Origin of the sequence: Pseudomonas sp. Irchel 3F3, assembly GCF_900187545.1 — a bacterium.
GTDB lineage: Bacteria > Pseudomonadota > Gammaproteobacteria > Pseudomonadales > Pseudomonadaceae > Aquipseudomonas > Aquipseudomonas fortuita.
Map to the genome: position 1 here is coordinate 56,332 of NZ_FYDS01000014.1, position 57,671 is coordinate 114,002.

Here is a 57,671-nt window from a genome sequence, read left to right on the forward strand (position 1 = left end):
ATCGTTTCGGCATTTGTCCTGACCGCCATCTACGTACGCCGCGCCAACGGCGAATTCGATGAGCTGAACAAGGCCATCCTCAAGGAGGCGCAACAATGATTCGTCACGCCAAAGCCCTGGCCGTCCTGGCCTGCGGAGCCTTTGCACCCGCCGTGTGGGCAGCCGATGCCCTGACCGGCGAGGTGCAGAAACAGCCGCTGAACGTTGCCGCGATTGCCATGTTCGTGGCCTTCGTCGCCTTCACCCTCGGTATTACCTACTGGGCCTCCAAACGCAACAAGTCGGCGGCGGACTACTATGCTGCCGGTGGCAAGATCACCGGCTTCCAGAACGGCCTGGCGATTGCCGGCGACTACATGTCGGCTGCCTCCTTCCTGGGTATTTCCGCCCTGGTGTTCACCTCTGGCTACGATGGCCTGATCTACTCGATCGGCTTTTTGGTCGGCTGGCCCATCATTCTCTTCCTGATTGCCGAGCGCCTGCGTAACCTCGGCAAGTACACCTTTGCCGACGTGGCCTCGTACCGCCTTGGGCAGAAGGAAATCCGTACCCTGTCGGCCTCCGGTTCGCTGGTGGTGGTGGCGTTCTACCTGATCGCGCAGATGGTCGGTGCCGGCAAGCTGATCGAACTGTTGTTCGGCCTGGACTACCACGTCGCGGTGATCCTGGTGGGGATCCTGATGTGCCTGTATGTGCTGTTCGGCGGCATGCTGGCCACCACCTGGGTACAAATCATCAAGGCCGTGCTGCTGCTGTCCGGTGCCAGCTTCATGGCGCTGATGGTGATGAAGCACGTAGGCTTCGACTTCAACACCCTCTTCTCGGAAGCGATCAAGGTGCACAGCAAGGGTGAGGCGATCATGAGCCCGGGTGGCCTGGTCAAGGACCCGATCTCGGCCTTCTCGCTGGGCCTGGCGCTGATGTTCGGTACCGCCGGCCTGCCGCACATCCTGATGCGCTTCTTTACCGTCAGTGATGCCAAGGAAGCCCGCAAGAGCGTGCTTTACGCTACCGGCTTCATCGGTTACTTCTACATTCTCACCTTCATCATCGGCTTTGGCGCGATCCTGCTGGTCAGCACCAACCCGGACTTCAAGGACGCCGCCGGCGCCCTGTTGGGCGGCAACAACATGGCCGCGGTTCACCTGGCCGATGCCGTGGGTGGCAGCATCTTCCTCGGCTTCATTTCGGCAGTGGCCTTTGCCACCATCCTGGCAGTGGTTGCCGGCCTGACCCTGGCCGGTGCCTCGGCGGTGTCCCACGACCTGTACGCCAGCGTATGGCGCAAGGGCAAGGCCAACGACAAGGACGAAATCCGCGTGTCGAAGATCACCACCATCGCCCTGGGCGTGCTGGCGATCGGCCTGGGCATCCTGTTCGAGAAACAGAACATCGCCTTCATGGTTGGCCTGGCGTTCTCCATTGCCGCCAGCTGCAACTTCCCGGTACTGCTGCTTTCGATGTACTGGAAGAAGCTGACCACCCGCGGCGCCATGATCGGCGGCTGGCTGGGCCTGGTGAGTGCGGTGACGCTGATGATCCTCGGCCCGACCATCTGGGTGCAGATCCTCGGCCACGAAAAACCGATCTACCCGTACGAGTACCCGGCGCTGTTCTCGATGGCTATTGCCTTCGTCAGCATCTGGTTCTTCTCGGTCACCGACAAGTCCAAGGCGGCTGACGACGAGCGTGCGCTGTTCTACCCGCAGTTCGTGCGTTCGCAGACTGGCCTGGGTGCCAGCGGGGCGGTTTCCCACTGATGCTGTAGCAGCCCCCCTGAAATGCAGAACGCCCCGCTTGCCGGGGCGTTCTGCATTTCAGGAGGGCTGCTGATAACAAAGGCCCAGTAGCCCCCAAGCTCAGGCGGACAGGCTCATATCATGCCCAATAACAACAGCACCAGCAGAATCACCAGCACGGCGCCAACGATGCCAGACGGGCCATAGCCCCAGCTGCGCGAGTGCGGGAAGACCGGTAAGCCACCAATCAGCAACAGGATCAGGATGATGATGAGAATCGTGGTCATGACGGAGTCCTTGCGTAGTTGAGGGTAAAGGGCCTCGGATTGCTGGCCTCTTGTAAAGTCGGACTGTTGCCGCTTGGCAAAGATTCCATTTGAGTATTGCCGGTATGGGATTCTTCGCCGCGCCGGGCCGGTACTGACCACACAGTCATGCCCGCCCATTCACTAGCCTGATGAACCCTGCCTGCCCACTCGGCCTTGTTTAGACTCGTTGCACCCTCACCAGAACAAGGCCAGCCACCATGCAAAACCGCATCATGATCACTGGCGCCGGGTCCGGCCTCGGTCGCGAGATCGCCCTGCGCTGGGCGCGTGAGGGCTGGCGCGTGGCGCTGGCCGATGTCAACGAAGCCGGCCTGCGCGAAACCCTGGAGCTGGTCCGCGCTGCCGGCGGCGACGGCTTCTTCCAGCGCTGCGACGTCCGCGATTACAGCCAGCTGACGGCCATGGCCCAGGCCTGCACCGAGCAGCTCGGCGGCATCGATGTGATCGTCAACAACGCAGGTGTCGCTTCGGGCGGCTTCTTCGCTGAACTGTCGCTGGAAGACTGGGACTGGCAGATTGCGGTCAACCTGATGGGGGTGGTCAAAGGCTGCAAGGCCTTCCTGCCGCTGCTGGAGCGCAGCAAGGGACGCATCATCAATATCGCCTCGATGGCCGCGTTGATGCAGGGCCCGGGCATGAGCAACTACAACGTGGCCAAGGCCGGTGTACTGGCTTTGTCAGAGAGCCTGCTGGTGGAGTTGCGCCAACTGGAGGTGGCGGTGCACGTGGTGTGCCCGTCGTTCTTTCAGACCAACCTGCTGGACTCGTTCCGCGGGCCCAACCCGGCAATGAAAGCGCAAGTGGGCAAGCTGCTGGAAGGCTCGCCGATCAGTGCGTCGGACATAGCTGACTACATGCATCAGCAGGTGGCCGCTGGCGAGTTCCTGATCCTGCCCCACGAAGCCGGGCGCGAAGCTTGGGCGTTGAAGCGGCAGGCGCCTGAGCGGCTGTATGAAGAAATGGCGGAAATGGCGGTAAAAATGCGCGCCAGAGGGCATTCGAAGTGAATGGTCTGTAGGGGAAATTACCCGCGAATGTAGGGTGCTTCTGATTTGCTGTGGAGCTATTGAGTAGGTGAATGCCCGCGATGCACGCTCCGTTTTTCCCTTTCGCTGGAGGAGCGGAACATGCTGGTAATAGGACGCGAAGTGGGGGAGGTCATCGTGATTGGCGATGACATCCGGATCATGGTGGTAGAAACGCGTGACGGGGTGGTGCGCTTCGGGATCGACGCCCCGAAGGCGGTGTCAGTGCATCGTGCCGAGGTCTACAGGCGCATCAAGGAGGCAGGTCAGCGTAAAGCCCGCAGGGCTTGAGGTTGCCAGTGCTGAGCTCATCGCGGGCTTGGCGTGCTAATCGAGCAGCTCGCGGGGCACATCATGCTTGGCCAGCAATTGGCACTGCTGGCTTTCCGGGTCGAACAGGATAAACGCCTGGCCTTTGGCCAACGCCTGGCGTACCCGAAGCACACGGGTTTCCAGCGGGGTGTCGTCGCCATTGTCGGTGCCATCGCGGGTGACGAAGTCCTCAATCAGGCGGGTCAAGGTTTCGGCTTGCAGTTGCTCGTAGGGGATCAGCATGGTGGGCAGGTTCTGAAGTAAGTGTGGGCAATGCTACGCGAAACGTTCGGGCATTTGGGGCTGCAAAGCAGCCCCCAGGCCATCAGCCTTTATTGCCAACCAGGCTGTCCACTGCCGGCACCCGCGTGTCGCTCTCCATCTGCGCATCGTGCTCCAGCTGGTGGCTGAACCTTTCAAGCGAGGCATTGGCCGGCTGCGAGTCGCTGGCAAACACGGGCGGGCTCAACAGGTACGCCGACAGCAGCCGGCTCAACGCCGCAAGGCTGTCGATGTGCGTGCGTTCGTAGCCATGGGTGGCATCGCAACCAAACGCCACCAGCGCGGTACGAATGTCATGCCCCGCCGTTACCGCCGAATGGGCATCGCTGAAGTAATAGCGGAACAGGTCGCGCCGTACCGGCAGGTCGTGGTCGCCGGCCAGTTTCAGCAAATGCCGGGACAGGTGGTAGTCATAGGGCCCCGAAGAGTCTTGCATGGCCACGCTGACCGCATGCTCGCTGGAGGCCTGCCCAGGTGCCACCGGGGCGATGTCGATACCAACGAATTCGCTGACATCCCAGGGCAGGGCACCCGCGGCACCCGAGCCGGTCTCTTCGGTAATGGTGAACAGCGGGTGGCAATCGATCAACGGTTGTTGGCCGCTTTCCACCACCGCCTTCAGCGCCGCCAGCAACGCTGCTACGCCGGCCTTGTCATCCAGGTGGCGGGCGCTTATGTGGCCGCTTTCGGTGAACTCGGGCAGCGGGTCGAAGGCGACGAAGTCACCAATGCTCACGCCCAGCGCCTCGCAGTCGGCCCGGGTGGCGCAGTAGGCGTCCAGGCGCAGCTCCACGTGGTCCCAGCTGACCGGCATCTGGTCGATGGCAGTGTTGAAGGCATGCCCGCTGGCCATCAACGGCAGCACGCTGCCGCGCACGACCCCCGTGTCGGTGAACACGCTGACCCGGCTGCCTTCGGCGAAGCGGCTGGACCAGCAGCCGACCGGCGCCAGGGCCAGGCGCCCGTTGTCCTGCAGTTGGCGCACGCTGGCGCCGATGGTATCCAGATGGGCCGATACGGCCCGGTCGGGGGATGACTGCCGCCCCTTGAGGGTGGCGCGTATGGTGCCGCGACGGGTCAACTCGAAGGGTATACCCAGTTCGTCCAGGCGTTCGGCCACGTAGCGCACGATGGTGTCGGTGAAACCGGTGGGGCTGGGGATGGCGAGCATCTCCAGCAGCACTCGTTTGAGGTAGTCGAGATCGGGCTCGGGGTAGTGCTCAGACATATGTACTCCTTCATCGGCCTCTTCGCGGGGCAAGCCCGCTCCCACAGGTCCACGGTGGCTCTCAAGTCCAGCACTGACCTGTGGGAACGGGCTTGCCCCGCGAAGACGCCGTCATTGATTCACGCCAAGGCCCGGCTATGCGGAAACAGCAGGTCGATAAAGCGCTCGGCGGTTGGCTGCGGTTCATGGTTGGCCAACCCGGCACGTTCGTTGGCCTCGATGATCACGTATTCAGGCTGCCCGGCATCACGCACCATGAAGTCCAGCCCAACCACCGGAATCTCCAGCGCCCGTGCAGCGCGCACGGCAGCGTCGGCCAGCACCGGGTGCAGGCGTTCGGTCACATCTTCCAGGGTGCCGCCGGTGTGCAGGTTGGCGGTGCGCCGTACCGCCAGGCGCTGCCCGGCTGGCAATACATCGTCATAGGCAAAGCCCGCTGCACGCACTGTGCGCTCGGTTTCGCCGTCCAGCGGAATGCGGCTTTCGCCACCGGTGGCGGCCTGGCGGCGACGGCTCTGGGCTTCGATCAGCTGGCGGATGCTGTGCTTGCCGTCACCCAGCACCTGGGCAGGGTGGCGAACGGCCGCGGCCACCACCTCGTAGCCGATTACCACGATGCGCAGGTCGAACCCGGCATGGAAGCTCTCCAGCAGTACGCGGCTGTCGAACTGGCGGGCGTGCTCAACGGCGCGGGTGATCTCGTCAATGCAGGTCAGGTTCACCGCCACGCCTTGGCCTTGCTCGCCATCGACCGGTTTGACCACCACCGCGCCATGCTCGTCGAGAAACGCCAGGTTGTCGTCTGCATTGCCGGCCAGCTGCTGCGCTGGCACCTGTAGCCCGGCGTTGTGCAGGGCATGCTGGGTCAGGCGTTTGTCCTGGCACAGGGTCATGGTCACGGCACTGGTCAGGTCGCTGAGCGATTCACGGCAGCGAATGCGGCGCCCGCCAAGGCTCAGGGTGAACAGGCCGCCAGCGGCGTCATCCACCTGCACGTCGATGCCCCGGCGCAGGGCCTCATCGACGATGATGCGGGCGTAGGGGTTCAGCTCGGCCTCAGGGCCCGGGCCCAGGAACAGCTGCTGGTTGATGCCGTTCTTGCGTTTGACCGCAAAGGTGGGCAGGTTGCGAAAACCCAGCTTCTGGTACAGGCGCTTGGCGTGGCGGTTGTCGTGCAAGACCGACAGGTCGAGGTAGGCCAGGCCACGGCTCATGAAGTGCTCGATCAGGTGGCGCACCAGCACCTCGCCTACGCCGGGGCGGGTGCAGTGCGGGTCTACAGCCAGGCACCACAGGCTGCTGCCGTGTTCCGGGTCGTCGAACGCCTTGGCATGGTTCAGGCCCATGACGCTGCCAATCACTGCGCCACTGTCTTCGTCCTCGGCCAGCCAGTACACCGGGCCGCCCAGGTGCCTGGGGGTAAGCAGGTCTGGGTCTACCGGCAGCATGCTGCGTGCCTGATACAGGGTGTTGATGGCCTGCCAGTCGGCCGGGTTTTGCGCCCGGCGCACGCGAAAGCCGCGGAACACCCGCTGCGCCGGCCGGTAGTCGGTAAACCACAGGCGCAGGGTGTCGGACGGGTCAAGGAACAGCTGCTGAGGGGCCTGGGCCAGCAACTGCTGCGGCGCGGCCACGTACAGGGCGATGTCGCGCTCGCCAGGGCGTTCGTCCAGCAGCTCTTCGGCCAGGCTGACCGGGTCGGGGTAGGTATGGCCGATCAGCAATCGACCCCAGCCACAGTGCACCGCGCGAGGCTGGTCATGGGGCTGGCTGCCATCGCCGGCCAGGCGCGCCTGCAGGCGCTCGTAGGACGGCGCCTGGCCGCGCAACAGACGCTGGCCGTAAGCGATTTCATGGGCTTTCATGGGTTAGATTCCTTGTTCGCTCAACCACAGGTTCAGCGCTGCCAGCTGCCACAGCTTGGAGCCGCGCAGTGGGGTGAGCTGGCCGTGTGGGTTGCTCAGCAGGCGGTCGAGCATGGCCGGGTTGAACAGCCCACGGTCCTGGCTGGGGTCGGTCAGCAGCTCACGCACCCAGCCCAGGGTGGCGCCTTCCAGGTGCTTCAGGCCCGGTACCGGGAAGTAGCCCTTCTTGCGGTCAATCACCTCATGGGGAATTACCCGTCGTGCTGCCTGCTTGAGCACCTGCTTGCCGCCATCGGGCAGCTTGAAGCGCGCCGGGATACGTGCCGACAGTTCCACCAGGCGGTAGTCGAGGAACGGTGTGCGCGCCTCCAGGCCCCAGGCCATGGTCATGTTGTCCACACGCTTGACCGGGTCGTCCACCAGCATCACCGTGCTGTCCAGCCGCAGGGCCTTGTCCACTGCGTCGCGGGCACCGGGGCGGGCGAAGTGCTCGCGCACAAAGTCGCCGGCGGCGTCGGTGTCCAGCAGCCAGGGCGCCTGCACGGTGTCGCGGTACTCGGCATGGCTGCGGTCGAAGAACGCGTCGCGGTAAGCCGCAAAGGCGTCATCGGCGCCGTCCACCTGCGGGTACCAGTGATAACCGGCAAACAGCTCGTCGGCGCCCTGGCCGCTTTGCACGCCCTTGCAGTGCTTGGCCACTTCCCGCGACAGCAGGTAGAAGGCGATGCAGTCGTGGCTGACCATCGGCTCGCTCATGGCGCGGAATGCAGCCGGCAACTGGTCGATGATCTCGTGTTCGGCAATGCGCAACTGGTGGTGGCGGGTACCGTAGTGTTTGGCGATCAGGTCGGAATACTGGAACTCATCGCCACGTTCGCCACCGGCATCTTCGAACCCGATGGAGAATGTCGACAGGTCGTCCACGCCGACTTCGCGCAGCAGCCCGACCAGCAGGCTGGAGTCGACACCGCCGGACAGCAGCACGCCGACGTCCACTGCAGCACGTTGGCGAATGGCCACGGCGTCGCGGGTGGCGTCGAGCACGCGGGTGGTCCAGCCTTCCAGATCAAGCTCACGCTCATCCGGGTTGGCACCGTATTTCAGCTGCCACCAGGTCTGGCGTTCCACTTCGCCATGGCGGTCGACGCGCATCCAGGTGCCGGGTTCAAGCTTCTGCACGTTGGCCAGCAGCGTGCGCGGCGCGGGTACCACGGCGTGGAAGTTCAGGTAATGGTTGAGCGCCACCGGGTCGAGCATCGGGTCGATATCGCCACCCTTTAGCAGCGCTGGCAAGGTCGAGGCAAAACGCAGGCGCTCGCCGTTGCGCGACAGGTACAGGGGCTTGACGCCCAGGCGGTCGCGGGCCAGGAACAGGCGCTGGTTGTCGCGCTCCCAGATGGCCAGGGCGAACATGCCGTTGAGCTTGGGCAGCAAGGCTGCGCCCCAGGCGTGATAGCCCTTGAGCAGTACTTCGGTGTCGCCGTCGGACCAGAAGCTGTAGCCCAGGTCCTGCAGCTCCTGGCGCAGTTCGGGGAAGTTGTAGATGGCACCGTTGAAGGCCAGTGACAGGCCCAAGGTGTTGTCGACCATCGGTTGCGCCGAGCCGTCGGACAAGTCCATGATTTTCAGGCGTCGGTGGCCGAGGGCGATCGGGCCTTGGCTATGGAAGCCCCACGCATCCGGGCCGCGAGGCGCCAGGTGATGGGTGATGCGCTCTACCGCAGCCAGGTCGGCTGGGCGAGGGGCTTGGTCGAGGGGGGTGAAACGCAACTCTCCTGCTAATCCGCACATAAGTCCTTACCGGTTTTTCCGTTGGGGAGGGGGCGCCCAGGATTAGGGCACCTTAAGGAACTGACCGGCGTGCTTTTTGAGAGTTTTAGAACGATTTGTTATATGGGGCCGCTGTGCGGCCCAATCGCCGGCGGCCCCCGGCCGATTACTTCCCCCGAATCAGCTTACGCAAGGCAAACCGGTTCGGATGACACGCCTCTGCCACTGCCCGGGGCAACGGCAGCGGCTCCCCACATACCCAGGCCGCCACCAGCTCGCCACTCAGTGGCGCCGTGATCAACCCGCGCGACCCATGCCCGCTGTTCACATACAACCCATCCAGCCAAGGGCAGGCCACATCCGGCACCTGCCGCGCATCCCGGCTCAGCACCGCATAGGTTTCGGCAAATGCCTGTCCATCCGCTACCGGCCCCACGATCGGCAGGTAGTCCGGGCTGGTACAACGGAACGCCGCGCGCCCCTGCAACTGCTCAGGGGCCAACCCAACTGTGCCCAGGCGCTGCGCCAGGTCGAGGGAAATCTCGTTCAGCAACGCCAGGTTGCCCTGGTGCTCGGCCACCGTCGGCGCCAAGTCTTCGCTGTGGAAGTCAAAGCTCGCGCCCAGGGTATGTTCATCCTCGCGTGGCGGCGCCACGTAGCCCTCCGCGCACACCACGGTGCGCAGTGCCCGGCTGCTGGCGGTGGCCGGCAAGCGGGTGATCTGCCCCCGGATGCGCTTGAGCGGCAGCTGCGCGCAAGGCTCGAAGCGCTTTACCTCGGCGGCACTGGCCAGAATCACCACGGGCGCGCTGGCGATCAGACGGTCACCCGCCCAAGCCTGCCACTGCTGGTCGACCTTGCGCAGCTCGAGCACTTCCTGATGGGTGACCAGTCGAATCCCTGGGTGCTGCAGTTGCTCCTGGCACAACGCAGGTGGGTGCACCCAGCCGCCTTCGGGGTAGAACAACCCCCCGGCCGGTAACGCCACCCCGGCGACGGCTTCGGCCTCCGTGCGCGGGAGTGCGTGCAGCAGGTTGTGGTCGAAGGCGGCGGCCAGCTTGCCCTGGCGCTCAGCTTCCTTGCTGTCGAAGGCCAGTTGCAGCACCCCGCAAGCATCCCAGTCGCGGCCACGCTGCAGGCGTTCAAGCTGGCGCCGGGTGTAGCCGAAACCGGACAGGATCACCTGCGACAGCGCAGTGCCATGGGCAGACAGCTTGAGGTACAGCACCCCTTGCGGGTTGCCTGAAGCTTCCTGTGCCGGGGCACCGTGCCGCTCCACCACGGTCACCTGCCAGCCGCGTCGGGCCAGGCTGGCGGCCGTTGTGCTGCCGGCGAGCCCGGCACCGATCACCAGCGCCTCGCGCGGTCCCTGCGTAACGGCGGGACGCGCGTACCAAGGTGCCCCTGGGCTGGGCTGGGGGCCGACGTAGGCGCCGCTCATCACTTCCCACTTCTTGCCGATGCCCGGCACCTTCTTCATGGCGAAACCGGCGTCGACCAGGCTGCGGCGGACCCAGCCGGTGGTGGTGAAGGTGCCCAGCACAGTGCCCGGCTGCGACAACCGCGCCAGTTGCGCGAACAGTTCCGGGGTCCACATCTCGGGGTTTTTGGCAGGGGCGAAGCCATCGAGGAACCACACATCGACCTGCGCATCGAGTTGCGGCAGTTGCTCAAGTACGTCGCCGATCAGCAAGGTCAGGGTGACCCGGCCATCGGCGAAGGTGAACTGCTGAAAGCCCGGGTGCACTGCCACATATTGCGCCAGCAATGGCTCTGTGTAGGCGGCAAGCTCCGGCCAAAGGCGCACTGCCCGGGCCATGTCTTCGTGCCCGAGAGGGTATTTCTCGACACTGACGAAGTGCAGGCGGGCGTCGCGGTGCGCGTGCTGGTCAAACAGCTGCCAGGCGCAGAAAAAATTCATGCCGGTGCCAAAACCGGTTTCGCCGATCACCTTGCAGGCATGCGGCGCCAGGTTGGCAAAGCGCTCGGCCAGGCGGGTCTGGCCCAGGAACACATGCTTGGTTTCTTCGATGCCTTCGTTGACCGCGAAATAGACGTCGTCATATTGCCGCGAGTGGGGGCGGCCCTGGTCGTCCCAGTCGATTTGTGCGTGCTGGAGGAGGGTGGACATGGTTGGCTCGGTTGCAGCGGATGGCGGGATTTTATGCCATACCCGCTACCTGTGGGAGCGCGTTCACTCGCGAAGAGGTCAGTACAGGCAGAAATGAAATCCGCTAGTCTTGCTTATCCATTGAAGGAGCCAGTGCATGTTCGAATCCGCCGAAATCGGCCACAGCATCGACAAGGAGGCTTACGACGCCGAGGTACCCGCTTTGCGCGAGGCCCTGCTCGAAGCCCAGTACGAACTCAAGCAGCAGGCGCGCTTCCCGGTGATCGTGCTGATCAACGGCATCGAAGGCGCCGGCAAGGGTGAGACGGTAAAACTGCTCAACGAGTGGATGGACCCGCGCATGATCGACGTGCTCACCTTCGACCAGCAGACCGACGAAGAGCTGGCCCGCCCGCCCGCCTGGCGCTACTGGCGGGCTTTGCCACCCAAAGGGCGGATGGGCGTGTTCTTTGGCAACTGGTACAGCCAGATGCTGCAGGGGCGGGTGCACGGGGTGTTCAAGGATGCCGTGCTTGATCAGGCCATCATGGGCGCCGAGCGCCTGGAGCAGATGCTGTGCGATGAAGGTGCACTGATCATCAAGTTCTGGTTCCACCTGTCCAAGAAGCAGATGAAGGCCCGGTTGAAGTCGCTCAAGGACGACCCGCTGCACAGCTGGAAGATCAGCCCGCTGGACTGGCAGCAGTCGCAAACCTACGACCGCTTCGTGCGCTTTGGCGAGCGCGTACTGCGCCGCACCAGCCGCGATTATGCGCCGTGGCATATCGTTGAAGGCGTAGACCCGAACTACCGCAGCCTGGCGGTGGGGCGTATCTTGCTGGACAGCCTGCAAGCCGCGCTGGCCAACAACCCCAAGGGCAAGCACCAGGGCAACGTGGCACCGCTGGGCCGCAGTATCGACCAGCGCAGCCTGCTCGGCGCCCTGGACATGACGTTGCGCCTGGACAAGGCTGACTATCAGGAGCAGTTGGTCACCGAACAGGCCCGCCTGGCCGGCCTGCTGCGCGACAAGCGCATGCGCCGGCACGCCCTGGTGGCGGTGTTCGAAGGCAACGATGCTGCCGGCAAGGGCAGTGCCATCCGCCGCGTGGCGGCGGCGCTGGACCCGCGCCAGTACCGCATCGTGCCGATTGCCGCGCCCACCGAGGAAGAGCGCGCGCAGCCCTACCTGTGGCGGTTCTGGCGGCATATTCCGGCACGCGGCAAGTTCACCATCTTCGATCGCTCCTGGTATGGCCGGGTGCTGGTGGAACGGGTCGAAGGCTTTTGCAGCCCGGCGGACTGGATGCGCGCTTACAGTGAGATCAACGACTTTGAAGAACAGTTGGTGAATGCCGGCGTGGTGGTGGTGAAGTTCTGGCTGGCGATCGACCAGCAGACCCAGCTGGAGCGCTTTCAGGAGCGTGAGCAAATCCCGTTCAAGCGCTACAAGATCACCGAGGACGATTGGCGCAACCGCGACAAGTGGGACGACTACACCCAGGCGGTGGGCGATATGGTCGACCGGACCAGCAGCGAAATTGCGCCCTGGACGCTGGTGGAGGCCAACGACAAGCGCTGGGCGCGAGTGAAGGTGCTGCGCACTATCAATGAGGCGCTGGAGGCGGCGTTTGCCAAGCACAAGAAATAGACCGGGTGCTGATCTTGGGATTTTTTGCGCCCGTGACATCGAGCGCCGCGCGGGCGGCGCTTGATGTCACGGGCGCAAAAGCTCGCAAGCCCCAGCCATGCCCCAAAAGAATGACCTGATGAATTCTTTTCTCGGCACACTTCCCCGTCACTGCCCTCCAAGCCCGTAGAATTCAACCACCCCCACCACGGGCTTGACCGAGGACACTATGCACACCACTTCCGGCCGCTGGAGCTATGGCCTGTTCCTGGCACTTCTGACCGCGCTGCTCTGGGGCATCTTGCCGATCAAGCTCAAGCAGGTACTGCAGGTGGTCGACCCGATCACCGTCACCTGGTACCGCCTGCTGGTTTCAGGTGGCCTGCTGTTTGCCTGGCTGGCAGCCCAACAGCGCTTGCCCTCGTTCACGCGCCTGGCCCCCAGGGGCAAAGGCCTGGTAGTGGTGGCTGTGCTTGGCCTGATGGGCAACTACGTGCTGTACCTGATCGGCCTCAACCTGCTCAGCCCCGGTACCGCGCAACTGGTGGTGCAGGTCGGCCCGGTGCTGTTGCTGGTGGCCAGCGTGTTTGTGTTCCGTGAGCGCTTCAGCCTGGGGCAGGGGGTGGGCCTGCTGATTCTGCTGGCGGGTTTTGGGCTGTTCTTCAACCAGCGCCTCGAAGAGCTGCTGACCTCACTGGGTACCTACACCACCGGCGTGCTGACCATTCTGCTGGCCACCAGCATCTGGGTGTTCTATGCCCTCAGCCAGAAGCAACTGTTGACCGTGTGGCATTCACAGCAGGTGATGATGGTGATTTACCTCAGTTGCGCTGCGCTGCTCACGCCTTGGGTACACCCACTGGAGGCGTTGCAGCTGACCCCGGTGCAGGGCTGGCTGTTGCTGGCCTGTTGCCTGAATACGCTGGTGGCCTACGGCGCGTTCGCCGAGGCGCTGGCGCACTGGGAGGCGTCGCGGGTCAGTGCCACCCTGGCGCTGACCCCGCTGGTGACGTTCGTTGCGGTGGCGGTGGCGGCACGGGTGTGGCCGGAGTACGTGCAGGCCGAAGACATCAATGCCCTGGGCTATGTAGGGGCGGTGACCGTGGTGTGCGGCTCGGCGCTGGTGGCGCTGGGGCCATCGCTGGTGGCCAGTTGGCGTGCCCGCAAGGCGCGATTGGCCCAGTTTCACTGAGCGTTTTGTGGGAGCGGGCTTGCCCCGCGAACACCGGCGAAGCCGGTGCCTTGCACCGCGCGGTCCCTTTCGCGGGGCAAGCCCGCTCCCACAGGTTCACCACGGGGCTGAATGTTGTGCTACCCCTGTGGGAGCGGGTTTACCCGCGAAGGGGCCAGCACAGGCTATAGATGACTCAGCCCTTGCCACCCGGTGCCAGCATGTTCTCCGGCCGTACCCATTGGTCGAACTGCTCATTGGTCAGGTACTTCAGCTCCAGTGCAGCCTCGCGCAGGGTCTTGCCCTCGCTATAAGCCTTCTTGGCAATTTCCGCCGCCTTGTCGTAGCCAATATGCGGGTTCAATGCCGTTACCAGCATCAAGCCACGCTCCAGGTGCGCGGCCATCTGCTCGGCATCGGGCTCGATGCCCGCCACGCAGTGCAGCTGGAAGTTGCGGCAGCCATCGGCCAGCAGTTCGATCGACTGCAACAGGTTGTGGATGATCACCGGTTTGAACACGTTCAGCTGCAAATGCCCCTGACTGGCGGCAAAACCGATGGCCGCGTCGTTGCCCAACACCTGGCAGGCCAGCATCGACAGCGCCTCGCACTGCGTCGGGTTGACCTTGCCTGGCATGATCGAGCTGCCCGGTTCGTTGGCTGGCAGGCGCACTTCGGCCAAACCGGCGCGCGGGCCGGAGCCCAGCAAACGCAGGTCGTTGGCGATTTTCATCAGCGCCACGGCCAGGGTTTTCAGGGCGCCCGCCAGGCTGGTGAGTGGTTCGTGGCCGGCGAGGGCGGCGAACTTGTTCGGCGCCGTGACAAAGGGTAGCCCGGACAGCGCCGCCAGCTCGGCGGCGATGGCTTCGGCAAAACCGTGCGGGGCATTCAGCCCGGTACCTACGGCGGTGCCGCCCTGGGCCAGTTCGCACACTGCCGGCAGGGTGGCGCGGATGGCGCGCTGGGCATAGTCGAGCTGGGCGACGAAGGCAGACACCTCCTGGCCGAAGGTAATCGGTGTGGCGTCCATCATGTGGGTGCGGCCAGTCTTTACCAGCTTTTGGTGGCGCCCCGACAGCTCGGCCAGCCCCGACGACAGTTCGGCGATGGCGGGCAACAGGTGCGCGTGCACCGCCTGCGCAGCAGCAATGTGCATGGCAGTCGGGAAGCAATCGTTGGAACTTTGCGAGCGATTGACATGATCGTTGGGGTGTACTGGCGCTTTGCCGCCGCGGCCTTTGCCGGCCAGTTCGTTGGCGCGCCCGGCGATCACTTCGTTGACGTTCATGTTGCTTTGCGTGCCGCTGCCGGTCTGCCAGACGACCAACGGGAACTGGTCGTCGTGCTGGCCACCCAGCACTTCGTCGGCGGCTTGTTCGATCAGCCGCGCGATGTCGGCCGGCAGGTCGCCGTTGCGGTCGTTGACGCGTGCCGCGGCCTTCTTGATCAGCGCCAGGGCGTGCAGCACCGCGATGGGCATGCGCTCCTTGCCAATGGCGAAGTTGATCAGCGAGCGCTGGGTTTGCGCACCCCAGTAGGCGCCTTCAGGAACTTCGACCGGGCCCAGGCTGTCTGTCTCGATACGGCTCATTCTGTACTCACTCCTGTGTAGTTCGAAATCGCAGTTTAGGCCTTGATTCGACCGAGCGGTTCCGTCGCTCGTCGTGCCACTTGAGCACATCGCCACCACGGCGCAGAATGCTCTACTCTGAGGTACCCGCCTCCCTCTCCTTGAAGGAAATGCAATGACCCGTCTCCGTGTCCTTTGTGCCGCCGTTGCCCTGGCTTGCGCCAGCGGCCAGGTGCTCGCTGCCACCGCCAGCCATAACGCTGCTGCCGAGAAATTCCTGACCCTGGCCAACGCCGACAAGCTGGGCACCCCGGTGTACATGCAGGTCCAGCAGATGTTCGCCCAGCGCTTTGCCCAGACCAAGGCCCCGGCCGCCAAGCAGCCGGTGCTGGAAAGCTACCAGGCCAAGGCCAACGCCGCGCTGGACAACGCCATCGGCTGGAACAAGCTGAAGCCGAAGATGGTCGACCTGTACACCCAGACCTTCACCGAACAAGAGCTGAAAGACCTGGTCAAGTTCTACGAATCGCCGCTGGGCAAGAAAGTACTGCGTGAAATGCCCAAGGTTACCCAGCAGTCGGCCCAGTTGACCCAGCAGAGCCTGGAGCCAGCAGTGCCGGTGGTGAACAAGCTGCTGGAAGACATGACCAAGGAACTGGACCCTAACGCAGGCAAGGCCGCCGTTCCTGCCAAGAAGTGAGCACGCCGCGATGACCATGCAACAGCGCATTGAACAACAGCTGGGTGCCTTGGCGCCGCAGCACCTGCAAGTGCTCGACGAAAGCCACATGCACAGTCGTGGTCAGGAGACCCACTACAAGGCAGTGATCGTCAGCGAGCAGTTTGCCGGGTTGAACAGCGTCAAGCGCCACCAGAAGGTGTACGCCACCCTGGGTGAGCTGATGCAGCAGATCCATGCCCTGGCCATCCATACCTACACCGCAGAAGAGTGGGCCAAGGTCGGCGCAGCGCCGGCCTCGCCGGTGTGTGCCGGCGGCGGGCACTGAAACCTTTCTGTTGTTCTGGTAGAATCCTGCAAAATCCGGGGGCCGCTTTGCGGCCCTTTCGCGGCACAAGGCCGCTCCCACAGGAACCGCACTCGCCATCGGGTTACGCGGTCCCTGTGGGAGCGGCCTTGTGCCGCGAAAGGGGCGCAAAGCGCCCCCATGCTTTTTTCAATACCTGTCAAACCCGGTCCGCCCCTTACGAGGGCAACCACCTGGAGAACCTGTTTCATGTCACAACCCATCGTCGTCGCGGCGCTGTACAAGTTCGTCACCCTGCAAGACTACGTAGAGCTGCGCGAACCGCTGCTCAAGGCCATGCTCGACAACGACGTCAAAGGCACCCTGCTGCTGGCCCACGAAGGCATCAACGGCACTGTGTCGGCCACCCGCGAAGGCATCGACGGGCTGCTGGCCTGGTTGCGCAACGACCCGCGCCTGGCCGATGTCGACCATAAAGAATCGTACTGCGACGAGCAGCCGTTCTACCGCACCAAGGTCAAGCTCAAGAAAGAAATCGTCACCCTCGGCGTACCAGGCGTGGACCCGAACCAGGCGGTCGGCACCTATGTCGAACCCAAGGACTGGAACGCGCTGATCAGCGACCCGGAAGTGCTGCTGATCGACACCCGCAATGACTACGAAGTGGCCATTGGCACCTTCAAGGGCGCGGTGGACCCCAAGACCGAAACCTTCCGCGAGTTCCCGGAGTACATCAAGGCCAACTTCGACCCCAGCAAGCACAAGAAAGTGGCCATGTTCTGCACCGGCGGCATTCGTTGCGAAAAAGCCTCCAGCTACATGCTCGGTGAAGGCTTCGAGGCGGTCTATCATCTTAAGGGCGGCATCCTGAAATACTTCGAAGAAGTGCCTCAGGAAGAAAGCCTGTGGGACGGCGACTGCTTCGTCTTCGACAACCGCGTCACGGTGCGCCATGACCTGACCGAAGGCGAGTACGACCAGTGCCACGCCTGCCGCCACCCGATCAATGCACAAGAGCGCGCGTCCGAGCACTATTCGCCAGGTGTCAGCTGCCCGCATTGCTGGGACACCCTGAGCGAGAAGACCCGGCGCAGCGCCATCGACCGGCAGAAGCAGATCGAGCTGGCCAAGGCCCGCAACCTGCCGCACCCGATCGGTTACAACTACAAAGCCGAGGCTTGATGCATGTCTGCCCGCCTGATCTATGTGATGGACCCGATGTGCTCCTGGTGCTGGGGGTTCGCGCCGGTAGCCGCCGCCCTGATCGCCCAGGCGCGTGAGGCGGGCGTTGCCACCCGCGTGGTGCCGGGCGGGTTGCGCACCGGCGGCAGCGCGCTGGACGGCTCCACCCGCAAGTACATCCTCGAACACTGGCAGGCGGTGGCTGACGCCACCGGCCAGCCTTTTCGTTTCGAGGGGGCCATGCCTGACGGCTTCGTCTATGACACCGAGCCGGCCTGTCGCGCCCTGGTCACCGCCCGCGAGCTTGACGCCGAGCGCGTCTGGCCGCTGCTGGCGCTGATCCAGCGTTCGTTCTACGAGCAGGGCGTGGACGTGACCACTGCGCCACAGCTGGTCGAGCTGGCCTCGCAGTGCGGCTTCGACCGCGCCGTGTTTGCCGACACCTTCGCCCGCGCCGATACCCGAGCCGCCACCGCAGCCGATTTCAGCTGGGCCCAGGACCTGGGTATCGCCGGCTTCCCGACCCTGTTAGCCGAACGCAATGGCCAGCTGGCGCTGCTGACCAACGGCTACCAGCCGCTGGAGCGACTGCAACCCTTGCTCGGCCGCTGGCTGCAGCAGGCCGCCTGTGCTTGATGTGCCGGGGTCACCCGACCCGGTGCCGGGCAAGCCTCATGCTGCGGGCGATCGACTGAGCTGGGCGGAAATCCGCCGCCTGGCCCTGCATCACAAGAAAAACCTCTGGTCTGCCAACCTCATCGCCGTGCTGGCGGCTTGCTGCAGTGTGCCCATCCCGTTGCTGTTGCCCCTGCTGGTGGACGAAGTGCTGCTGGGCCATGGTGATGCCGCCCTGAAGTGGATGAACCACCTGCTGCCATCCAGCTGGCAGGTGGCAGCCGGTTATATCGGGCTGATGCTGGCGCTCACCTTGTGCCTGCGCCTGGCTGCCCTGGCATTCAACGTGCTCCAGGCCAAGTTGTTTACCGGTTTGGCCAAGGATATCGTCTACCGCCTGCGCATCCGCCTGATCGAGCGCCTCAAGCGCATTTCGCTGAAGGAATACGAAAGCCTGGGCAGTGGCACGGTCACTACCCATCTGGTCACCGACCTGGACACCCTCGACAAGTTCGTTGGCGAAACACTCAGCCGTTTCCTGGTGGCCATGCTGACCTTGACCGGCACAGCGGCGATCCTGATCTGGATGCACTGGCAGCTGGCCTTGCTGATCTTGCTGTTCAACCCGCTGGTGATCTACTTCACCGTGCAGTTGGGCAAGCGCGTCAAACACCTTAAAAAGCTTGAGAACGACAGCACCGCGCGTTTTACCCAGGCGCTGACGGAAACCCTTGATGCTATCCAGGAAATCCGTGCAAGCAACCGCCAGGGCTACTTCCTTGGTCGCTTGGGCCTGCGCGCCCGCGAGGTGCGTGATTACGCCGTAGATTCCCAGTGGAAGAGCGATGCCAGTGGCCGAGCCAGTGGCTTGTTGTTCCAGTTCGGCATCGACATCTTCCGCGCCGCGGCCATGCTGACCGTACTGTTCTCCGACCTTTCCATCGGCCAGATGCTGGCGGTGTTCAGCTACCTGTGGTTCATGATCGGGCCGGTGGAGCAATTGCTCAACCTGCAATATGCCTACTACGCCGCGGGAGGTGCGCTGAGCCGCCTCAACGAGCTGCTGGCACGCGATGACGAGCCGCAGTACCCGGCCGCCAGCGACCCGTTCGCCGGCCGCGAGACGGTGGGCATCGAAGTGCGCGACTTGCGCTTTGCCTATGCTGACGAGCCGGTGCTGGAAAACCTCGACCTGTCCATCGCCCCGGGGGAAAAGGTGGCGATTGTCGGCGCCAGTGGTGGCGGCAAGAGCACCCTGGTGCAACTGCTGCTTGGCCTTTACAGCGCCCAGGCCGGGACCATCCGCTTTGGCGGTGCCAGCCTGCAGGAAATCGGCCTGGAAACCCTGCGCGAAAACGTCGCGGTGGTGTTGCAGCACCCGTCGCTGTTCAACGACACCGTACGCGCCAACCTGGCCATGGGCCGCGACTGCAGCGACGAGGCGTGCTGGCAGGCGCTGCGCATCGCCCAGCTGGATGCCACCATCGCCGCCTTGCCACAGGGCCTGGACAGTGTGGTGGGGCGTTCCGGCGTGCGCTTGTCTGGCGGGCAGCGCCAGCGCCTGGCCATTGCCCGCATGGTGCTGGCCGAGCCCAAGGTGGTCATTCTCGACGAAGCCACCTCGGCCCTGGACGCCGCCACCGAGTACAACCTGCACCAGGCCCTGGCGCGCTTCCTCAGCGGCCGCACCACGCTGATCATCGCCCACCGGCTGTCGGCGGTGAAGCAGGCCGACCGGGTGCTGGTGTTCGATGGCGGGCATGTGGCCGAAGATGGCGACCACCAGCAGCTGATTGCCGAGGGTGGGTTGTACGCCAAGCTTTATGGGCACTTGCAGCAAAGCTGAATTTCAGGTGCCTTGTGCCGTCGCTGTGGGAGCGGCCTTGTGTCGCGAAAGGGCTGCAAAGCAGCCCCGGCAATTTCAGCATCAACCTTGAAATCCGGGGGCCGCGTCGCGGCCCTTTCGCGACGCAAGGCCGCTCCCACAGCGTGCGTGCAAATCCTGCGATTCCCTGTCATAAAAAACCCCGTCACGTTGATGGCAGATGGCCTACGCTGTGCTTGTCTGGGTCGATTTGCGCCTTATCTGCTCTGTGACAGGGACTCCATGAAGGGACATCGCACACTCGAAGCGCCAAAGTTGCTCGGCATCACTTGGCCCTTCATCGCCGTTGTGGTCTTCCAGGTGGCACTCGGTAGCCTCAGCCTTTATACGCTGTCGGCCGTGCGTGCCTATGTCGCGGGCGAAAGCCTGTGGTCCAAGGCGCAGAAAGACGCCATCTATTACCTGAACCTGTACGCCGACACCCGCGACGAAAGCACCTACCAGCGTTATCGCCAGGCCATTACCGTGCCCCAGGGTGACCACCAGCTACGCGAGGTGCTCGACCACCCCAGCCCCGACCTGGCTGCCGCGCGCCAAGCTGTGCTGCAAGGCGGCAACCACTCTAACGATGTCGAACGGATCATCTGGTTCTACCGTAACTTTCGCAACATCAGCTACATGCAGACAGCCATCGACTACTGGGACATCGGCGACGACTACCTGGCCAAGCTCGATGTACTGGCCGGCGAGATGCGCCAAAGTTTTGCCAATGGCCCGGTCGACGCCCAGGCAGTCAACGCCTGGAAGGCCCGCATCGTCACCATCAACGAAGGGGTCACGCCGGCGGCCAAGGCGTTCAGCGATGCCTTGGGCGAAGGCTCGCGCATGTTGCTGCGGGTGCTGCTGATTACCAACCTGCTGACAGCGATGTTCCTCATTACCATTGCCTGGCGCCGCTCCAGCAAGCTGCTGGCCCAGCGGCAGGCATTTGCCAGCGCCCTGCAGGAAGAAAAAGAGCGGGCCCAGACCACCTTGCAGGCCATTGGCGATGCGGTCATTACCACCGACGTGGATGGCTGCATCGGCTACATGAACCCAGCCGCCGAGCAATTGACGCACTGGCAGTCTGGCCAGGCCCAGGGCTTGCCGTTATCGGCGCTGTTCAGCCTGGTGGACGAGCAGGCCGAGGAAGATGGCCGCAGCCTGGTCGAGCAGGTACTGAGTGGCAGCCTCAAGGGCGGCGCCGAGCATGCCCGGCTGATCCAGCGCCTGGATGGCAGCACCGTGTCGATCAACCTGGTGGGCTCGCCGATCGTCAGTAACGGCCAGCTCAGTGGCATCGTCCTGGTGCTGCATGACATGACCCAGGAGCGGCAGTACATCGCCAACCTGTCCTGGCAGGCTACCCATGACGCCCTGACCGGGCTGGCCAACCGCCGTGAGTTCGAATACCGCCTGGAGCAGGCGCTGAACGGCCTGGCGCGCCAGGCCGGGCGGCATTCGCTGATGTTCCTTGACCTTGACCAGTTCAAGCTGGTGAACGACACCTGCGGGCATGCCGCTGGCGACGAATTGTTGCGGCACATCTGCGCTGTGCTGCAATCGGGCCTGCGCGAAGGCGATACCCTGGCGCGGCTGGGTGGCGATGAGTTTGGCGTGCTGCTGGAAAACTGCCCGCCCGAGCAGGCCGAGCGCATTGCCGAGCAGTTGCGCCAGATGGTGCAGAGCTTGCACTTTGTGTGGAAGGGGCGGCCGTTCGTCACTACGGTCAGCGTCGGCCTGGTGCACATGGCCCAGGCACCTGGCACCCTGGAGGCCTCGCTGCGGGCCGCCGACATGGCTTGCTACATGGCCAAGGAGAAGGGCCGCAACCGCGTACAGGTGTACCACACCGACGACAGCGAGCTGTCCATGCGTTTTGGCGAAATGGCCTGGATCCAGCGCTTGCACGTGGCTCTGGAAGAAAACCGCTTCTGCCTCTACGCACAGGAAATAGCGCCGCTGAAAGCCTTTGAAGGCCCAGGCCATATCGAAATCCTGCTGCGCCTGCACGACGAAAGTGGCCGCACCATCCTGCCCAGCAGCTTCATTCCTGCGGCCGAGCGCTACGGCCTGATGAGTGCGCTGGACCGTTGGGTGGTGCGCAATGTGTTCCAGGTTGTGCGCCAATGCCTGGACGAAGGCCGCGAAGGGCCGCTGTCGACCTGCGCGATCAACCTGTCAGGGTCGAGCATTGGCGATGACAAGTTCCTTGAATACCTGCAGCGGTTGTTTGTCGAGTATGCCATTCCGCCGCGGATGATCTGTTTCGAAATCACCGAAACCAGCGCAATTGCCAACCTGGGCAGTGCCATTCGCTTCATCAACGAGTTGAAGGGGCTGGGCTGCCGCTTTTCGCTCGATGACTTCTGCGCCGGCATGTCGTCGTTCGCCTACCTCAAGCATTTGCCGGTGGATTACTTGAAGATCGACGGCAGTTTCGTCAAGGACATGCTCGACGACCCGATCAACCGGGCCATGGTCGAGGTCATCAACCACATCGGCCATGTCATGGGTAAACGCACTATCGCCGAGTTCGTCGAAACACCCTTGATCGAGCAGGCCCTGCAGGAAATAGGCGTGGATTACGCCCAGGGTTACCTGATCGAGCGCCCCCAGGTGTTCACCTGTGACAGTCTGCAGCGCCAACGGATTGCCGCCCGGCCTCTGTTGCAGCGGGCACCTGGCACATTTCGCTAGCGAGAAATCACAAGGATCAAGGAGCTGAAAGTGATTGATGCATTCGTTCGTATCGGGCCTCTGATGGACCCCGCCAGCTACCCCCAATGGGCCCAGCAACTGATTGAAGACTGCCGGGAGAGCAAGCGCCGGGTGGTGGAGCATGAGTTCTACGCGCGCCTGCGCGACGGCCAGCTCAAGCAGTCGACCATTCGTCAGTACCTGATCGGTGGCTGGCCGGTGGTGGAGCAGTTCTCTCTGTACATGGCCCATAACCTGACCAAGACCCGCTATGGCCGCCATCAGGGCGAAGACATGGCGCGGCGCTGGCTGATGCGCAACATCCGCGTCGAGCTCAACCATGCCGACTACTGGGTGAACTGGTGCCAGGCCCATGGTGTGCACCTGCATGATTTGCAGGCCCAGGAAGTGCCACCCGAGCTGAACGGCCTGAACGACTGGTGCTGGCGCGTGTGCGCCACCGAGAACCTGGCCATTTCCATGGCAGCGACCAACTACGCCATCGAGGGTGCGACCGGGGAATGGTCGGCGGTGGTGTGCTCGACCGATACCTACGCCCAAGGCTTCCCGGAAGACCAGCGCAAGCGGGCGATGAAGTGGTTGAAAATGCATGCCCAGTACGATGATGCGCACCCTTGGGAGGCGCTGGAAATCATCTGTACCCTGGCCGGCGAGAACCCGAGCCTTGGGCTGCGTACCGAGTTGCGCAGGGCGATTTGCAAGAGTTACGACTGCATGTACCTGTTCCTGGAGCGGTGCATGCAGCTGGAGAGCCGCCAGCAAGGCCGTTTGCGCCCGGCGTTGGCGGCCGGCTGATCTTTCGCCTGTACTGGCCCTATCGCCGGCAAGCCAGCTCCCACAGGGATTCCACATTGCCCTGGCCTGTGGTGATCCTGTGGGAGCTGGCTTGCCGGCGATAGGGCCAGGACAGGCAAAAGAGCTTATTGGGCGTTGAGAGCCTGCCCATTCACCTCTTTGCTGTCCGGCCCCATCAGGTACAGATACACCGGCATGATCTCTTCAGGCAGCGGGTTGTTCTGCGGGTTTTCGCTGGGGTAAGCCTGGGCCCGCATCGCTGTGCGCGTGGCGCCCGGGTTGATGCTGTTGGAGCGCACGGGTGCCACGCCTTCCAGTTCGTCAGCCAGGGTCTGCATCAGGCCCTCGGTCGCGAACTTCGACACGCCATAGGCGCCCCAGTAGGCCCGGCCTTTGCGGCCGACGCTGCTGCTGGTGAACACCACCGAGGCGTCTTCCGACAGCTTCAGCAGGGGCAGCAGGGTGCTGGTGAGCATGAAGGTGGCATCGACGTTGATGTGCATCACGCGCATGAAGTTGTCGCCCGACAACTGTTCCAGCGGCGTGCGCGGGCCAATGATCGAGGCGTTGTTCAGCAGGCCGTCCAGGCGGCCGAACTGGTCTTCGATCATCACTGCCAGCTCGTCGTACTGGTGGGGCAGGGCGGTTTCCAGGTTGAACGGGATGACCACCGGTTGCGGGTGTCCGGCGGCTTCGATCTGGTCGTAGACCTCGTTCAGGTTGGCCTCGGTCTTGCCCAGCAGTAGCACGGTGGCGCCCAGTGCAGCGTAAGCCTTTGCGGCCGCGGCACCAATGCCGCGGCCGGCGCCGGTAACCAGGATGACCCGGCCTTGCAGCAGGTCGGGACGGGCGGTGTAGTCGAACATTGTGTATTCCCTGTCTCTAGTTCAGCAGCCACACAGCGCGCTGTCGATCACTTTGCGCAGTTCCAGCGGGTGGTCCACCACCACGTCGGCACCCCAGTTGTTGGGGTTGTCCTCTGGATGAATATAGCCGTAACGCACCGCAGCCGTGCGCGTGCCAGCGTCGCGGCCAGACTCGATGTCGCGCAGGTCGTCGCCAACGAACAGCACGCTGGCAGGGTCCAGGCCCAGGGTGGTGCAGGCCAGGGTCAGCGGCTCGGGGTCAGGCTTGCTGTTCTTCACGTGGTCCGGGCAGATCAGCAGTGCCGAGCGCTCGGCCAGGCCCAGCTGCTGCATGATCGGCTCGGCGAAGCGTACCGGCTTGTTGGTGACCACGCCCCACAGCAGGTTGCCTTTTTCGATGTCAGCCAGCAGCTCGGCCATGCCGTCGAACAGCTTGCTGTGGACCGCGCAGTCGCGTTGGTAGCGCTCCAGAAACTCCAGGCGCAGGGCCTCGAAGCCCTCGGCTTCCGGGTCCATGGCAAACGCAGTGGCAACCATGGCGCGGGCGCCGCCAGAGATCACGCCACGGATCAGGTGGTCGGCAACGGCTGGCAGGCCGCGCTCGGCGAGCATGGCCTGGCAAATGGCGATGAAGTCCGGCGCCGTGTCGAGCAAGGTGCCGTCCATGTCGAAGAGTACTGCTCGCAAACGCATGCTCATTCCTCGCGCAGGGTCTGGATCATGTAGTTGACGTCGACGTCGCTGTTGAGCTTGTAGTGCTTGGTCAGCGGGTTATAGGTGAGGCCAATGATGTCCTTCACCTGCAGGCCGGCATCACGGCTCCAGGCGCCCAGTTCGGACGGGCGGATGAACTTCTTGAAGTCATGGGTGCCGCGCGGCAGCATCTTCAGGATGTACTCGGCGCCGACGATGGCCAGCAGGTAGGCCTTGGGGTTGCGGTTGATGGTGGAGAAGAACACCTGGCCGCCTGGCTTGACCATACGGTAGCAGGCGCGAATCACCGAGGACGGGTCGGGGACGTGTTCGAGCATTTCCAGGCAGGTGACAACGTCGAACTGTTCAGGCATTTCTTCGGCCAGGGCTTCGGCGGTGATCTGCCGGTACTCCACCTGTACGCCCGACTCCAGCTGGTGCAGCTGGGCCACCGCCAGTGGTGCCTCGCCCATGTCGATACCGGTTACCGTGGCGCCGCGCAGGGCCATGGCTTCGCTGAGGATGCCGCCGCCGCAGCCTACGTCCAGCACTTTCTTGCCGGCCAGGCTGGCCCGCTCGTCGATCCAGTTGACGCGCAGCGGGTTGATTTCGTGCAGCGGCTTGAACTCGCTTTCGCGGTCCCACCAACGGTGGGCCAGCGCTTCGAACTTGGCGATTTCGGCGCGGTCGACGTTGCTCATTGAACAGTCCTCTGAAACTTCGCAAAATTGGGCCGGAGTATACCCGAGCGCTCGGCCCCCAGGCTCGCTATAATCGCCGGCTTTTGACATGCGAACCACGGGGAGAGGCGATGCGCGAGCGACTTTTGGCGGCGGAGAAGGTGACCGGGATCCGCTGGCAGGGCGGCATCTTGCACCTGCTCGACCAGCGCCTGCTGCCGTCGGAGGAACGCTGGCTGGCCTGCGACAATGTTGCGCAGGTGGCGGCGGCAATCCGCGACATGGCGGTGCGCGGCGCCTCGGCCATTGGTATTGCCGCGGCCTACGGCCTGGTATTGGCCCTGGAAGAGCGGCTGGCCGAGGGTGGCGACTGGGAAATGGACCTGGAAGAAGACTACCTCACCCTTGCCGAAGCACGCCCCACGGCGGCCAACCTGTTCTGGGCGCTGAACCGCATGCGCGAACGCCTGCTGCGCCTGCGCCCTGATGAAGATGTGCTGGCCGTGCTGGAGGCAGAGGCCGTGGCCATCCACGAAAGCGACCGTGAAGCCAACCTGACCATGGCCCAGCAAGGTATCGAGCTGATCCGTCGTCATCAGGGCAATGCCCAGGCCCTGCTCACCTACGGCAATGCCGGTGCCCTGGCCAGCGGCGGTTTTGGCACCGCCCTGGGGGTGATTCGCGCCGGCTACCTGGAGGGCATGGTCGAGCGGGTGTACGCCGGCGAGACTCGCCCCTGGTTGCAAGGCTCGCGCCTGACCGCCTGGGAGCTGGCCAACGAAGGCATCCCGGTAACGCTCTGTGCCGACTCGGCGCTGGCGCACCTGATGAAGAGCAAGGGCATCACCTGGGTGGTGGTGGGGGCGGACTGCATTGCTGCCAATGGTGACGTGGCCAGCAAGATCGGCACTTATCAGCTGGCGGTCAGTGCCATGCACCACGGCGTGCGCTTCATGGTGGTGGCGCCGAGCACCAGCATCGACCTGAACCTGGCCACCGGCGAGGATATCCCGCTGGAAGAGCGTGACGCCGACGAGTGGCTGGACTTTGGCGGTGCCCCGGCGGTACCGGATGTCGAAGTGTTCAACCCGGTGTTCGATGTGACCCCGGCCGACTTGATCGACGTGATCGTGACCGAGCGGGGCATCGTAGAGCGCCCGGATACCGCCAAGCTGGCCCAGTTGATTTGCCGCAAGCGCCTGCACTGATTTTGCGCTGCCTGCACCGGACTCTTCGCGGGCTTGCCCGCTCCCACAGGGGTATCGCATGGCCTTAGGGCGGTGGTGAATCTGTGGGAGCGGGCGAGCCCGCGAAGAGGCCGGTGCAGGCAATACAAAAACCAGGATTCAAACCCGGCTGAGACCAACTGCCACCTCTCCCCACCGCCCCCGCCTTTGTGATAACATCCGGCAGTTTCCAAGACCGCTCATCACGGCGGCCTTCATTGCGCAGATCCATGGCACAACTCATTGATTTGTCGTAAGTCGTCGCACCCTTATGCGCTGCGGCGGCGAGCTTCGTTCGGCCCTTGATGGAGCTGCGAAGTTTCACCAGAAAAAGGAATCAGGCTTCTCATGGGCGAACTGGCCAAAGAAATCCTCCCGGTCAATATCGAAGACGAACTGAGACAGTCTTACCTCGACTACGCGATGAGCGTGATTGTCGGGCGAGCGCTGCCCGATGCGCGTGACGGCTTGAAGCCCGTGCATCGTCGCGTTCTCTATGCGATGAGCGAACTGGGCAACGACTGGAACAAGCCGTACAAGAAATCCGCCCGTGTGGTCGGTGACGTGATCGGTAAGTACCACCCGCACGGCGACACTGCGGTCTACGACACCATCGTGCGTATGGCCCAGCCGTTCTCGCTGCGCTACCTGCTGGTCGATGGTCAGGGCAACTTCGGTTCGGTGGACGGCGACAACGCTGCGGCCATGCGATACACCGAAGTGCGCATGACCAAGCTGGCTCACGAGCTGCTGGCCGACCTGCACAAGGAAACCGTCGACTGGGTGCCCAACTATGACGGCACCGAGCAGATCCCGGCGGTCATGCCGACCCGTATTCCCAACCTGCTGGTCAACGGATCCAGCGGTATCGCCGTGGGCATGGCGACCAACATTCCGCCACACAACCTCGGTGAAGTGATCGACGGCTGCCTGGCGCTGATCGACAACCCCGAAGTCACCATCGATGAGCTGATGCAGTTCATCCCTGGGCCGGACTTCCCGACTGCCGGTATCATCAACGGCCGTCAGGGCATCATCGAGGCCTATCGTACCGGTCGTGGCCGCATCTACATGCGTGCCCGCTCCGAAATCGAAGACATCGACAAGGTTGGCGGCCGTCAGCAGATCGTCGTGACCGAGCTGCCGTACCAGCTGAACAAGGCGCGCCTCATCGAGAAGATCGCCGAGCTGGTAAAAGAGAAGAAGATCGAAGGCATCACCGAGCTGCGCGACGAGTCCGACAAGGACGGCATGCGCATCGTCATCGAGCTGCGCCGCGGCGAGGTGCCGGAAGTGGTGCTCAACAACCTCTACCAGCAAACCCAGCTGCAGAGCGTGTTCGGCATCAACGTGGTCGCCCTGATCGACGGCCGTCCGCGTTTGCTCAACCTCAAGGACCTGCTCGAAGCGTTCGTCCGTCACCGCCGTGAAGTGGTGACACGCCGTACCGTATTCGAGCTGCGCAAGGCCCGTGAGCGTGGCCACATCCTTGAAGGCCAGGCGGTTGCACTGTCCAACATCGACCCGGTCATCGCCCTGATCAAGGCGTCGCCAACCCCGTCCGAGGCCAAGGAAGCCCTGGTTTCCACGCCGTGGGAATCCAGTGCCGTGCAGGTCATGGTCGAGCGCGCCGGCGCCGATTCCTGCCGCCCTGAGGACCTGCCGGAGCAGTACGGCCTGCATGACGGCAAGTACTTCCTGTCGCCGGAACAGGCCCAGGCCATCCTCGACCTGCGCCTGCACCGCCTGACCGGCCTTGAGCACGAGAAGCTGCTGGCCGAGTACCAGGAAATCCTCGAGCAGATCGGCGAGCTGATCCGCATCCTCAGCAGCGCAGAGCGCCTGATGGAAGTGATCCGCGAAGAGCTGGAAGCCATCCGTGCCGAATACGGCGATGTGCGCCGCACCGAAATTCTCAATGCCAGCCACGACCTCAACTACGGCGACATGATCCCGGAAGAAGAGCGCGTGGTCACCATCTCCCACGGTGGTTATGCCAAGACCCAGCCATTGTCCGCTTATCAGGCCCAGCGCCGTGGCGGTAAAGGCAAGTCGGCGACCGGCGTGAAGGACGAGGACTACATCGAGCACCTGTTGGTCGCCAACAGCCATGCCACCCTGTTGCTGTTCTCCAGCAAGGGCAAGGTGTACTGGAAGAAGACCTACGAAATCCCCGAAGCGTCCCGCGCTGCCCGTGGTCGCCCGCTGGTCAACCTGCTGCCGCTGGAGGAAGGTGAGCGCATCACCGCCATGCTGCAGATCGACCTCGAAGCGCTGCAGCAGAACGCTGACCTTGACGAAGAGCTGGAAGACGCTGATGACACCGTGCTCGAGGGTGAGCTGGTAGAGGCCGAGGAAGTCGACGAGGAAGATGGCGACACCGCAGAGTGGGTGGCAGAGCCGACGGGCGCCTACATCTTCATGGCCACGGCCTCCGGTACCGTCAAGAAAACCCCGCTGGTGCAGTTCGCCCGCCCACGCTCCAACGGCCTGATCGCCCTGAAGCTGAAGGAAGGTGACACCCTGATTGCGGCGGCCATCACTGACGGCGCCAAAGAAGTCATGATGTTCTCCGACGCCGGCAAGGTCATCCGTTTCGCCGAGAGCGTAGTGCGTGAAATGGGCCGTACTGCCCGTGGTGTTCGCGGCATGAAGCTGGGCAAAGGCCAGCAGATCATTTCGATGCTGATCCCGGAGTCCGGTTCGCAGATTCTCACTGCCTCCGAGCGTGGCTTCGGCAAGCGCACCCCGCTGTCCAAGTTCCCGCGTCGCGGCCGTGGTGGCCAGGGCGTGATTGCCATGGGTACCAAAGGGCGCAACGGCCTGCTGATCGGTGCTATCCAGGTGCAGGAAGGCGAGGAGATCATGCTGATTTCCGACCAGGGCACCCTGGTGCGCACCCGTGTTGGCGAAGTGTCCAGCCTGAGCCGTAACACCCAGGGTGTGACGCTTATCAAGCTGGCGGCGGATGAAACACTGGTGGGCCTGGAGCGGATCCAGGAGCCGTCCGAGGACGAACTCGATGAAGTGATCGAGGTGGACGAGGAGGGCACCGAGGCTGAAGCGCCAGACAATGAAGACGCTGCGGGTGCCGAAGAGGCCCCGCAGGAGTAAGCGAGCGTAAACCCGGACGGGGCGACCAAGGTCGCCCCGTTTGCCTGTGTAGGCGCGGGCTTGCCCGCGATGCAGGCGCCACCGATCCTGCATGGAATGTGGCCACCGAATTATGATTTTGTTCTATTTGGCAGAGCGAGAGTGGATGTGAGCAAACGAGCCTTTAACTTCTGCGCAGGCCCTGCCGCGCTTCCTGATGCTGTGTTGCAGCGCGCCCAGGCCGAGATGCTGGACTGGCGCGGCAAGGGCTTGTCGGTGATGGAAATGAGCCATCGCAGCGACGACTACGTGGCCATCGCCGAAAAGGCCGAGCAGGACCTGCGCGACCTGCTGTCCGTCCCCTCCAACTACAAGGTGCTGTTCCTGCAGGGCGGCGCCAGCCAGCAGTTCGCCGAAATTCCGCTGAACCTGCTGCCGGAAAACGGCACTGCCGACTACATCGAAACCGGTATCTGGTCGAAAAAGGCCATCGAAGAAGCGCGCCGCTTCGGCCACATCAACGTCGCCGCCAGTGCCAAGCCCTACGACTACCTGAGCATCCCTGGCCAGAACGACTGGAATCTGACCAAAAACGCCGCCTATGTGCACTATGCGTCCAACGAGACCATTGGTGGCCTGCAGTTTGACTGGGTGCCGCAGACTGGTGATGTGCCCCTGGTGGTCGACATGTCCTCCGACATTCTCTCGCGCCCCATCGACGTGTCGCAGTTCGGCCTGATCTACGCCGGCGCGCAGAAGAACATCGGCCCCAGCGGCCTGGTGGTGGTCATCGTTCGCGAAGACCTGCTGGGCCATGCCCGCAGCAGCTGCCCGACCATGCTCGACTACAAGGTCTCGGCTGACAACGGCTCGATGTACAACACCCCGGCCACTTATTCCTGGTACCTCTCGGGCCTGGTCTTCGAGTGGTTGAAGGAGCAGGGTGGCGTCGACGCCATGGAGCAGCGCAACCGCGCCAAGAAAGACCGCCTGTACGGCTTCATCGACAACAGCGATTTCTACACCAACCCGATCAGCGTCAACGCCCGTTCGTGGATGAACGTGCCGTTCCGCCTGGCTGACGAGCGCCTGGACAAGGCCTTCCTCGCCGGCGCCGATGCCCGTGGCCTGCTCAACCTCAAGGGCCACCGTTCGGTGGGCGGTATGCGCGCTTCCATCTACAACGCCCTGGGCCTTGAGGCTGTGGAAGCCTTGGTTGGCTACATGGCTGAATTCGAGAAGGAGCACGGCTGATGTCCGAACAGGAACTCAAGGCGCTGCGCGTACGCATCGACAGCCTCGACGAGAAGATTCTCGAGCTGATCAGCGACCGTGCCCGTTGCGCTGAAGAAGTCGCCCGGGTCAAGACCGCCTCGCTGAAAGAAGGCGAGAAGCCGGTGTTCTACCGTCCCGAACGTGAGGCCGCAGTGCTCAAGCGCGTGATGGAGCGCAACAAGGGGCCCCTGGGCAACGAAGAGATGGCGCGTTTGTTCCGCGAAATCATGTCGTCGTGCCTGGCCCTTGAAGAGCCGCTGAAAATCGCCTATCTCGGCCCAGAGGGTACCTTCACCCAGGCCGCAGCCATGAAGCACTTCGGTCACGCGGTGATCAGCCGGCCAATGGCCGCTATCGACGAAGTGTTCCGCGAAGTGGCGGCCGGTGCCGTCAACTTTGGCGTGGTGCCGGTGGAAAACTCCACCGAAGGTGCTGTCAGCCACACGCTGGACAGCTTCCTTGAGCACGACATGGTGATTTGCGGTGAAGTCGAGCTGCGCATCCACCATCATCTGCTGGTAGGCGAAAACACCAAGACCGACAGCATCACCCGCATCTACTCCCATGCCCAGTCGCTGGCCCAGTGCCGCAAGTGGCTGGACGCCCACTACCCGAACGTGGAGCGCGTGGCCGTGTCGAGCAATGCCGAGGCGGCCAAGCGGGTCAAGGGTGAGTGGAACTCGGCGGCGATCGCCGGTGACATGGCGGCCAACCTGTATGGTTTGACCCGCCTGGCCGAAAAGATTGAAGACCGCCCGGACAACTCCACGCGCTTCCTGATGATCGGCAGCCAGGAAGTGCCGCCGACTGGCGATGACAAGACCTCGATCATTGTCTCGATGAGCAACAAGCCAGGTGCCTTGCACGAGTTGCTGGTGCCGTTCCACCAGAACGGTATCGACCTGACCCGCATCGAGACCCGCCCGTCGCGCAGTGGCAAGTGGACCTACGTGTTCTTCATCGACTTCGTTGGCCACCACCGCGACCCGCTGATCAAGGCGGTGCTCGAGCAGATCAGCCAGGAGGCGGTGGCGCTGAAGGTGCTGGGCTCTTATCCGAAGGCGGTGCTTTGATTCAAGGCCCTTGGGGCTGCTTTGCAGCCCTTTCGCGGCACAAGGCCGCTCCTGCAGGGTCCTTGTAGGAGCGGCCTTGTGCCGCGAAAGGGTCGCGAAGCGGCGCCGTAGGGTCCAGCAGGCTGTCCAGATTTCAGAACAGGGTTCGCACCAGTGGTAAAAGCAGCAAAAACCAAACCTGAGCCGATCATCAACCGCCTGGTCGTGGTCGGCCTCGGCCTGATCGGTGGTTCGTTCGCCAAGGGCCTGCGTGAAAGCGGCCTGTGCCGCGAAGTGGTCGGTGTCGACCTGGACGCGCCTTCGCGCAAGCAGGCCGTGGCCCTGGGCGTGGTCGACCGCTGCGAAGAAGACCTCGCCGCAGCCTGTGTTGGTGCCGATGTCATCCAGCTGGCCGTACCCATCCTGGCCATGGAAAAAGTCCTGGCCGTCCTGGCCCGGCTCGATCTGGGCGATGCGATCATTACCGATGTTGGCAGTGCCAAGGGTAATGTCGTCCGTGAGGCGCGTTCGGTCTTCGGCCAGCGGCTGCCACGCTTCGTCCCTGGCCACCCCATCGCCGGTTCCGAGCAAAGCGGCGTGGAGGCTTCCAACGCCGCCCTGTTCCGTCGGCACAAGGTGATTTTGACGCCGCTGGCCGAAACCGACCCGGCCGCGCTGGCCCTGGTCGACCGGCTGTGGCGTGCGCTGGATGCCGACGTGGAGCACATGTCGGTCGAGCGCCATGACGAGGTGCTGGCAGCCACCAGTCACTTGCCGCACCTGCTGGCCTTTGGTTTGGTCGATTCGCTGGCCAAGCGCAATGAAAACCTCGAGATCTTCCGGTACGCTGCGGGAGGCTTCCGCGATTTCACAAGAATCGCCGGCAGCGACCCGACCATGTGGCATGACATCTTCCTCGCCAACCGCGACGCTGTCCTGCGCACACTCGATACATATCGCAGCGATCTCGACGCCTTGCGCGACGCGATCGCTGAAGGGGACGGGCACCAGTTGCTGGGTGTATTCACCCGTGCACGTGTTGCCCGCGAGCATTTTAGTAAAATCCTGGCCCGCCGGGCCTATGTGGACGCTATGAACGCCAACGATCTGATTTTCCTGGCCCAACCGGGTGGCCGCCTGTCCGGGCGAATCCGCGTACCGGGCGACAAGTCGATTTCCCACCGCTCGATCATGCTCGGCTCGCTGGCCGAAGGCACCACCGAAGTCGAAGGCTTCCTCGAAGGTGAAGACGCACTGGCGACTCTGCAGGCATTCCGGGACATGGGTGTGGTCATCGAAGGCCCCAACCACGGTCGCGTCACCATTCATGGTGTAGGCCTGCACGGCCTGAAGCCGCCGCCCGGGCCGCTGTATGTGGGCAACTCCGGCACCTCGATGCGCCTGCTGTCGGGCCTGTTGGCCGGCCAGTCGTTCGACGTCACCATGACTGGCGACGCTTCGCTGTCCAAGCGCCCGATGAACCGCGTGGCCAACCCGCTGCGTGAAATGGGGGCTGTGGTCGAGACCGGCCCGGAAGGGCGCCCGCCGCTGACCATCCGCGGTGGCCACAAGCTCAAAGGGTTGACCTACACGCTGCCGATGGCCAGCGCCCAGGTCAAATCCTGCCTGCTGCTGGCTGGCCTGTACGCTGAAGGCAAGACCACTGTCACCGAGCCTGCGCCTACCCGTGATCACACCGAGCGCATGCTGCGTGGCTTTGGCTACACAGTCGAAAGCAACGGCCCGGTAGCTTCGCTGCAGTCCGGTGGCAAGCTGACCGCTACCCGCATCGAAGTACCGGCCGACATTTCTTCGGCAGCGTTCTTCCTGGTCGCGGCCTCCATCGCCGAAGGTTCCGAGCTGGTGCTGGAACACGTTGGCATCAACCCGACCCGTACCGGTGTCATCGATATCCTGCGCCTGATGGGGGGCGACATCACCCTGGAGAACCAGCGTGAAGTCGGCGGCGAACCAGTGGCCGACCTGCGCGTACGCGGTGCCAGGCTGAAAGGTATCGACATCCCCGAAGAGCTGGTGCCGCTGGCCATCGACGAATTCCCGGTGCTGTTCGTGGCTGCCGCCTGCGCCGAAGGGCGTACCGTGCTGCGTGGCGCAGAAGAGCTGCGGGTGAAAGAGTCCGACCGTATCCAGGTCATGGCTGACGGCCTGATTACCTTGGGCATCAAGTGCGAACCGACCCCGGACGGCATCATCATCGAGGGTGGCCAGTTGGGTGGTGGTGAAGTGCATGGCCACGGTGACCACCGTATTGCCATGGCCTTCAGCGTCGCTTCGTTGCGCGCCAGCGCGCCCATCCGCATCCACGATTGTGCCAACGTCGCCACCTCGTTCCCCAACTTCCTGGCGCTGTGCGCCGAAGTGGGTATCCGCGTGGCGGAAGAGGGCAAGTCGTGAATTCGCTGGTACCGGTCATCACCATCGACGGGCCAAGCGGCTCGGGCAAGGGCACGGTCGCCGGCCTGCTGGCCCGCGAGCTGGGCTGGAAGCTGCTGGACTCCGGCGCGCTGTACCGCTTGCTGGCGTTCAACGCCAGCAATCATGGCGTCGATCTGACCAACGAAGAGCTGCTGACCCGGCTTGCCGCCCATCTGGATGTGCAGTTCATCGCAGCCCAGCCCGGTAAGCTGCAACAGATCATCCTCGAGGGTGAGGATGTCAGTAACGTCATCCGCACCGAAACCGTTGGCGCGGGCGCGTCGATGGTCGCCTCGCTGCCGGCAGTGCGTGATGCGCTGCTGGTGCGTCAGCGTGAATTTCGCGATATGCCGGGGTTGATCGCCGATGGTCGCGACATGGGTACCGTGGTGTTCCCCGACGCGCCGTTGAAGGTCTTCCTCACTGCCAGCGCAGAGGAGCGGGCACGTCGCCGCTACCTGCAGTTGAAGGGCAAGGGTGAAGATGTTAGTCTGTCGAGTCTGCTGGATGAGATTCGTGCGCGCGATGAGCGCGACACCCAACGTGCAGTGGCCCCGCTGAAGCCGGCGGCCGATGCCATTCAGTTGGACTCTACCGAGTTGTCCATCGAGCAGGTGTTGCAACGTATCAGAAGCGAGATCGCCCAGCGCGACCTCATCTGATCGCCAGGAAAGCAGGCAGGGGCACCAGTCAACGTCCTGCCGGCTTTCCTTTACTTAAAACGAACCCACATTGTCTGGAATGTGGTTATGGGCGTTTGTTTCGCCCGAATCTACAGGAATTAAAATGAGCGAAAGCTTTGCAGAACTCTTTGAAGAAAGCCTGAAAACCCTCAATCTTCAGCCGGGTGCGATCATCACCGGTATCGTTGTCGACATCGACGGCGACTGGGTTACCGTACACGCTGGCCTGAAGTCCGAGGGCGTCATCCCGCTCGAGCAGTTCTACAACGAAGCTGGCGAGCTGACCATCAAGGTCGGTGACGAAGTTCACGTTGCGCTGGACGCGGTCGAAGACGGCTTTGGCGAAACCAAACTGTCTCGTGAAAAAGCCAAGCGCGCCGAGTGCTGGATTGTTCTGGAAGCAGCTTTCGCCGCCGAAGAAGTGGTCAAGGGCGTTATCAACGGTAAGGTTAAAGGCGGCTTCACTGTCGACGTTAACGGCATCCGTGCGTTCCTGCCGGGCTCCCTGGTTGATGTCCGCCCTGTGCGCGACACCACCCACCTGGAAGGCAAAGAGCTGGAATTCAAGGTCATCAAGCTGGACCAGAAGCGCAACAACGTTGTTGTTTCGCGTCGCAGCGTGCTGGAAGCCGAGAACAGCGCCGAGCGCGAAGCCCTGCTGGAAACCCTGCAGGAAGGCCAGCAAGTCAAAGGTATCGTCAAGAACCTCACCGACTACGGCGCATTCGTGGACCTGGGCGGTATCGACGGCCTGCTGCACATCACCGACATGGCTTGGAAGCGCATCAAGCACCCTTCGGAAATCGTTAACGTTGGCGACGAAGTCGACGTACGCGTTCTGAAGTTCGACCGCGAGCGCAACCGCGTTTCGCTGGGTCTGAAGCAGATGGGCGAAGATCCGTGGGTAGCTATCACTGCCCGTTACCCAGAAGGTACTCGCGTACAAGCTCGCGTTACCAACCTGACCGACTACGGCTGCTTCGCTGAGCTGGAAGAAGGCGTTGAAGGTTTGGTACACGTTTCCGAAATGGACTGGACCAACAAGAACATCCACCCGTCGAAAGTCGTTCAGGTTGGCGACGAAGTGGAAGTCATGGTTCTGGACATCGACGAAGAGCGTCGTCGTATCTCCCTGGGCATCAAACAGTGCAAGTCCAACCCATGGGAAGACTTCTCCGGCCAGTTCAACAAGGGTGACAAGATCACCGGTACCATCAAGTCGATCACCGACTTCGGTATCTTCATCGGCCTGGACGGCGGCATCGACGGTCTGGTTCACCTGTCCGACATTTCCTGGAACGAAACCGGCGAAGAAGCCGTACGTCGTTTCAAGAAGGGCGACGAGCTGGAAACCGTCATCCTGTCGGTCGACCCAGAGCGCGAGCGCATCTCCTTGGGCATCAAGCAGCTGGAAGACGATCCGTTCTCCAACTTCGTTGCTGTCAATGACAAGGGCGCTATCGTCAAGGGCATCGTGAAAGAAGTTGACGCCAAAGGCGCCATCGTCACCCTGGCCGACGACATCGAAGCTACTCTGAAAGCTTCCGAAATCAGCCGTGACCGCGTTGAAGACGCGCGTAACGTTCTGAAGGAAGGCGAAGAGATCGAAGCCAAGATCATCAGCGTTGACCGCAAGTCCCGCGTTATCAGCCTGTCGATCAAATCGAAAGACGACGCTGAAGAGCGCGAAGCTATCCAGAGCCTGAAAAATGCTCCGGAAGCTGCTGCCGACACCACCATGGCTGCGCTGCTGCGCGAAGCAATGGCCAAGCAGAACTGAGTTCTGTTTGATCGGTAAAAAGGGCGACCCTCGGGTCGCCCTTTTTTTTAAGTTGAAAATGCGTTTGAGTGGTGAGGGTTCGCCGTGGCATTTTCAGCGCCTATAAGATCGAGCGCCACCGCAAATCCACCGCCGGACACCTACACGCCTCCCGCCCTCTAGACCATTCTTGCAAAACTTCAATCTTGAATTTTTTTATTAAGTCAAGAACCACCCTGTTCAAATCCCTCCCAGCGTGCTACAAACTGGTTAAGCAATGATCTAGCTGCTTGATAACGAAGGGAAAAATATGACGAAGTCGGAGCTGATCGAACGTATTGTCACCCATCAGGGCCTGCTCTCGCCCAAGGACGTGGAGCTGGCCATCAAGACCATGCTTGAGCAGATGTCTCAATGCCTTGCCACTGGCGATCGCATCGAAATTCGCGGTTTTGGCAGCTTCTCGCTGCACTATCGCGCCCCGCGCGTGGGCCGTAACCCCAAGACCGGTCAGTCGGTCAGCCTCGATGGCAAGTTTGTGCCGCACTTCAAGCCCGGTAAAGAGCTGCGCGACCGGGTCAACGAAGATGACGAGGCTGAAGCCTGAGCACTCAAGGAGCAATCTGATGCGTAACCTCAAGCGCGCCCTGGCGGCGGTGTTCGTGCTGCTGTTGGCGGCCGTGGTGCTGTTCTTCGTGCTGGAGAACCAGCAAGCCGTGTCGCTGGTTCTGTTCGGCTGGGCTGCGCCGGAAATGCCGGTTGCCGTACTTGTGCTGGCAGCACTGGTCATTGGCCTGGCAGTCGGGCCCTTGCTGGGCGCCTATGGCGTGCAGCGCAGCAAGCGCAAGATCAGGGAGTCTGCCCGTCAGGCGGCACTCAACAGCAACTAAGGAAATTTCCTACATCCTCTTAGGAAAGTCTCACCTATGCATGCACCTGCCCTCATGGAGTAATAGCCCACTTCATTTTCGGCCCCGGCGAGTGTGTGCAGCATGGAATATCCCAGCCTTTCCCATCACGGTGGTACCCGCGGCGTTACCGGGTCTTGCCACCAGTTGCACCTTGACCCGTCCACCAGTCTGCTGATCGATTGCGGGCTTGAGCAGGGGAGCGAGGCTGCGACGGGTGCGGAAAGCGCGGCACTCGGCTTCGGCATACTGGGCATTCAGGCCCTGGTCATCACCCATGTTCATCTTGACCACGTTGGCCGCATTCCCGCGCTGCTGGCCGCCGGCTATCGTGGCCCCATCCTGTGCAGTGAACCTTCTGCCCGGCTGCTGCCCCTTGTACTGGAAGATGCCTACAAACTAAGCATCAGCAGCGAGCCTGCGCAGGTAGCCCGGTATATCGAATTCATCCGTGACCTTATCGTGCCGCTGCCTTTTGAGCAGTGGCACGCGGTGGTCGAGGGCCCTGGTCTGGCTTGTCGTATTCGCCTGCAGCGCGCCGGGCATTTGTTGGGTTCGGCTTATGTCGAGTGCGACATGCAGCATGGTCAGGCCAATAGCCGCTATGTGTTTTCCGGCGACCTGGGTGCGTGTGGCAACCCGTTGCTGCGCCCGGTGCAGCCGCCGGAGCGTGCTGATGTGCTCGTGCTGGAAAGTACCTATGGCGACCGCCTGCATGCCCAGGCCGGCGACCGCAGGCAACGGCTGGAAGACGCCATCGATCGCGCCCTGGCTGACAAAGGCACCATCCTCATCCCGGCGTTTAGCCTGGGCCGCACCCAGGAACTGCTGTGCGAGCTGGAAGACATCCTCCATCGCAAGGCTTTATTGGGCGGCGCTGATCCCGGGCCTGATGGCGACCCGCTCGACTGGTCGCAATTGCCCATCATCCTCGACTCGCCCTTGGCTCAGCGCATCACCAGCGTGTACCGGGAACTGCACGGCTACTGGAATGCCGAGGCTAGGGCGCGACTTGCCAAGGGGCGAGACCCACTGGATTTCAGCCAGTTGATCAGCGTGGATACCCATGCCCGGCATCAGCAGGTGGTCAATTACCTCAAAAGCACCGGGCGACCGGCGATCGTGATAGCAGGCAATGGCATGTGCTCGGGTGGGCGCATCGTCAATTACCTCAAGGCTATGCTCGGGGATGCACGGCATGAGGTGATGTTTGTCGGCTATCAGGCCAAGGGTACGCCGGGGGCGGTGATACAGGCGAGTGAAGGGGCAGAAGGGTTTGTGCAGATTGACCTGGATGGGCGAGTGCATGACCTGCGCGCCAAAGTGGTTACGCTCAGCGGCTATAGTGGCCATGCTGATCAAGCAGGGCTGGTTGACTTTGCTAGTGGTATGGATCAAGCGCCTGATACGGTTGTGCTGGTGCATGGAGAGCCCGCCGCCAAGGCCGCGCTTGTCGCTGCCCTGAGGGGGCGGATGAAAGCCAGAAAGTGGATGACTAGCATACGTGTTGCAATTTAAAGCCCTGTCCCAAGGGAACGATGTGCCAGCACGTTGTCTGATGCTCACTATTGTTTACATGAGCTGTCGGCAGCTGAGTGCTGCGATGAGTGGCATGCTGATTCACCCCGTGGCGCCTGCTGTCAGCCAGGCAGCTACGAATAGCAATCTCTGGTATCCTAAGGGTCGAAGCTTGCGTCTTGAGCCTATGGATAGCCAAGGATTACACACGCTGGGCGCGTAAATAAGCGTTGTCGTGAGCCATCGCGGCAGCGATCAAAAAAAGACTCATGCCGGCCTCTTGAGCTAATTCTAAGAGGCCTTAAGGATCCAAATATGGAATTGATCCCGGTTATTCTATCCGGTGGTGTTGGCAGCCGTTTGTGGCCAGTTTCTCGTGAGGCTCATCCGAAGCCGTTCATGTCTTTGCCTGATGGGCAGAACCTTATTCAAAAGACTTTCTTGCGCGCTGCGCGGCTGGAAGGTGTTGTTGAGGTGCTGACTGTCACCAATCGCGAATTGCTGTTCAAAACCGAAGACGAATACCGGACCATTAATACCAAGGGTCTCCCCCAGGGCTACATTCTTGAACCTGTCGGCCGAAACACCGCTGCTGCGGTGGCCGCGGCTGCCCTTAAGCTGCAAGCCTCCTATGGGCCTCAGGCGCTTATGCTGGTATTGGCGGCTGACCACCTTATCCAGAACGAAGCTGCTTTCTCCGAAGCTGTTCGCAAAGCCATACAGTTGGCCGAACAGGGGTGGTTGGTGACTTTCGGCATCAAGCCCCAGTACCCGGAAACAGGCTTCGGGTATATCGAAGCCACAGCTGAAGGTTTGCTGGAAGGCGGTTTGAAAGTTGAGCGTTTTGTTGAAAAACCTGACGCCAAAACTGCGGAGTCATATGTAGCGGCAGGCAACTACTTCTGGAACGCCGGGATGTTCTGTTTCCAAGTAGGCGCTGTGTTAGAAGAATTCAAGGAGCATGCGCCTGATGTGCTGGAGGCCGTTGCACTTACCTTGGAATCATCTCGCAGCTCCACGGCCAAGGACTACAGTTGCCTTGCCCTGGACGCCGATAGCTTTGCCAGCGTGCCGGACATCTCCATCGATTACGCCTTGATGGAGCGTTCGCGCAAGGTCGCGACCATTCCCTGCGATATTGGCTGGAGCGACATCGGGTCCTGGAACGCGGTCAGCGAGCTGACCCCGCCTGATGAGCATGGCAACCGTTTCGAAGGCGAGGTCATAGCCTACGAAGCGCGTAACAACTATGTCAGCTCCGAGGATCGCCTGGCGGCACTGGTTGGCGTACAGGACCTGCTTGTGGTCGATACACCTGATGCATTCCTGATTGCCCACAAAGATCATGCCCAAGATGTGAAACACATCGTCAAGCGCCTGAAGAGTGACGGCCACGCCGCACACTTGTTGCATCAGACCGTTCATCGTCCGTGGGGTACCTATACCACCCTGGAGGATGGCGAACGTTTCAAGATCAAACGCATCGTAGTAAAGCCCAAGGCATCGCTGTCGCTGCAAATGCATCATCACCGCAGTGAACACTGGATCGTCGTCAGCGGCATGGCAGTGGTTGTCAATGACGACCAGGAATTGATGCTTAATACCAACGAGTCCACATTCATTCGTGCCGGCCACAAGCACCGTTTGCAAAACCCGGGTGTCATTGACTTGGTACTCATTGAAGTACAAAGCGGTGATTATCTCGGCGAAGACGATATCGTTCGCTTCGAAGACAACTACGGTCGTTGCGACGCCTGAATCCAGGTGGTCCGCAGGGTCGGCCGCTGCCCAACGAGGTACAGGGCCGGCCTGTGGTCGCAACCCGTTGTCGGCTGTTTGCTATCCCAGTTCTGATCGGTGACGCGCAGGTGTCACCGCACCAAGTGAGACCTATGTACCCACCTATCCAGACCCGTTGCTTCAAGGCCTATGACATTCGCGGCCAAGTGCCCGCTGACCTCAATGATGATGTGGCATATCGCATAGGCCGTGCCATCGTGGCCGAACTGGGTGGACGCACCTATGTAGTAGGGCGCGACATGCGTCTGGAAAGCCCGGGCCTGTCGTTAGCGCTCATGAAGGGGCTGACCCAGGGCGGGGTCAATGTGATCGACATCGGGCTGTGCGGTACTGAAGAAGTCTACTTCGCCACCAGCCATCATCAGGCCGACGGCGGCATCATGATCACTGCCAGCCATAACCCCAAGGGTTACAACGGCATGAAACTGGTGCGTGAACAATCCCGTCCCATCAGTGGCGACACCGGCTTGAACGATATCCGCCAGCGTGTCGAGGCGGGCGATCTTGGCCAGGTGGCAGCCATCCCGGGCAGCGTCAGTGAGGCTTTTGACAAAAGCGCCTATATCGACCACTTGCTCAGCTACATCGACGTGTCTGCCCTCAACCCTTTAACGGTACTGGCCGATCCGGGCAATGGCGCCGTCGGGCCAGTGCTTGAATTGCTCAGCGCTAAGTTGCCGCTGCACATGACCATTATCAATGGCCAGCCAGATGGGAATTTCCCCAATGGTATTCCCAACCCGCTTCTGCCAGAAAACCGTGAGCTTACCCGTCAGGCAGTAATTGATACCAACGCCGACATGGGGATTGCGTTTGATGGTGACTTTGATCGCTGCTTTTTCTTCGACAGCCACGGTCGTTTCATCGAAGGGTACTACGTGGTTGGCTTGCTCGCTGAAATGCTGCTGGCCAAGCACCCAGGCAGCAAGATCATTCACGATCCGCGGCTAACGTGGAACACCATCGAGCAGGTGCAAGCTGCCGGCGGCGTGGCGATCCAGAGCAAGACCGGGCATGCGTTCATCAAAGAACGCATGCGCGCAGAAGACGCCGTATACGGCGGGGAAATGAGCGCTCACCACTACTTCCGCGATTTTGCCTACTGCGACAGCGGCAATATCCCGTGGTTGCTTGTAGCGGCGTTGATGAGCGCCACCGGCAAGACATTGGCGCAACTGGTGGACGAGCGCATAGCCAGGTTCCCCTGCAGCGGCGAGATAAACTACGAGGTGGCTGACGTAAAGGCGACCATCGACAAAATCCTGGCGTTCTACCTGCCATATGAGCCCACCGTCGACCGCACTGACGGCATCAGCGTTGAGTTTGCCGACTGGCGTTTCAGCTTGCGCGGTTCCAACACCGAGCCGCTGCTGAGGCTTAACGTGGAGAGCCGTGGCGACGAGGCGCTGGTCGCTGAGCGTGTCGCAGAAATCGCCCGCCTGATTCAAGGATAATTATGTTTGGCATGTTTCGGGGCGTCTGGGATTACAGAGGCTTCATCCTCACGTCCATCAAGAACGAGTTCATTTCCCGGTTCGCACGCAGCAAGCTGGGTGGCTTGTGGATGATCATCCACCCCCTGGCCCAGGTTGCGATTTATGCGTTGATCCTGTCCAACGTATTGGGCGCGCGCCTGCCGGGCATCGATAACAAGTACGCCTACGCGTTGTACCTGATCGCCGGCATCCTGGCGTGGAACCTGTTCTCAGAAATTATCCAGCGCTGCCTTTCGGTGTTCATCGATCAGGGCAACCTGATGAAGAAGATGCGCTTCCCGCGCATCGCGCTCCCAGTGATCGTGGTGGGGTCGTGCTTACTCAATAATTTGCTGCTGTTTGTTGCAGTAATGATCGTGTTTGCCGTGCTAGGCCACGCCCCTGACGCACAGATGCTTTGGCTGATGCCCTTGACCCTGTTGGTGGTAGCACTGGCAGTTGGTATCGGCCTGGTGCTGGGTGTGCTGAACGTGTTCTTGCGGGATATCGGCCAGGTGGTACCTATCGTGATGCAGGTTTGGTTCTGGTTCACGCCCATTGTGTACTCGGTGAACATTGTGCCGGATTACCTGAAAGGCACTTTGGATGTTAACCCGATGTACCCCATCGTCACCGCCTATCACAATGTGCTGGTTTACAAGCAGGCGCCTGAAGTTGCCCAGCTCGGGGTGGTGCTCGCCATTGCCGTGGGTTTGATGGTGGCTGGCCTGTTCCTGTTCCGCCGTGCCTCTGCCGAAATGGTGGACTCCCTATGACCCTGTTGGCCGTCAACAACGTAGGCAAGGCCTACCGCAGCTACCGTTCTGAATGGCAGCGCATCGCTCGCTGGTTCTACCTGCCGGTCAAGGCCAGTAGCGAGCATTGGGTGCTCAGGCACATCAGCTTCAACATTCAGGCCGGTGAAGCCATAGGCCTGGTGGGTCAGAACGGCGCTGGCAAATCGACCTTGTTGAAGATGATTACCGGCACCTTGCAGCCCACCGAAGGCAAGGTTCACGTCAATGGTCGCATCGCTGCCATCCTTGAACTGGGCATGGGCTTCAATGGTGAGCTGACCGGCCGGCAGAATGCCTATCATGCCGCCGGGTTGATGGGCTTCACCACCGCGCAGATCGACGCGGTAATTGATGATATCGAGGCATTTGCGGAAATCGGTGAGTATTTCGACCAGGCCGTGCGCACCTATTCCAGTGGCATGCAGATGCGGGTGGCATTCGCGGTGGCCACCGCCTTCCGCCCCGAGATCCTGATCATTGATGAAGCCTTGTCGGTAGGCGACAGCTACTTCCAGCACAAGAGCTTTGGCCGTATCAAGGAATTCCAGAAAGCCGGCACCACATTGCTGATCGTCTCCCACGACCGTGGTTCGATCCAGGCCCTCTGCAATCGCGCGATCCTGTTGGACGGCGGTACGGTGATCAAAGATGGCCCACCCGAGGAGGTGATGGACTATTACAACGCTATCATCGCCCAAAAGGAGAACGCCACCGTCGAGGTCCAGACCTTGTCCGATGGTACCCGGCAGACCCGATCTGGCAGCGGCAAGGCGAGCATCGAGACGGTAGCGCTGCATAATGCTGAAGGTGCGCCGGTCGAGTACGTCTCGGTGGGCGAAGATGTTTGCTTGAATATTCAAGTCAGGGTCAATGCGCCACTGCCCGAGTTGGTAGTGGGCTACGTGATCAAGGACCGCCTCGGCCAGGACGTGTTCGGCACCAATACCCATCACCTGCAATGCATTCGCACGAATTTGGCCGAAGGTGCATTGCTGAAGTACAGTTTCCGCTTTCCTGCAAACCTGGGCGTTGGCTCATATTCAGTGGCCATCGCGCTGCATGCGAGCGACACCCATATTGCCGATAACTATGAGTGGCGTGACCTGGCGTTGGTCTTCAACGTAGTGAACATGTCCGAACGAACCTTCGTAGGCCTGGCGTGGATCCCGCCGACCGTGGAGTGCAATTGATGAATGCTGGTTTCTACCGGGCTTTCGAAGACCGCTATCGCGGGTCGAGGGAGCTCATCACCCAGCGGCTTGAAGCGTACTTGCCGTTTCTGCAACCTCTGAAGCAAATCTACACCGACTGCCCGGTATTCGACATTGGCTGCGGCCGTGGCGAATGGCTGGAGTTGATGCGTCGCGAAGGCTTCGAGCCGATGGGCGTCGACCTGGATGACGGCATGCTGGAGGCCTGCCAGGCGCTGGGCCTGCCTGCGCAAAAAGGCGATGCGTTGCAGGCCCTGCAAGCGTTGCCAGATGCCAGCCAGGTGGTTGTGAGTGGCTTCCATATCGCCGAGCATGTGCCATTCCCGGTGCTGGGTGAGTTGGTCACCGAGGCGCTGCGCGTATTGCGCCCGGGCGGAATGTTGATTCTGGAAACCCCCAACGCCGAAAACGTCATGGTGGGTACCAACAATTTCTATCTGGACCCGACCCACGATCAGCCAATCCCGAATTTGCTGATGTCGTTCCTCACCGAGCACACCGGCTTTGCCCGTTCCAAGGTGGTACGCCTCCAGGAAGCGCCCTCATTGCATGATGAGCAGGTCAAGGTAGGGGTGCGCGAAGTGCTGTCCGGTGCCAGCCCCGACTATGCTGTGGTGGCCCAGAAGCAAGCCGACGCCCACCAGCTGGAAATGTTCGAGGCGGTGTTCGAAGCGTCATACGGTTTGTCGCTTGACGACATGGCAGTGCGCTATGACCAGGCCATCGAGCGTCGTCTGGGGCAGTTGGAGAGCAGTGTTGAGGCGGTGCGGGCTACCTTTTTCGAACCCGCCGAGTTCCAGCGGCTGATGGCCGAGGTCAGCCAGCAGCAAACCCAGCAGTTAATGGCGCTCAAGGACAGTTACGAAGCCACTACCGAAGCCTTGCACCGCCAATGCGGTGCGTTGCAGGAGGCCCTGAACCAGGCTCAGGCTCAGGCTGAGGCCATGGCCCAGGAACGCAAGGCGGCACTGGAGAACTGCCATTGGCAGCACATGCGTGCCCAGGGTGCGGAGCAGCAAGTTGAGGCCATGCGTAGCAGTACATCTTGGCGTATTACCGGCCCACTGCGGGTGACTGGGCGGGTCGTGCTGTGGCCGGCTCGCCATGGCAAGACGTGGCTGCGGCTTAAACTGCGCTACGCGGCGCCGCACGCCCGCCTGTGGGTGGCACGCCGCCCGGCGGTGCGGCGTCTGGCACTTGCCGTGTTGAACCGAAGCCCCTGGCTGAGTGCCAAACTACGCAACTTGTTAGCTCCGGATCCGGCCAGTGTGGTCGTTGACCCGCAGCATGGCGTGATCGATCACGCCCCTCTGACACCGCGAGGCCGCGCTATCGAAAGCGCCCTCCACGCAGCAATGAAGAAGAGCTGATACCGAATGCGTATTGTAATTGACATGCAAGGTGCGCAAACCGAAAGCCGCTTCCGTGGTATCGGTCGCTATAGCGTATCCCTGGCTCAAGGCATCGTGCGCAATCGCGGCGAGCACGAGGTTTACCTGCTGCTCAACGGTATGCTTAGCGAGAGCATCGAGGCAATTCGTGGTGCGTTTGTTGGCCTGTTGCCGCAAAGCCATATTCGGGTCTGGTACGCCCAAGGCCCTGTGGCGGGCATCAATCCCGCCAACGAAAGTCGGCATGAAGTGGCCAAGCTCATCCGCCAGGCTGCCATCGACGAACTACAGCCGGACGTGGTGCATATTACCAGTGCGGTCGAGGGCTTTATCGACGATGCGGTGATCTGCCGTCCGCCAGAGCACAAGCGCGCAATCGTCAGCGTCACGCTTTACGACCTTATTCCGCTGACAAACCCGCAGCAGTACCTGGACCACGCCCAGTACAAGCAGTACTACATGGGCATCGTTGGCTCCTTCAAGGACCACGGGGTGTTGCTGGCAATTTCGGAATGTGCCCGCCAGGAAGCACTGTCGTTGCTGCCGCTGGATCAGGACAAGGTGTTCAACGTTTCGGGCGCGGCAGACGCGATATTCCGGCCGGTCACGCTCACCGATGAAGCACGCAGCGCGCTCAAATCCAAGTTCGGGCTGCGCGATGCATTCGTGCTTTACTCGGGTGGGGCGGATGAACGCAAGAACCTGTCCCGCCTGATTGTCGCCTTCGCTGACGTCAAGCGTGAGATCGAAGACGTGCAACTGGTATTCGCCGGCAAGATTTCCCAGCACATCATCGAGCGTTACCGTGGCGAAGCGTTGGCGCAAGGCCTGGCCGAAGATGACTTGGTGTTCACAGGTTTCATTACCGACGATGAGCTGGTGGCGCTGTATAACACCTGCCGCCTTTACGTATTCCCGTCTTGGCATGAGGGCTTTGGCCTTCCGCCATTGGAAGCCATGAAATGTGGCGCACCAGTGATCGGTGCCAATACCTCGAGCGTGCCTGAAGTGATTGGCTGGGATGAGGCCACGTTCGATCCGCTGGATACCGCCTCTATCGCCCAGAAGATGAATCAGGCGTTGGTCGACGATGACTTCCGTGAGGCCATGATCAAGCATGGCTTGGAGCGCGCCAAGCTCTTTTCCTGGGACTTGACGGGCAAGGCAGCCATCGCCGCGTTCGAGCAGTGCGTGCAAAAAACGCCAGTGGCCGATCACCCCGTGGACGAAGACCTGCCTACCGAGCAACGCATCGAGCACTTGGTCGAGGCGCTGGTTGCCTCAGGTGAACTGGCCAAGGGCGGAGTTGATGTGCAGCGCCTCGCCAAGGCGATCGATTACTCGCTACAGGGGCCGGCGGGCAAGCCAAACCTTTTGGTGGATATTTCTCAGCTGTGCCGCCACGACGCCAAGAGCGGTATCCAGCGTGTGGTCCGCAGCATTCTGCTCGAGTGGCTGAAAAACCCGCCCGAGGGCTATAACGTCACGCCGATCTACAGCAAAGTTGAAGAGTCGTTCTACCGCTACGCCAAGCAGTTCACGACGCAGTTCCTCGGGAATACGCCAAACGATGACGATGTGGACGAGGCCATCAGCTACAAAGCCGGGGACGCCTACATCTGCCTGGACCTGCTGCTGGACATGCTGCCGCAGCGCCAGGCTTATCTCGACACACTGCGCGCCCATGGCGTGAGCCTGTTCTTCGTGGTGTACGACCTGTTGATCTTGCAGATGCGCCACTTCTTCTCGGATCACCTGCACCCGTTTTATGTCGACTGGATCAACACCATCGCGCGCTATGACGGTGCCATGTGCATCTCCCGGGCAGTCGGGGACGAGTTGCAGGCCTGGATGGACGAGAACGCGCCCAAACGCGAGAGACCGTTCCGCATCGGTGTGTTCCACCTCGGCGCCGACATAGACCAGTCGGTACCGACCACGGGCATTCCGGAAGATCCGGCCATGCGTGTCGAGGCCCTGCAAGCCAACCCTACATTCCTCATGGTTGGCACTCTGGAGCCGCGCAAAGGGCACTTGCAAACCTTGGACGCTTTCGAACTGCTGTGGCAGCAAGGTGTGCAGGCCAACCTGGTCATTGTCGGCAAGCACGGCTGGCTGGTGGAGGAGTTGGCCAGCAGGCTGCTCAACCACGCCGAGCGCGGCAAGCGGCTTCTTTGGCTGGAAGGTGCCAGCGATGAGTACCTGGAGCACTTGTACCAAGCGTGTGATTGCCTTATCGCAGCATCCTACGGAGAAGGGTTTGGCCTGCCGCTGATCGAAGCCGCACAGCATGGGCTGCCGATCATCGCACGCGACCTACCAGTGTTCCGTGAAGTGGCGGGGGAGCACGCCTGGTTCTTTGCTGGCAATGACGCGCGTAACGTGGCCGACAGCATCGCTGCGTGGCTGGCGTTGCACGCCGCTGGCGAGCATCCAACATCGGTACAGATGCCGTGGCTGACCTGGAAAGGCAGCGCGCAGCAACTGATCGACGAAATCAGCAAGCATGCGTTCTGATCGCAGCGCCCTGAAAAAACATGGTTGGGAAAACAGGATAATGGGTTTCAAGCTTGACTCAACAGGCCGAGCCGGCTTTGCGTTCGCTGTGGCCTTCGGGTTGTTTTTTGTACTGCGGCACTTTCCACTGGATTTCATCCTTGGCACCAATTCGTATTGGCAAACCGAAGTAGAAGACGTCACCCAATACTTCGCGGGTTTTAATGCCTTCTTCAATGCCCCCTTTAGCTTCCCGCTGTTGGCATTTGACAGCATCAACTACCCGCAGGGCACCCGGGCTACCTTCGTCGACGCAATACCCTTGTATGCGTTATTGCTGAAAGTGTTCGTGCCCAAGAGCTTTGCTCCCTTCAACCCGTTAGGTGTATGGATCGCCGGGTGTTTCGTCGCCCAGGCCATTTGCGCCTGGTGGATCATGCGCGAACTGCGGGTGCGTTCATGGTTGGCGCTCGCCGCAGCAGTGTTCTGCCTGGTGAGCATGCCTGAATTCACCTCGCGCATTGCGCATGTGTCGCTGATGTCGCAGTGGATCGTGCTGTGCGCCCTGGCGCTTTACCTGCGTAGCCGCAACACCGGCCAGGCGCATCGGTGGGCATGGGGCGTGCTGCTGGTTGCTGGCTTCTACGTCAACATCTACCTGTTCGCCATGGCCAGCGCCATCTATCTGGCGAGCCACCTGGGCAGCGCTGAACGCTTCAAGCCGGCGTTCGTTGCCCGCGCTCTGGTGCCATTCGTGGTCATTGGCGCCAGCCTCTTCCTTACCATCTTCCCTATGGGCGAGGCGGCAGTTTCGAAGGAAGGCGGCTTCGGCGTGTTCTCGATGAACCTGCTGTCACCGCTGCATGGTGGTAAATACCTGCACTTCCCTAACCCGGAAATGCCAGGACAGGGTGAGGGTTTCAACTACTTGGGCTTGGGTGTAGTAATGGCCTTTGTATTGAGCCTGGTGTTGAAGCGCAAAGACGGTGACGACACGTTTGGCCGACACAAAGCGCTCACCTGGTTGATGGCGCTGTTTACCCTCTACGCGCTTTCCAACGAGATTTATCTGGGTACCAGCCACCTGGTGTCAATCGACTACCCGTCGATTCTGAGCCCTATTACCTCCCAGTTCCGTGCCTCTGGGCGGTTCTTCTGGCCGGTAGGCTTTTGTATAGTGATCTTCTCGATTACCTATCTGTACCGCCACTTGAGTACCAAGTTGTTCGCCGCTTGTATGCTGGTCATGCTTGTTGTGCAGATCAGCGACTTGTCGGCATTCCGCCGGCTGCTGGTTGCGGTGGCCAACCGCCCGGCTGAGCCGGTGCTTGACCAGGCCGAGTGGAATGCGCAGACCGCGAGCAACACCGAGTATCTGTATTTCTTCCCCAAATTCAAATGTGGGCGCGGCGACCAGGTGCTGCAGACCCTGATGCCGATCATGCGTTACGCGGCCGTGCATAACATCAAGATCAACACTGGTTACGTAGCCCGCTCCAACGCCAACTGCAGTACCGAGAGCACCCAGGCAGAAATTGCCGCGTCAGATTTTGCCAATTCCATGTACGTGTTTAATACCGGCGACTTCCCACAAGTTGATCAGGTCAAGCAGCTTTTCCCATCAAATCGGCAGCCTGAGTGCAAAGTGCTCGACTTTGCTCATGTCTGCCGCGTCGGCCAAGCAGGGCAGGTGAACCCATGACCGAACTGAACAAGCGCACGATTTCGCTGGTGTCGCCTTTTTACAACGAAGAAAAAGGGGTGCACGCTTTTTTTCAGCGTATTAATGAAGTATTCGCCAGCCTGGCTGATCGCTACGAGCTGGAAGTGATAGCCGTGAATGATGGCAGTCGCGATCACACGTATGATCAGTTGGTCAAAGCCAAGGCGGATTACGCGTACTTGACCGTGGTGGACCTGTCGCGCAACTTTGGTAAGGAGGCGGCGATTTCTGCCGGGCTCGACTTTGCCACGGGCGACGCCATTGTGCCGATCGACTCTGACCTGCAGCACCCGCCGGAAGTCATCCTGGAACTGGTCGAAAAGTGGGAGCAGGGCGCCGAGGTGGTGTTGGCCAAGCGTGTTGACCGCGAAACCGACCGGCCGATCCAGAAATTCACGGCCAACTATTTTTACAAGGTGCACAACCGGATCTCGGACATCGATATACCCGCGGATGTGGGCGATTTCCGCCTGATGGACCGCAAGGTTGTCGATGCCTTGAAGACGTTGCCCGAAAGCCGCCGCTTTATGAAGGGGCTGTTCGCTTGGGTGGGCTTCCGGACCACGACTGTGGAATATAAAGTGGCCGCCCGCGAACACGGAAGCTCAAGCTTCAATACCTGGAAGCTTTGGAACTTCGCCATCGAAGGGATTACAAGCTTCAGCTCCGTACCGTTGCGTATCTGGACCTACTTGGGCTGCCTGGTATCGGCAGTGTCGTTTGTCTACGCGGCATATCTGCTGATCAAGACCCTGTTCTTTGGCGTGGACTTGCCCGGCTACGCCTCGATCATGATTACAGTACTCTTTGCCAGTGGCGTGCAGCTGATTGGTATTGGTGTACTGGGGGAATATGTGGGACGTATCTTCACCGAGTCGAAAAACCGGCCTGTTTATATCGTACGTGATGTGATCAAGTGACAAACCTCATCCCGGCGCGTTATCACGAATTCATACGGTTTGGGCTGGTTGGCGTTGCCAACACTGCGGTGCATGCAGGTATTGTGATAGCGCTGATGGAGGTGCTTGCGCCACCAGCGTTTGTCGCCAATGGCATCGCGTTCTGCTTTGCCAACATAATGTCGTACATGCTCAATAGCCGGTTTACCTTCAGGACGCCAACCAGCCTGTTGGGTTATCGGCGCTTCCTGGCGGTGTCGCTGGTGTCGTTGGGCCTGACGTTGTTGATCACTTCTGTGGTGGAGTACCTGGGCCTGCATTACGCGGTGGGCCTGGCGATGGTGATCTTCGTGGTGCCGGTATTGAATTACCTGGTGATGAAGCTTTGGGCGTTTAAACCGGCAGCCTGATCGCCTGCGTGCTGCAGAAGCACGGCCCATTGGGCTGTGCTGTCATGCAGATAACACCGCTCCCACAGAATCCCTGCCAAATCTATAAGTCATGTCATGTTCAATGGGGGAGGGCGTGCCCGCAAACCACCGGCACAGCCGGTGCAGCCCACGCCCACGCAGCCTACTTCGTCGCTTGCTCCAGGTTCACAGCGGCGTCCGGTGCAGGCCTGGCTTTCTTCCCGAAAATCCGCTTGCCCAGGTGCATGGTAGGCACTTCGACCAGCCGATAAAGTGCGTAGGCAAGCGTGAGCACGAAGATCAGCGTCAACAACCCTGATACTGGGAATGACAACCCTTGGTCCATCAGAATCCGTAGAGACAGGTAGCCAATGATCGAATGCGTCACGTAGATCGAGTAACTGATATTGGCGATGAAATCCAGCGGAGCAAACGGGCGGAAATACCTGCGCATCATGTAGCTGAAGCTAAACAGCACCAAGCCGTAAACATAGTTCTGCGGCACCGATGGCATCTGTACATCCCAGTCGGTATGAGGCCAGCACAGCAAAAACACCAGCATCATAATTGCTGCATAGGCCAGCAATTGTCGAGTCGTATAGGTACCGGTGTAATGATGATAAAAGCCCGTGCCGATGAACATGAAGATTACGCACATCAACTCGGTCTCAAGCGATTCAACCAGGCCTACGCGCAGCTCTCTCCCGGCCAGCAATGTCGGAAGCGCCTCGCACGCTGCGAGCACCGCCACGGCGAACAAGATCAGTGGGAACGCATTCCCAGCCTTGATCGAGCGATAAAGCAGCGCGGCGATGATGTAGAACTTGATCTCAATGGCCAGGGTCCAGTTGACCATGTCGATTGAGGGATAATGCAAGTTGCCTTGCAGCAGAAGCAGGTTGGCGAGCAGCCGGTCAAGCGCCATCGAAAACGGCTGACCCCAGTATCGGCTGGACAAGTAGACCAGCGCCAACATGATCAGCGAAGCAGCGATATAGGTCGGGTAGATGCGCAAAAAGCGCGCGATCAGAAACTTCACCGGCTCCAGACGATTCAGCGAAAACGGAATGACAAAGCCGCTAATCAGGAAGAAGACCGAAACGCCAAAGGGTCCGTAGTTGAAGGTTGGGATCGTCAGCCAATAGATCATGCTCGACGAGGGCCCCTCCACGATGGGGGCGTGAATATAGGACGCCACCACGTCCCGTGAAAACCAATAAACACCGCACCAGTGAACGATAAGCACGGCGATCACCGCCACGCCTCTTAACTGGTTGGCGAAAAGCGCTCTGTCTGAAGCTTGTTGCATGCCGGTTCTCCTGGAGATGGTGGCATTGTAGTTATCACCCGGACCAAGGAGAAGCTCATTGCTGGCATTCTGTAACCTGCATACAGAACGCGCTAAGCTTGGCTCTGTCGAAACCAGAGGTAATCCCCATGCGACCATGGATAGGTGTAATGCTGGCCGCAGGGCTTGCAGGCTGCGGAACTGTACACACCGTTTTCAGCGAAGCCAAGGCGGTAGATGACCTGGCGAAATGGCAAAGTGACTGCCACAGCATCCCCAGGGCCTACAGCGGTGTGGCGTATCAGTTTTGCAGCCTGAACGCTCCAGCGAGATCGGGCGCCCACTGGGCACCGTTCCCCGTCCTGGTTGACATGGCAGCGTCAAGCCTTGCCGATACCATAGTTCTTCCCTATACCGGTTATCAGCAATATGAACGGGGTAACGTACCCATTCGCCGACTGGAGTATTGAATTCCAGGCAAAGCCGCTGAGCTGTCGGGCCGCCAAATAGCCAACCCTCGTCACAATCGGTGTATCAACGGATGCTGCGAATCGTAGCGGCCACGCGAGCCTAAGGCCCATGATTAGCGAGTGCAATCAAAAGCCGGCGCAGCGGGTATCTTTGGGAAATAGCCTACAAGGAGGGAGGGGAGTTCTGATGACTAGCGAGGCTATGAGGGACCTCTGGAGCAATATTAAAACTGCCAGACCCAAAAAAGAGGCTGCCAGGCAATATAGCCCGAGACAAGGCTGCGCTACCGCAGCCTTGCCCTGCGAGAGCTGTTACTCGAACAGTTCGGCGTCAGCCAATGCGACCCCAAGCTGGTCCTTGCCAGACAGGCTTGGTGCGAAGTCGATAGGCCATTCGATACCCACTGCCGGATCATTCCAGGCAATGCAGCGCTCACACTGCGGCGAGTAGAAGTCGGTGGTCTTGTAGAGGAACTCTGCGGTTTCACTCAACGTGACGAACCCGTGTGCGAACCCTGGCGGGATCCACAGCTGGTTCTTGTTATCGGCCGACAATACCGCACCTACCCATTTACCGAAGGTAGGGGACGAGCGACGGATATCCACCGCAACATCGAAAACCTCGCCCTGCACCACACGTACGAGCTTGCCCTGGGCGTGAGGTGCCAGCTGATAGTGCAGGCCACGCAGCACGCCTTTTACCGAGCGCGAGTGGTTGTCTTGTACGAAGTCGGGCTGCAGGCCGGTCACTTCGCTGAAGACACGGGCGTTGAAGCTCTCGTAGAAGAAACCACGTTCGTCGCCAAAAACCTTGGGGGTAAACAGCACGACTTCAGGGATATCCAGCGCAATGGCTTGCATCAGAACACCTTCTCTTTCAGTAGGTTTTGCAGATACTTGCCATAACCGTTTTTCAGCAGTGGTTGAGCCAGGCACTCGAGTTGCTCAGCGTTGATCCAGCCAGCGCGGTAGCAAATTTCCTCAGGGCAGGCGACTTTCAAGCCCTGACGGCGCTCCATGGTTGCGATGTACTGGCTAGCCTCCAGCAGACTGTCATGCGTGCCGGTGTCCAGCCAAGCATAACCCCGGCCCATGATTTCAACCTGCAGCTGTTGTTGCTGCAGATAAAGATTGTTGAGGTCGGTGATTTCCAGCTCGCCGCGCGCAGATGGCTTCAAATCGCGGGCCAGGTCGACTACTTGGTTGTCATAGAAATACAGGCCGGTAACGGCATAGCTCGACTTGGGAACAGCCGGCTTTTCTTCCAGCGACAGTACGCGGCCGCTATCGTCAAACTCCGCTACGCCATAGCGTTCTGGGTCATGCACGTGATAAGCGAACACCGAAGCCCCGGCTTCACGCTTGTCTGCATTCAATAGCAGAGCCTGGAAGTCATGGCCGTAGAAAATATTGTCACCCAGTACCAGCGCTGACGGGTCGTTACCGATAAAGTCTGCGCCGATGGTGAACGCCTGGGCCAAGCCATCCGGGCTTGGTTGTACTGCGTAGGACAGGTTCAGGCCCCACTGGCTGCCATCGCCCAGCAGCTGTTCGAAGCGCGGAGTGTCTTGCGGGGTGGAGATGATCAGGATGTCCCGGATCCCGGCGAGCAGCAGGGTGCTCAGCGGGTAGTAGATCATCGGTTTGTCATACACCGGCAGCAGCTGCTTCGAAACCGAAAGTGTGGCCGGATGCAGTCGTGTACCCGAACCGCCAGCCAGAATAATTCCTTTACGAGCCATGAGAGTCCCTATTACTGGATTTCGTCCAGCATACGTTGCACGCCTTGCTCCCAAAGCGGCATTTTGAAATTGAACGTGTGTTCCAGCTTGCCCAGTGCCAGGCGCGAGTTGCGCGGACGTGGTGCAGGTACTGGATAAGCTTCGGTGCTGATTGCAGCAACCTGATCAGCTGTCACTTTCAGCGCTACGCCAGTGCGTTGAGCGTGCGCCAGCACGAACTGAGCAAAACCATGCCAAGAGGTTTCACCTGACGCAGCCAAGTGGTAAATCCCTGCCAGGTGACGGTTGTCTTGCCCATTGAAGATTTGCCGCAGGACGTGTGCGGTAACGTCGGCGATCAGGTCAGCGCCCGTGGGTGCGCCAAATTGGTCTGCTACCACGCTCAACGTCTCACGCTCCGCAGCCAGGCGCAGCATGGTCTTGGCAAAATTGTGCCCGCGCGCAGCATACACCCAGCTGGTGCGCAGTACCACGGCCTTGGCGCCGCTGGCGAGTATGCCATGCTCGCCTTCCAGCTTGGTACGGCCGTAGACCGAAAGGGGGCCGGTCGGCGCAGCTTCCTCCCAGCGCTGACTGCCACTGCCGTCAAATACATAATCGGTGGAATAATGAATCAGCCAGGCGCCCAAAGCTGCTGCTTCACGTGCTAATACAGCAGGAGCCTCGGCATTGATCATTGCGGCCAGTGCCTGATCGCTCTCAGCTTTATCCACTGCAGTGTAGGCAGCAGCGTTGACGATCACGTCCGGCGCCAGTTGACGAACCGTAGCGGCCAAGCCGTCCAGGTTGGACAAGTCGCCACATAAGCCTTCGGCCCCCTGACGATCCAGCGCGATGACCTCACCCAGCGGCGCCAAGGCGCGCTGTAGCTCCCAGCCTACTTGCCCGTTTTTCCCCAACAGCAGGATTTTCACGCTTTATTTGCCCCGTATTGTTGTGCCACCCAGTCACGGTAGCTGCCGTCCATGACACCTTTTACCCATTCCTGGTTGGCCAGGTACCAAGCGACTGTCTTGCGAATGCCCGTCTCGAAGGTTTCGGCAGGTTTCCAGCCGAGCTCCCGCTCGATCTTGCGTGCATCGATGGCATAACGGCGGTCATGGCCTGGGCGGTCGGTTACGTAGGCGATGAGCTCTGCGTACTGTTCGACAGGCTCGCCGGTCTTCTGGTTGATCACCTGGCGCGATGCCGCAGGTGCCATCTCGTCGAGAAGGCCGCAAAGTGTACGCACAATGTCGATGTTGGCTTTTTCATTCCAGCCGCCAATATTGTACGTCTCGCCGAACGCACCGGCTTCCAGTACGCGACGGATGCCCGAGCAGTGGTCTTCGACATACAGCCAGTCGCGGATTTGCTGGCCATCGCCATAGACGGGCAGCGGCTTGCCGGCGAGCGCGTTGACGATCATCAGCGGGATCAGTTTTTCCGGGAAGTGGAACGGCCCGTAGTTGTTGGAGCAGTTGGTAGTGAGTACCGGCATGCCGTAGGTATGGAAATACGAGCGTACCAAATGGTCACTGGCTGCCTTGCTGGCGGAGTACGGGCTGTTCGGCGCGTACGGCGTGGTCTCGGTGAACGCCGGGTCGTTTGGCCCCAGAGTGCCGTAGACTTCGTCGGTAGAGACATGGAGGAAACGGAAGGCCTCCTTCTCTGCACCTTCCAAGCTGTTCCAATGCGCCCGGGCGGCCTCAAGCAAGCGGAACGTGCCCATCACGTTGGTTTCGACAAACGCTTCGGGGCCGGTGATCGAGCGGTCTACATGGGATTCGGCGGCGAAGTGAACCACGGCGCGTGGGCGATGGTCGGCAAACAGCTTGGCCAGCAGTGCTGCATCGCAAATATTGCCTTGGACGAAGCGATGTTGAGGGTTGCCTTCCAGCGACTGCAGGTTGGCCAGGTTGCCTGCGTAGGTCAGGGCGTCGAGGTTGAGGACGGGTTCCTCATTGTTCGCACACCATTGCAGTACGAAATTTGAGCCGATGAAGCCGGCTCCGCCTGTTACTAGAATCATAATTTGGCTCTAATTGGACAAAAGGTGTTGTCGTAGACAGATGACGCTGAGAAACTTCGCCCCGGCAACGCAAGGCGAGCTGCTAGCGCTGCCCGGAATTAGACCACCCTGATGTCGAAAAATACACTGCTGGGTGCCGGTACTGACCGTGCCGATCTGCTCATGCTGGACGAGGAGGAGCCGTTGCAGCGGTGGAAGGTGACCTCATGGTTGCCATGACACAACAGGGAGTCGTCAGGTGTCCATGCAACAAACAGCTGTTTGAGCAATGCAACTCACGGAGATTGACCTGAGTGCTGGCAAGTCTAGAGTGCCTTGAGCTACCGCTATCTTGTGGTTCCAGTTCGGTGGGCATGGCAGTGCAGCGCGCGCCTCAGGGGTCGGGTTCGTTTCCGGGGGTTGAAAAGTGTCATTTTTATTTGTCAGCATTCCTGAAATAGGAATTAGAGTGATGGCAGTTCTTGCATTCATGTTGAACAACCCAACAAAAAATATAATAGGCTCGGGGCTCGGCAGGTTAGACGTCATTCTTCATGTTTCAGCGGTCTGGCGCTCTTGAAAATTCATAGGAAAGT

The 57,671-nt window shown here is 61.2% G+C and carries 48 protein-coding genes (1 of these 48 running past the window's edge); 33 read left to right on the plus strand and 15 right to left on the minus strand.

The window, feature by feature from the left end; translation table 11 throughout:
- Together CKW35_RS24725 and CKW35_RS24730 are read left to right on the plus strand one after the other, a co-directional pair.
- A protein-coding gene (locus CKW35_RS24725) for a DUF485 domain-containing protein (protein ID WP_016485332.1) crosses the window boundary here: on the plus strand, window positions 1–99 show its end. 213 nt of this gene lie to the left of the window's left edge; the window shows 99 of its 312 coding nt (coding positions 214–312); its start codon lies off the left edge, out of view; the stop codon is at window positions 97–99.
- Entirely contained in the window at window positions 96–1,760 is a 1,665-nt protein-coding gene (locus CKW35_RS24730; RefSeq protein WP_016485333.1) for a cation acetate symporter, read from the plus strand. Before CKW35_RS24725 ends, CKW35_RS24730 begins: the two co-directional genes overlap by 4 nt.
- Before the next feature lie 113 nt (window positions 1,761–1,873).
- On the opposite strand, the gene CKW35_RS24735 is transcribed toward CKW35_RS24730, so the two are convergent.
- Complete coding sequence (locus CKW35_RS24735; protein ID WP_016485334.1) at window positions 1,874–2,026, minus strand: DUF3309 family protein; 153 nt, start codon at window positions 2,024–2,026, stop codon at window positions 1,874–1,876.
- A gap of 239 nt (window positions 2,027–2,265) precedes the next feature.
- Here CKW35_RS24735 and CKW35_RS24740 point away from each other — a divergent pair, with 239 nt between their 5' ends.
- Together CKW35_RS24740 and csrA are read left to right on the plus strand one after the other, a co-directional pair.
- Complete coding sequence (locus tag CKW35_RS24740) at window positions 2,266–3,075, plus strand: SDR family oxidoreductase (RefSeq protein ID WP_060518708.1); 810 nt, start codon at window positions 2,266–2,268, stop codon at window positions 3,073–3,075.
- Between the two features lie 120 nt (window positions 3,076–3,195).
- Complete coding sequence (gene csrA / locus CKW35_RS24745) at window positions 3,196–3,384, plus strand: carbon storage regulator CsrA (protein WP_016485336.1); 189 nt, start codon at window positions 3,196–3,198, stop codon at window positions 3,382–3,384.
- Window positions 3,385–3,420: 36 nt separating this feature from the next.
- Here csrA and CKW35_RS24750 read toward each other — a convergent pair whose 3' ends face one another.
- The 5 genes from CKW35_RS24750 to mnmC all read right to left on the minus strand — a co-directional run bounded on the left by CKW35_RS24750 (window position 3,421) and on the right by mnmC (window position 10,681).
- The gene (locus tag CKW35_RS24750; protein ID WP_009682864.1) at window positions 3,421–3,648 is read right to left on the minus strand and encodes a YheU family protein; all 228 of its coding nucleotides are present in this window, start codon (window positions 3,646–3,648) and stop codon (window positions 3,421–3,423) included.
- A gap of 82 nt (window positions 3,649–3,730) precedes the next feature.
- Window positions 3,731–4,915, minus strand: coding sequence for an osmoprotectant NAGGN system M42 family peptidase (locus tag CKW35_RS24755; RefSeq protein WP_016485337.1), 1,185 nt, complete (start codon window positions 4,913–4,915; stop codon window positions 3,731–3,733).
- Window positions 4,916–5,034: 119 nt separating this feature from the next.
- Complete coding sequence (gene ngg / locus CKW35_RS24760) at window positions 5,035–6,780, minus strand: N-acetylglutaminylglutamine synthetase (RefSeq protein WP_016485338.1); 1,746 nt, start codon at window positions 6,778–6,780, stop codon at window positions 5,035–5,037.
- A 3-nt stretch (window positions 6,781–6,783) separates the two neighbouring features.
- The gene (locus CKW35_RS24765) at window positions 6,784–8,571 is read right to left on the minus strand and encodes an N-acetylglutaminylglutamine amidotransferase (protein ID WP_016485339.1); all 1,788 of its coding nucleotides are present in this window, start codon (window positions 8,569–8,571) and stop codon (window positions 6,784–6,786) included.
- Between the two features lie 145 nt (window positions 8,572–8,716).
- On the minus strand, window positions 8,717–10,681 hold the full coding sequence (mnmC, locus tag CKW35_RS24770) for a bifunctional tRNA (5-methylaminomethyl-2-thiouridine)(34)-methyltransferase MnmD/FAD-dependent 5-carboxymethylaminomethyl-2-thiouridine(34) oxidoreductase MnmC (RefSeq protein ID WP_095117067.1): 1,965 nt from the start codon (window positions 10,679–10,681) through the stop codon (window positions 8,717–8,719).
- A 136-nt stretch (window positions 10,682–10,817) separates the two neighbouring features.
- Between mnmC and pap the strand changes: the two genes are divergently transcribed.
- On the plus strand, window positions 10,818–12,311 hold the full coding sequence (gene pap / locus CKW35_RS24775; protein ID WP_016485341.1) for a polyphosphate:AMP phosphotransferase: 1,494 nt from the start codon (window positions 10,818–10,820) through the stop codon (window positions 12,309–12,311).
- 208 nt (window positions 12,312–12,519) lie between these two features.
- Window positions 12,520–13,482, plus strand: coding sequence for a DMT family transporter (locus tag CKW35_RS24780; protein ID WP_095117069.1), 963 nt, complete (start codon window positions 12,520–12,522; stop codon window positions 13,480–13,482).
- A gap of 175 nt (window positions 13,483–13,657) precedes the next feature.
- Here CKW35_RS24780 and CKW35_RS24785 read toward each other — a convergent pair whose 3' ends face one another.
- Window positions 13,658–15,052 (minus strand): class II fumarate hydratase, encoded by a 1,395-nt coding sequence (locus CKW35_RS24785; protein WP_016485343.1) that lies wholly within the window; start codon window positions 15,050–15,052, stop codon window positions 13,658–13,660.
- 154 nt (window positions 15,053–15,206) lie between these two features.
- Between CKW35_RS24785 and CKW35_RS24790 the strand changes: the two genes are divergently transcribed.
- The 7 genes from CKW35_RS24790 to CKW35_RS24820 all read left to right on the plus strand — a co-directional run bounded on the left by CKW35_RS24790 (window position 15,207) and on the right by CKW35_RS24820 (window position 23,194).
- A complete protein-coding gene (locus CKW35_RS24790; RefSeq protein ID WP_016485344.1) occupies window positions 15,207–15,731 on the plus strand; it encodes a DUF2059 domain-containing protein in 525 nt (174 codons plus the stop codon).
- A 10-nt stretch (window positions 15,732–15,741) separates the two neighbouring features.
- Window positions 15,742–16,038 (plus strand): BolA family transcriptional regulator, encoded by a 297-nt coding sequence (locus CKW35_RS24795; RefSeq protein WP_016485345.1) that lies wholly within the window; start codon window positions 15,742–15,744, stop codon window positions 16,036–16,038.
- A gap of 228 nt (window positions 16,039–16,266) precedes the next feature.
- On the plus strand, window positions 16,267–17,199 hold the full coding sequence (locus CKW35_RS24800; RefSeq protein WP_016485346.1) for a rhodanese-related sulfurtransferase: 933 nt from the start codon (window positions 16,267–16,269) through the stop codon (window positions 17,197–17,199).
- A 3-nt stretch (window positions 17,200–17,202) separates the two neighbouring features.
- Window positions 17,203–17,835 (plus strand): DsbA family protein, encoded by a 633-nt coding sequence (locus CKW35_RS24805; RefSeq protein ID WP_016485347.1) that lies wholly within the window; start codon window positions 17,203–17,205, stop codon window positions 17,833–17,835.
- A complete protein-coding gene (locus CKW35_RS24810; protein ID WP_095117071.1) occupies window positions 17,828–19,660 on the plus strand; it encodes an ABC transporter ATP-binding protein in 1,833 nt (610 codons plus the stop codon). Before CKW35_RS24805 ends, CKW35_RS24810 begins: the two co-directional genes overlap by 8 nt.
- A 261-nt stretch (window positions 19,661–19,921) precedes the next feature.
- Entirely contained in the window at window positions 19,922–22,378 is a 2,457-nt protein-coding gene (locus CKW35_RS24815) for an EAL domain-containing protein (protein WP_023047426.1), read from the plus strand.
- A 30-nt stretch (window positions 22,379–22,408) separates the two neighbouring features.
- Window positions 22,409–23,194: a TenA family transcriptional regulator gene (locus CKW35_RS24820; protein ID WP_023047425.1), complete on the plus strand. Its 786-nt coding sequence runs from the start codon at window positions 22,409–22,411 to the stop codon at window positions 23,192–23,194.
- Between the two features lie 125 nt (window positions 23,195–23,319).
- On the opposite strand, the gene CKW35_RS24825 is transcribed toward CKW35_RS24820, so the two are convergent.
- Genes CKW35_RS24825 through ubiG form a run of 3 tightly spaced genes read right to left on the minus strand, consistent with a single transcriptional unit; the run spans window position 23,320 to window position 25,454 of the window.
- Window positions 23,320–24,060, minus strand: a complete 741-nt coding sequence (locus CKW35_RS24825; RefSeq protein ID WP_016485351.1) for a YciK family oxidoreductase — start codon at window positions 24,058–24,060, stop codon at window positions 23,320–23,322.
- Between the two features lie 21 nt (window positions 24,061–24,081).
- Window positions 24,082–24,753, minus strand: coding sequence for an N-acetylmuramic acid 6-phosphate phosphatase MupP (gene mupP, locus CKW35_RS24830; RefSeq protein ID WP_070086496.1), 672 nt, complete (start codon window positions 24,751–24,753; stop codon window positions 24,082–24,084).
- Window positions 24,754–24,755: 2 nt separating this feature from the next.
- The gene (gene ubiG / locus CKW35_RS24835; RefSeq protein ID WP_012271034.1) at window positions 24,756–25,454 is read right to left on the minus strand and encodes a bifunctional 2-polyprenyl-6-hydroxyphenol methylase/3-demethylubiquinol 3-O-methyltransferase UbiG; all 699 of its coding nucleotides are present in this window, start codon (window positions 25,452–25,454) and stop codon (window positions 24,756–24,758) included.
- A 110-nt stretch (window positions 25,455–25,564) separates the two neighbouring features.
- Between ubiG and mtnA the strand changes: the two genes are divergently transcribed.
- The 19 genes from mtnA (at window position 25,565) to CKW35_RS24930 (ending at window position 51,585) form a co-directional block, all read left to right on the plus strand.
- Window positions 25,565–26,641, plus strand: a complete 1,077-nt coding sequence (gene mtnA / locus CKW35_RS24840) for an S-methyl-5-thioribose-1-phosphate isomerase (protein WP_016485353.1) — start codon at window positions 25,565–25,567, stop codon at window positions 26,639–26,641.
- A 366-nt stretch (window positions 26,642–27,007) separates the two neighbouring features.
- Complete coding sequence (gene gyrA / locus CKW35_RS24845; protein ID WP_023047424.1) at window positions 27,008–29,773, plus strand: DNA gyrase subunit A; 2,766 nt, start codon at window positions 27,008–27,010, stop codon at window positions 29,771–29,773.
- Window positions 29,774–29,920: 147 nt separating this feature from the next.
- On the plus strand, window positions 29,921–31,006 hold the full coding sequence (gene serC / locus CKW35_RS24850; protein WP_024717769.1) for a 3-phosphoserine/phosphohydroxythreonine transaminase: 1,086 nt from the start codon (window positions 29,921–29,923) through the stop codon (window positions 31,004–31,006).
- Entirely contained in the window at window positions 31,006–32,100 is a 1,095-nt protein-coding gene (pheA, locus tag CKW35_RS24855) for a prephenate dehydratase (RefSeq protein ID WP_016485356.1), read from the plus strand. Before serC ends, pheA begins: the two co-directional genes overlap by 1 nt.
- A 153-nt stretch (window positions 32,101–32,253) precedes the next feature.
- A complete protein-coding gene (locus tag CKW35_RS24860) occupies window positions 32,254–34,494 on the plus strand; it encodes a bifunctional prephenate dehydrogenase/3-phosphoshikimate 1-carboxyvinyltransferase (RefSeq protein WP_016485357.1) in 2,241 nt (746 codons plus the stop codon).
- A complete protein-coding gene (cmk, locus tag CKW35_RS24865; protein WP_016485358.1) occupies window positions 34,491–35,177 on the plus strand; it encodes a (d)CMP kinase in 687 nt (228 codons plus the stop codon). The genes CKW35_RS24860 and cmk overlap by 4 nt, the downstream gene beginning before the upstream one ends.
- A 124-nt stretch (window positions 35,178–35,301) precedes the next feature.
- Window positions 35,302–36,978: a 30S ribosomal protein S1 gene (rpsA, locus tag CKW35_RS24870; RefSeq protein WP_003252673.1), complete on the plus strand. Its 1,677-nt coding sequence runs from the start codon at window positions 35,302–35,304 to the stop codon at window positions 36,976–36,978.
- Between the two features lie 289 nt (window positions 36,979–37,267).
- Window positions 37,268–37,564, plus strand: a complete 297-nt coding sequence (gene ihfB / locus CKW35_RS24875; protein ID WP_016485359.1) for an integration host factor subunit beta — start codon at window positions 37,268–37,270, stop codon at window positions 37,562–37,564.
- Window positions 37,565–37,583: 19 nt separating this feature from the next.
- The gene (locus tag CKW35_RS24880; protein WP_016485360.1) at window positions 37,584–37,847 is read left to right on the plus strand and encodes a lipopolysaccharide assembly protein LapA domain-containing protein; all 264 of its coding nucleotides are present in this window, start codon (window positions 37,584–37,586) and stop codon (window positions 37,845–37,847) included.
- A 102-nt stretch (window positions 37,848–37,949) separates the two neighbouring features.
- Window positions 37,950–39,383, plus strand: coding sequence for an MBL fold metallo-hydrolase RNA specificity domain-containing protein (locus CKW35_RS24885; protein WP_095117101.1), 1,434 nt, complete (start codon window positions 37,950–37,952; stop codon window positions 39,381–39,383).
- Window positions 39,384–39,698: 315 nt separating this feature from the next.
- A complete protein-coding gene (locus tag CKW35_RS24890; RefSeq protein ID WP_016485362.1) occupies window positions 39,699–41,141 on the plus strand; it encodes a mannose-1-phosphate guanylyltransferase/mannose-6-phosphate isomerase in 1,443 nt (480 codons plus the stop codon).
- A 134-nt stretch (window positions 41,142–41,275) separates the two neighbouring features.
- Window positions 41,276–42,637: a phosphomannomutase/phosphoglucomutase gene (locus tag CKW35_RS24895; protein WP_016485363.1), complete on the plus strand. Its 1,362-nt coding sequence runs from the start codon at window positions 41,276–41,278 to the stop codon at window positions 42,635–42,637.
- Between the two features lie 2 nt (window positions 42,638–42,639).
- Window positions 42,640–43,434, plus strand: a complete 795-nt coding sequence (locus CKW35_RS24900; RefSeq protein ID WP_016485364.1) for an ABC transporter permease — start codon at window positions 42,640–42,642, stop codon at window positions 43,432–43,434.
- The gene (locus CKW35_RS24905; protein ID WP_016485365.1) at window positions 43,431–44,645 is read left to right on the plus strand and encodes an ABC transporter ATP-binding protein; all 1,215 of its coding nucleotides are present in this window, start codon (window positions 43,431–43,433) and stop codon (window positions 44,643–44,645) included. Before CKW35_RS24900 ends, CKW35_RS24905 begins: the two co-directional genes overlap by 4 nt.
- Complete coding sequence (locus CKW35_RS24910; protein WP_016485366.1) at window positions 44,645–46,036, plus strand: bifunctional 2-polyprenyl-6-hydroxyphenol methylase/3-demethylubiquinol 3-O-methyltransferase UbiG; 1,392 nt, start codon at window positions 44,645–44,647, stop codon at window positions 46,034–46,036. Before CKW35_RS24905 ends, CKW35_RS24910 begins: the two co-directional genes overlap by 1 nt.
- A gap of 6 nt (window positions 46,037–46,042) precedes the next feature.
- On the plus strand, window positions 46,043–48,574 hold the full coding sequence (locus CKW35_RS24915; protein ID WP_095117073.1) for a glycosyltransferase family 1 protein: 2,532 nt from the start codon (window positions 46,043–46,045) through the stop codon (window positions 48,572–48,574).
- 40 nt (window positions 48,575–48,614) lie between these two features.
- Window positions 48,615–50,255, plus strand: a complete 1,641-nt coding sequence (locus CKW35_RS24920; RefSeq protein ID WP_095117075.1) for a DUF6311 domain-containing protein — start codon at window positions 48,615–48,617, stop codon at window positions 50,253–50,255.
- A complete protein-coding gene (locus CKW35_RS24925; RefSeq protein WP_016485369.1) occupies window positions 50,252–51,196 on the plus strand; it encodes a glycosyltransferase family 2 protein in 945 nt (314 codons plus the stop codon). Before CKW35_RS24920 ends, CKW35_RS24925 begins: the two co-directional genes overlap by 4 nt.
- Window positions 51,193–51,585 (plus strand): GtrA family protein, encoded by a 393-nt coding sequence (locus tag CKW35_RS24930; RefSeq protein WP_016485370.1) that lies wholly within the window; start codon window positions 51,193–51,195, stop codon window positions 51,583–51,585. The genes CKW35_RS24925 and CKW35_RS24930 overlap by 4 nt, the downstream gene beginning before the upstream one ends.
- A gap of 163 nt (window positions 51,586–51,748) precedes the next feature.
- On the opposite strand, the gene CKW35_RS24935 is transcribed toward CKW35_RS24930, so the two are convergent.
- On the minus strand, window positions 51,749–52,894 hold the full coding sequence (locus tag CKW35_RS24935; RefSeq protein ID WP_159971697.1) for an acyltransferase: 1,146 nt from the start codon (window positions 52,892–52,894) through the stop codon (window positions 51,749–51,751).
- Between the two features lie 149 nt (window positions 52,895–53,043).
- Between CKW35_RS24935 and CKW35_RS24940 the strand changes: the two genes are divergently transcribed.
- On the plus strand, window positions 53,044–53,343 hold the full coding sequence (locus CKW35_RS24940) for a YceK/YidQ family lipoprotein (protein WP_016485372.1): 300 nt from the start codon (window positions 53,044–53,046) through the stop codon (window positions 53,341–53,343).
- Between the two features lie 312 nt (window positions 53,344–53,655).
- Here CKW35_RS24940 and rfbC read toward each other — a convergent pair whose 3' ends face one another.
- The 4 genes from rfbC to rfbB are packed head-to-tail and all read right to left on the minus strand — an operon-like array spanning window position 53,656 to window position 57,096.
- Window positions 53,656–54,204, minus strand: a complete 549-nt coding sequence (rfbC, locus tag CKW35_RS24945; RefSeq protein WP_016485373.1) for a dTDP-4-dehydrorhamnose 3,5-epimerase — start codon at window positions 54,202–54,204, stop codon at window positions 53,656–53,658.
- Window positions 54,204–55,085: a glucose-1-phosphate thymidylyltransferase RfbA gene (gene rfbA, locus CKW35_RS24950; protein ID WP_016485374.1), complete on the minus strand. Its 882-nt coding sequence runs from the start codon at window positions 55,083–55,085 to the stop codon at window positions 54,204–54,206. Before rfbA ends, rfbC begins: the two co-directional genes overlap by 1 nt.
- 11 nt (window positions 55,086–55,096) lie before the next feature.
- Window positions 55,097–55,999: a dTDP-4-dehydrorhamnose reductase gene (rfbD, locus tag CKW35_RS24955; protein WP_023047795.1), complete on the minus strand. Its 903-nt coding sequence runs from the start codon at window positions 55,997–55,999 to the stop codon at window positions 55,097–55,099.
- Window positions 55,996–57,096, minus strand: coding sequence for a dTDP-glucose 4,6-dehydratase (rfbB, locus tag CKW35_RS24960; RefSeq protein WP_016485376.1), 1,101 nt, complete (start codon window positions 57,094–57,096; stop codon window positions 55,996–55,998). Before rfbB ends, rfbD begins: the two co-directional genes overlap by 4 nt.
- Between the last annotated feature and the right edge of the window lie 575 nt (window positions 57,097–57,671).

What these genes read in the sequence shown, in the direction of transcription:
- CKW35_RS24730 (WP_016485333.1), top strand. Translation starts at nt 96, where the DNA reads ATGATTCGTCACGCCAAAGCCCTGGCCGTCCTGGCCTGCGGAGCCTTT.
- CKW35_RS24735 (WP_016485334.1), bottom strand. Translation starts at nt 2,026, where the DNA reads ATGACCACGATTCTCATCATCATCCTGATCCTGTTGCTGATTGGTGGC.
- CKW35_RS24740 (WP_060518708.1), top strand. Translation starts at nt 2,266, where the DNA reads ATGCAAAACCGCATCATGATCACTGGCGCCGGGTCCGGCCTCGGTCGC.
- csrA (WP_016485336.1), top strand. Translation starts at nt 3,196, where the DNA reads ATGCTGGTAATAGGACGCGAAGTGGGGGAGGTCATCGTGATTGGCGAT.
- CKW35_RS24750 (WP_009682864.1), bottom strand. Translation starts at nt 3,648, where the DNA reads ATGCTGATCCCCTACGAGCAACTGCAAGCCGAAACCTTGACCCGCCTG.
- CKW35_RS24755 (WP_016485337.1), bottom strand. Translation starts at nt 4,915, where the DNA reads ATGTCTGAGCACTACCCCGAGCCCGATCTCGACTACCTCAAACGAGTG.
- ngg (WP_016485338.1), bottom strand. Translation starts at nt 6,780, where the DNA reads ATGAAAGCCCATGAAATCGCTTACGGCCAGCGTCTGTTGCGCGGCCAG.
- CKW35_RS24765 (WP_016485339.1), bottom strand. Translation starts at nt 8,571, where the DNA reads ATGTGCGGATTAGCAGGAGAGTTGCGTTTCACCCCCCTCGACCAAGCC.
- mnmC (WP_095117067.1), bottom strand. Translation starts at nt 10,681, where the DNA reads ATGTCCACCCTCCTCCAGCACGCACAAATCGACTGGGACGACCAGGGC.
- pap (WP_016485341.1), top strand. Translation starts at nt 10,818, where the DNA reads ATGTTCGAATCCGCCGAAATCGGCCACAGCATCGACAAGGAGGCTTAC.
- CKW35_RS24780 (WP_095117069.1), top strand. Translation starts at nt 12,520, where the DNA reads ATGCACACCACTTCCGGCCGCTGGAGCTATGGCCTGTTCCTGGCACTT.
- CKW35_RS24785 (WP_016485343.1), bottom strand. Translation starts at nt 15,052, where the DNA reads ATGAGCCGTATCGAGACAGACAGCCTGGGCCCGGTCGAAGTTCCTGAA.
- CKW35_RS24790 (WP_016485344.1), top strand. Translation starts at nt 15,207, where the DNA reads ATGACCCGTCTCCGTGTCCTTTGTGCCGCCGTTGCCCTGGCTTGCGCC.
- CKW35_RS24795 (WP_016485345.1), top strand. Translation starts at nt 15,742, where the DNA reads ATGACCATGCAACAGCGCATTGAACAACAGCTGGGTGCCTTGGCGCCG.
- CKW35_RS24800 (WP_016485346.1), top strand. Translation starts at nt 16,267, where the DNA reads ATGTCACAACCCATCGTCGTCGCGGCGCTGTACAAGTTCGTCACCCTG.
- CKW35_RS24805 (WP_016485347.1), top strand. Translation starts at nt 17,203, where the DNA reads ATGTCTGCCCGCCTGATCTATGTGATGGACCCGATGTGCTCCTGGTGC.
- CKW35_RS24815 (WP_023047426.1), top strand. Translation starts at nt 19,922, where the DNA reads ATGAAGGGACATCGCACACTCGAAGCGCCAAAGTTGCTCGGCATCACT.
- CKW35_RS24825 (WP_016485351.1), bottom strand. Translation starts at nt 24,060, where the DNA reads ATGTTCGACTACACCGCCCGTCCCGACCTGCTGCAAGGCCGGGTCATC.
- mupP (WP_070086496.1), bottom strand. Translation starts at nt 24,753, where the DNA reads ATGCGTTTGCGAGCAGTACTCTTCGACATGGACGGCACCTTGCTCGAC.
- ubiG (WP_012271034.1), bottom strand. Translation starts at nt 25,454, where the DNA reads ATGAGCAACGTCGACCGCGCCGAAATCGCCAAGTTCGAAGCGCTGGCC.
- mtnA (WP_016485353.1), top strand. Translation starts at nt 25,565, where the DNA reads ATGCGCGAGCGACTTTTGGCGGCGGAGAAGGTGACCGGGATCCGCTGG.
- gyrA (WP_023047424.1), top strand. Translation starts at nt 27,008, where the DNA reads ATGGGCGAACTGGCCAAAGAAATCCTCCCGGTCAATATCGAAGACGAA.
- pheA (WP_016485356.1), top strand. Translation starts at nt 31,006, where the DNA reads ATGTCCGAACAGGAACTCAAGGCGCTGCGCGTACGCATCGACAGCCTC.
- rpsA (WP_003252673.1), top strand. Translation starts at nt 35,302, where the DNA reads ATGAGCGAAAGCTTTGCAGAACTCTTTGAAGAAAGCCTGAAAACCCTC.
- ihfB (WP_016485359.1), top strand. Translation starts at nt 37,268, where the DNA reads ATGACGAAGTCGGAGCTGATCGAACGTATTGTCACCCATCAGGGCCTG.
- CKW35_RS24880 (WP_016485360.1), top strand. Translation starts at nt 37,584, where the DNA reads ATGCGTAACCTCAAGCGCGCCCTGGCGGCGGTGTTCGTGCTGCTGTTG.
- CKW35_RS24885 (WP_095117101.1), top strand. Translation starts at nt 37,950, where the DNA reads ATGGAATATCCCAGCCTTTCCCATCACGGTGGTACCCGCGGCGTTACC.
- CKW35_RS24890 (WP_016485362.1), top strand. Translation starts at nt 39,699, where the DNA reads ATGGAATTGATCCCGGTTATTCTATCCGGTGGTGTTGGCAGCCGTTTG.
- CKW35_RS24895 (WP_016485363.1), top strand. Translation starts at nt 41,276, where the DNA reads ATGTACCCACCTATCCAGACCCGTTGCTTCAAGGCCTATGACATTCGC.
- CKW35_RS24900 (WP_016485364.1), top strand. Translation starts at nt 42,640, where the DNA reads ATGTTTGGCATGTTTCGGGGCGTCTGGGATTACAGAGGCTTCATCCTC.
- CKW35_RS24905 (WP_016485365.1), top strand. Translation starts at nt 43,431, where the DNA reads ATGACCCTGTTGGCCGTCAACAACGTAGGCAAGGCCTACCGCAGCTAC.
- CKW35_RS24910 (WP_016485366.1), top strand. Translation starts at nt 44,645, where the DNA reads ATGAATGCTGGTTTCTACCGGGCTTTCGAAGACCGCTATCGCGGGTCG.
- CKW35_RS24915 (WP_095117073.1), top strand. Translation starts at nt 46,043, where the DNA reads ATGCGTATTGTAATTGACATGCAAGGTGCGCAAACCGAAAGCCGCTTC.
- CKW35_RS24920 (WP_095117075.1), top strand. Translation starts at nt 48,615, where the DNA reads ATGGGTTTCAAGCTTGACTCAACAGGCCGAGCCGGCTTTGCGTTCGCT.
- CKW35_RS24925 (WP_016485369.1), top strand. Translation starts at nt 50,252, where the DNA reads ATGACCGAACTGAACAAGCGCACGATTTCGCTGGTGTCGCCTTTTTAC.
- CKW35_RS24935 (WP_159971697.1), bottom strand. Translation starts at nt 52,894, where the DNA reads ATGCAACAAGCTTCAGACAGAGCGCTTTTCGCCAACCAGTTAAGAGGC.
- CKW35_RS24940 (WP_016485372.1), top strand. Translation starts at nt 53,044, where the DNA reads ATGCTGGCCGCAGGGCTTGCAGGCTGCGGAACTGTACACACCGTTTTC.
- rfbC (WP_016485373.1), bottom strand. Translation starts at nt 54,204, where the DNA reads ATGCAAGCCATTGCGCTGGATATCCCTGAAGTCGTGCTGTTTACCCCC.
- rfbA (WP_016485374.1), bottom strand. Translation starts at nt 55,085, where the DNA reads ATGGCTCGTAAAGGAATTATTCTGGCTGGCGGTTCGGGTACACGACTG.
- rfbB (WP_016485376.1), bottom strand. Translation starts at nt 57,096, where the DNA reads ATGATTCTAGTAACAGGCGGAGCCGGCTTCATCGGCTCAAATTTCGTA.